The organism is Micromonospora sp. CA-248260 (assembly GCF_050942205.1).
GTDB lineage: Bacteria > Actinomycetota > Actinomycetes > Mycobacteriales > Micromonosporaceae > Micromonospora > Micromonospora antibiotica.
Map to the genome: position 1 here is coordinate 5959832 of NZ_CP192021.1, position 57274 is coordinate 6017105.

Sequence of the window (57274 nt, forward strand, 5' to 3'; positions counted from 1 at the left end):
TGCGGAGGTGGGCCAATGACCACGTGCGGGATCCCACATCACGGGCCGCATCCCCACCGTCACCGCCCCTGCCCGCCTCCCCGGCTCCCGGCGGGCCGGCAGGGCCAGCGGAGGGCCGGTGGGCAGACCAGGGGGCCGGCCGGCGAGCGGTAGATCGGCAGCTCGATCCCCCTATAGCCGTCCCCGCTGATGTCTCATGGACGCCCTGTCGAGCTGATGACGTAGACGAATCGCCACTCCGGCCGACAGACCATGCAGAGCATTGATGAACACCATCCACGAAAAGAAGGGTCCGCTCCGACCGCCGACGACCGACGGGTCGGGATCGGGATCAGTGGCTGACGGCGGGATCGGTGCCGGTCACCGGGACCGGGATAGGGAAAGGGATAGGGATCGAGAACGGATGTAATCCGGGGTCGGCGGGTCGGCGGGTCGGCGGGTCGGCGGGTCGGCGGGTCGGCGGGTCGGCGGGTCGAGGGGTCGGCGGGGCCGGCGGGGTCGGCGACCGTGAATCGTTTACGGCATCAGCTCTAAAGGAAGCGAACCACTACCACCCTGCCCGCCAGGAGGATGCCGTCCCGTTGGACGCCGGCCGGGCCAAGCCCCGAGGGCGGCACCATCACCGCTCGACAGCGGACACGGTGGGATTCGGCTCCGGCGGCATCGTCGGGACGGATGTGGGACCCTCGACCGGTGGGCACAATGTCCGGAAAGCGGCATTGGCGGTTGGCGGCAGGATCGTCAGCGGGTTCGTGGACGGGTGCGCTGGTCTGGGCGGTTCCGCTGCTGGTCACCCTGGCCGCCGGCTGCTACGGGATCAGCCAGGCCCAGCCCTGGCGCGACGAGTTGGCCACCTGGAGCGCGGCCACCCGAGGTGTCGGGGACGTGTTCCGGCTCACCCGAACCGTCGATGCGGCGACCGGGGCGTACTACCTGCTGGTGCACGGCTGGACCGGGGTGTTCGGCGACTCGGTGGCGGCGCTGCGGTTGCCCTCGGTGCTGGCGATGGCGGGGGCGGCGGGCTTCACGGCCGTACTCGGTCGGCGGTTGTTCGGGGCACGTGCCGGCCTGGTCGCCGGCCTGCTCTTCGCGGTCCTGCCGGGTACCTCCCGGTATGCCCAGGAGGCCCGGCCCTACGCGCTGGTGACCTTCTTCGCGGTGCTGGCCACCGTGCTGCTGGCCCGCGCGTTGGACGGCCCGGGGTGGCAGCGCTGGTCCTGCTACGCCGCAGCCGTCGCCGGGCTCGGTCTGGCCCATCTGCTCGCCCTGGGCCTGCTCGCCGCGCACGCCGTGGTGGTGCTGGCCGCCCGGGTCCACGGCCGTCCGACCGCCGACCCCACCGGTCCGCCCGCCAACAGCAACAGCCGACCGGGCAACAACCAACCAGGCAACAGCAGACCGAAAGATAGCGGGCGGGGCGACAGCAGACCGGGCAAAGGCGGACCAGGCGAAGGCGGACCAGGCGAAGGCGGACCAGGCGAAGGCGGACCAGGCGAAGGCGGACCAGGCGAAGGCGGACCAGGCAACAGCAGACTGGGTGATAGCGGACCGGGCAAAGGCGGACCGGGTAACAGCGGGCGGTGGGACCGGCGGTTGGGGTGGTGGGCGGTGGCCGTGCTGGTCGCCGGGGTGGTGCTGTCACCGCTACTGGTCACCGCGCAGGGGCAGCGGTCCCACCAGCTCGACTGGGTCGCCCCGGCCCGGCTGGCCGACCTGGCGGCGTTGCCGGGCGGGCTGGCGCAGAGCGGCGTGGTGGGCGGGCTGCTGGTCGGACTCGCCGCGCTCGGGGCCGCCCGCTCGGGGCGGCGCGGTCTGCTCCCCGACGCCTGCGTGGTGCTGCCGGTCCTGCTGCTCTTCGTCGCCGCGCTGGCCGTACCCCTGTGGGTGCCGCGTTACCTGTTCTTCACGGTGCCCTTCGCCTGCCTGCTCGCCGGTGCCGCCCTGGCCGCGCCGCCGCCCACGGCCCGGACGGGAGCGGTGGCGGTGGTGGCGCTGGCCGCGCTGCTCGGGCTACCGGACCAGGCGGCGGTACGGCACAGCCACGGCTGGCCGCGCAGCGCGACCGTCGACTACCGGGGGGCGGCGGCGGTGATCGCCGCCGGGCAGCGGCCCGGTGACGCGGTGGTCTACTCGCCCCGCGACGGTTGGCTCTTCCTCGACCTCGGCATCGACTACCACCTGGCCCGGACAGCCGGGGACCGGACAGCCGGGTCCGCCGCCGGGGTGCGACCCCGGGACGTGCTGGTCACCAGCGGGCGGCAGGACCGAGCCGATCTGTGGGTCGACGAGTGCCCCCGACCCACCGGGTGCCTGGCTGGCGTGGACCGGGTCTGGCTGGTGGTGGCCGGGCGACACGACGATCCGCTCGCGGCGGTGCCGGGCGGCAAGGGCGACGCGCTGCGGGCCGGGTTCACCGTCGAGCAGGTCCGACCCCGGCCGGGGGTGACGGTGGCGCTGCTCGTCCGTCGGCGTTGACCACACCCGCCCGGCCCGGCGGACGCCGGGCGGGTGCCCGGCGCAGCTCCCCCGTCAGGCCGGTTTGCGTTCCAGCAGGACCACCCGGACCCGGTCGAACCGCTCGACGTGCCGGATGAGGAAACGCTGCCGTAGCAGGGCCTCACGGGCCGGTGGCAGTCCGGCCAGCGGGTCGTTGAGGTGGCCCGTCTCCACCAGCCAGATCCGCCTGGTGTCGCCGAGGCAGGGCAACGGCTCCCGGCACTCGCGGGCGGTCAGCCAGCCGGTCTGCCGGGCCGGTACGGCCACGAAGACGTCCCGGGGGTGCAGTTGGTCGCGCAGCCCGTAGTCGGTGGCCTTGCGGGCCACGTCGCTGGAGCCACCGAACCCGTCGTTGTAGGCGACCCCGTCGCCCGGCTTGACCTGCTTGCCCAGGTAGCGGACCGCGTCAAGGTAGCGGGGCTGCCCGTCGGCCTCGTTGGAGCGGACCCGCTCCTGCGCCGGCAGGGTCTGCCAGGCCAGCACCGGCAGCAGCACCAACGCGCCGGCCAGCCAGGCCGCCGGCACCCGCCCCCGGGTCGCCAGCCGGGCGGTGCGGCAGACCGCGAACGCGGCGAGCAGCGCCCACGCCGGCACGGTGAACAGGAAGTACCGGGCCAGGAACAGGTGCACCACGCTGAACGTCAGGTAACCGGCGACCGGGGGCAGCACGGCCCAGATCAGCAGCATCAGCACGGTGTTCCGCCACTGCCGGCCGGCCACCGCCACCGCGAGGGCGGCGAACGCCGCGACCAGCGCCAACGCGGCCGTCGTGCCGGTCAGGTTCGCCAGGAAGCGCAGCACGGCGTCGCCGTCGTTCTCCACCCAGGAGATCTGCCCGGACTGCCGGCTGCCGAGGATCAGCACCGGGAGGACGAACAGCCCGGCGATGCCGGTGGACGCCGCCCACCGCCACCGGGGCTCCTCGCCGCGCACCGACCGCCACAGGTGGAACAGGTGCGCGACCACCACCAGCAGCGCGACGAAGTGCAGCCAGCCGACCAGCACCAGCAGCACGCCGTACGCCCACCAGCGGCCCCGGGTCGGCCGGTCCACCGCGCGCAGGAAGAGCCAGGTGGCCGCCACCGCCGCCAGGGTGACCAGGGCGTACGAGCGGGCTTCCTGGGCGTACCGGGAGACGGTGGGCAGCAGGGCGAAGACCAGGCCGGCCAGCACCCCGACCGGGGTGTCGAAGAGTCGCCGCCCGATCAGGGTGACCAGCCCGGCGGTGAGCCCGATCGCGAGCACCGACGGCAGCCGCAGGGCGGTCGTCGAGTCCCCGGTCAGCGTGGTCAGCACCGACATGATCACGTAGTAGCCGGCGTGCACCAGGTCGATGTTGCCGACCAGCATCCGGAACTGCTCGACCGACAGTGACGTGACGTGCCAGGTGACCAGTTCGTCGTTCCACAGGTCCCGGGCGTCCAGCCGCCACCAGCCGAGGCCGAGCGCGACGACGGTCGGCAGCAGCGCCCACCAGCCGCCGCCCCGGCCCGCCGCCCGCCGGGGTACGGCGTGACCGGTGACCTCCGCCGGGTCGGCCTGCCCGGTCCACTGGATAGCCGGCGCGGTCACTTCACGGTCCGGATGTCGAAGCCGAAGGTGTCCTTGGCGGCGGACCGGCGGAACGCGCGCAGCGCGGCGTCGTCCCGGTCGATGTTCCACTTCCCGGAGCCGTTGATGTTGAAGTACGCCACCCCGAGGAGGTCCTTGCGCTTGGTCACGTTGGTGAGCAGGTCGGTGATCTGGGCCGGTCGTCGGCTGCTCGGTTCGGCCCCGGTCTCCACGATCAGCAGCGGACGCCTGGTGAAGGTGCGGATCTGGGTGATGGTGGGGACGAAGAGGTCCTGGAACGTCTTGAGGCCACGGTTGGTGTAGTACCCGTCCATGCCGACCCAGTCGACGTAGGCGTCCCCGGGGTAGAGCGCCCTGATGCTGACCTTGCGCAGGTAGTTGACGACGTTCGGGGTCCACGTCCAGATCACGTTGGTGGCGCCCTGCTGGGTGAAGATGTCGTGCAGGTGCCGCCAGGCGGCGACGTACTCGCTGGCCTTGGTCTGCTTCGTCCCCCAGGAGTACCAGTGCCCGTTCATCTCGTGGGCGAAGGTGAGGGCGATCGGCAGGTTCAGGGTGCGCACGGCGGCGGCGAACTCCTTGACGTACGCGTCGTGCTTGCCGGCGGCGATGTCCCGCAGCGGCACGTCGTACGGCTCCCAGCGGATCACCGCCAGCGCGCCGTAGTTGTGCAGCTCGCGGACCTCGCTGGCGGCGAACCTGTCGTCGAAGCTCTCGAAGATCGCCACCAGGTTGGGGGTCTTGCCGGTTTCCTCGGCGAAGGCGCGGACCCGGCCCATCTCGGCACCGCCGGTCACGGTGACGCCGAGGTACTTGCCCTTGGGTGACTTCAGCGCGGTGACGTCGTACGCCGGAATCTGTTCCTCGGCAGCGGCGGCCCCGCCCGGCCCGCCGGCGGACCCGGCGACCTTGATGTCGACCCGGCGCAGCACGGCGAACTCGGTGAACGCCAGCGCGACCACCAGCAGGAAGGTGACGAGGTATTTCGTCCTCACCGGACGACCTCGACGTCGCGTTCCGGGTCGACCAGCAGCGCCTGCCCGACGACGGCCAGGTAGAAGACCGCGCTGAGCAGGGCCGGTACGAAGATCCACGGTTCGGGTTCGACGAGCATCCGCCAGCCGGCGACACCGGCCCAGACCAGGCCGGTGCCGGCGGTCCAGACCTTCATGGCGGTCCACAGCCGTCGGGTCTTGCTCTTCTTGGCGGTGCCGCCGGTGGGCTGCCAGCCCATCCGCCGGCCCCGGACGATGTCGATGATGGCGAAGGCGTGCGCCCAGCCGTAGAGCATCTTGACCGTCCAGCTCTCCAGGCCGTAGCGGCTGCGGTGCCAGAACGGAAAGATGATCATGTTGTAGACCACGCTGGGCAGGATCAGCAGGTAGTTGGCGAGCGCGATCTGGTGCGCGAACGCGGTGAGCATCAACACCGGGATGACCGGCGCGACGAAGGTGAACAGCCCCGTGTGCAGGTAGTAGCAGAAGCCGGAGATGTAGCTGAGCCGGGCCCGCAGCCGCAACTTCGTCGACCAGAACTTCCTCGACCCGAGCAGGCTCATCGAGCCGGCGCACCAGCGGTACTGCTGGGTGAAGAACGAGTCCACGTCCGACGGGCAGAGCCCGGCGGCCAGCACGACCGGGATGTACCGCAGGTTCCACCCCTTCATCCGCAGGTCGAAGCCGGTGTGCACGTCCTCGGAATGCTCGATCAGGGTGGACCCGCCGATGGAGAACAGCGCGTCGCGGCGGTAGACGGCACAGCTGCCCACGCAGATCGCCGAGTCGTGGGCCTGTCGGGACACCTGCACCGACCGGTAGAACAGCTCCTGCACCGCCCCGGCTCCCCGCTCCACCCAGGTCTGCCCCAGGTGCACCCGGAAGAACTGCGGCGACTGCACGATGCCCGCGTTCGGCTCGGCGTCGAACCAGGGCAGCATCTGGTCGAGCATGTCCTTACGCGGGACGAAGTCGGCGTCCAGCACCAGGATGAAGTCGCTCATGGTGCGTTCGAAGGCGTACCGCATGTTGCCGGCCTTCTTGAACCAGCCCCGGTTGGGTCGCCGCTGGTAGACGAAGCCGAAGGCGAGCGCCATCCGTTCCATCGCCTCGTTGGGCGAGTCGTCGAGCACGTAGACGGTGACCTCGCCCCGGTAGTGGCGGCCCATCGCCCGCACGTGCTCCCAGGTGTTGCGCAGCACGTGCGCAGGCTCGCCGCAGACCGGCAGGAACACGTCGACGCTCGGGTAGCGGGCCGGCCGCCAGGTGCGCACCAGTTCCTGGTGGCGGGCCAGGTCGAAGCCCGGGGTGAAGAGGTTCACCGCCAGCGAGATGAGGTAGTAGACGACGGTGAAGAACAGCAGCGGGGCGAGCAGCCACAGCCACGGGGTGAGCCGGACGAAGAGCAGTTGGCTGGTGATCAGGCAGCCGAAGCTGACCAGCGACGGCACCATCAGGGCGGCCAGTCGCCGCTTGCGGTAGGAGAACAGCTCGGCGTCCGTCGGCGGCAACGGCACCGGGGCGTACGCGGGCCGGTGCGCCTCGTCGGAGGGCTTGCGGGGGGTCCACTTCGACGTCTGACGCGGCACCCGGAACTCGGCGGTCGGCGACAGCACCGCAGCCGGATCGACCGCAGGCGGTGAGGTCATCGCTTCGTCTCCCCCGCCCACCGGGCGCACGCGCTCCCCGACAGGGCGAGCGGATGTCGCCGGACGCGTCCAGGAAGCCGGGCACGGTGAGCTGGCCGTGTCTGCTTGGTGGTGAAGCTAGAAAACTATTCAGTCGGCTGCAAGGTGTCAATGCCCGCCAATCGACCGAAAGCCTCACCGGACCGCAGATCGTACGTCGCTCTACTCACATTCATCCCGGCGTCACCACCGGGCAACCGGGCCGTCGGGCGGCCGGTTCAGGCCTTGGCCAGCGGGAGCACCAGCACCGCCTCGGTGCCGCCGGTCGGGCCGGGACGCAGCTCGATGCTGCCCCGCAGCTCCCCGGTCACCAGCGCCCGGACGATCTGCAGACCGAGCCGCCCACCCTTGGCGGCGTCGAACTCGGCCGGCAGGCCGCGCCCGTTGTCCGCCACCGAGACGTGCAGCTGCTTACGCTGCCGGTGCGCCGTGACGACCACCTCCGGGCGGGCCTCCGACTCCGGGACGTCGACCCCCTCCTCGGCCGGCGGGAAGCCGTGCTCGACGGCGTTGAGCAGCAACTCGTTGAGCACCATCACCAGCGAGGTGGCGATCTCGGCGGGCAGCACCCCGAAGCTGCCGGTCCGGCGCATCCCGACGCTCACCTCGGTCGCGGCCACCTCGGTCGCCGCGCTCGCCACCCGGTCGACGATCCCGTCGAACTCGACCGCCTCGTCGCTGGACATGGAGAGCGTCTCGTGCACCAGGGCGATGGAGGCGACCCGGCGTACCGACTCCTCCAGGGCGACCCGGGCCTCCGGCATCGACACCCGCCGGGCCTGCAGGCGCAGCAGCGCGGCGACGGTCTGCAGGTTGTTCTTCACCCGGTGGTGGATCTCCCGGATGGTGGCGTCCTTGGTGATCAGGGCCCGGTCGCGGCGGCGTACCTCGGTGATGTCGCGGACCAGGACCAGCGCGCCGATCGGCACCCCGGCGGGCATCAGCGGCAGGGCCCGGGTGAGCATCGTCGCCCCCCGGGCGTCGATCTCCCGCCGGGGCGGGCCCTCGCCGCGCAGCGCGGCGAGGATGCCGTTGGCCGCCTCGGTGCCGTCCAGTGGGTCGCTGGCCAGCCGGCGGTGCAGCTTGGCCAGGTCCTCGCCCACCAGGTGGGAGGCGTAACCCAACCGGCGGTACGCCGACTGCGCGTTCGGGCTGGCGTAGGTGACCTTGCCGCCCGCGTCGAGGCGGACCAGCCCGTCGCCGACCCGGGGCGCGGAGGTGGTCTCGCCCGGGTGCCGGGGCGGCGGGAAGGTGCCGTCGGCGATCATCTGGGCCAGGTCGTCGGCGGTGGTGAGGTAGTTCAGCTCCAACTGGCTGGGGGTACGGGCGGTGGACAGGTTGGTGTCCCGGCCGACCACCGCGATCACCTCGCCGGCCTCCCCGTCGGCGGTGCGCAGCCGGACCGGGATCGCCTCGTGCCGGGCGGGCACGTCGCCGTACCAGACCGGGTCGCCCTCCCGCCAGATCCGGCCCTGCCGGTACGCCACCTCCAGGTGGGCCACCTCCGGCCCGCCCACGATCCGCCCCACCTGGTCGTCCAGGTAGGCGGTCGGGGCGGTCGTCGGGCGGACCTGGGCGACGCAGAGGAACGTGCCGTCGTCGTCCACCGGCACCCACAGCAACAGGTCGGCGAAGGACAGGTCGGACAGCAACTGCCAGTCCCCGGCGATGCGGTGCAGGTGGTCGATGTCGGCCGGGCGGAGCTGGGTGTGCTCCTCGGCGAGGTCGCGCAGCGTGGACACGAGACACAGCGTGCCACGCCCACCCCGACCCCGTCCCGCTGGCCGGCCCGGCTCACATCGTCGCGGTGACCTTCTTCAGCCCGCGTGGGGCGTCCGGGTCCTCACCCCGGGCCAACGCCAGGGCGAGCGCGAGGCGCTGCAACGGCAGGATGTCCAGCAGCGGGGCGTACCGCTCGTCGACCTCGGGCACGGCCATCCGGGTGACCCCCTCGACCTCGGCCGAGCCGACCACCACCACGTCGGCGCGGCGTTCGCCGAGGCGGGGCAGCACCTCACCCATGGACCGGCCGCCGGGGCCGGAGCCGACCACGGCCAGCACCGGCACGTCCGGGTCGGTCATCGCGAGCGGGCCGTGCAGCAGGTCCGCGCCGGAGAAGGCCAGCGCCGGCAGGTAGGAGGTCTCCATCAGCTTGAGCGCCGCCTCCCGGGCGGTCGGGTACGCGTACCCCCGGCCGGTGGTGACGAGCTGGCCGGCGAACCGGTAGCGCGGGGCGAGCTGGGCCGGGGTGGGGTCGGCGAGGGTGTGCTCGGCCAGCTCGGGGAGGCGTTCCAGGGCGGCCCGCTGGTCGGCCGGCAGCACCCCGTCCCCGGCCCGGATGCCCTCCACCAGCAGCAGCAGGGCGAGCAGTTCGGCGGTGTAGGTCTTCGTCGCGGCGACCGCCCGCTCGTGCCCGGCGGCGATGTCGACGCCCAGCTCGGCGGTCTGCGCCAACGGCGAGTCGGGGTCGTTGGTGACCGCCAGGGTGAGCGCGCCGGCCTCGCGGGCGGTGCGCAGCACCTCGGTCAGGTCGGGTGAGCCGCCGCTCTGGCTGACCCCGACGACCAGCGCGTCGGAGAGGTCGGGGCGGGCCCCGTAGACGGTGACCGCGCTGGGCGAGGCGAGCCCGGCGGGCAGTCCGAGCCGGATCTCGGTGAGGTACGCCCCGTAGAGGGCGGCGTGGTCGGAGGTGCCCCGGGCGGTGAAGACGACGTGCCGGGGGCGGCGTCGCGCGACGGCCGCCGCGACCCGGGCGATCGCCCCGGCGTGCTCGGCGGAGAGCAGCCGCGCGTAACCGGCCGGCTGCTCGGCGATGTCGGCGGCCATCCCGGCCCCTGGATGTGTCACGGAGACTCCCCCTCCTTGCGCATTTGCCGCGCGTTTCATGTTCAGTCTTGCACGAACGAGCCATTCTCACCATTGCTGCGAGCACTAACGCGCAGGAGATCCACACTTGTTGCCGGCATCCCCTACGCTTGCCCAGCCCTGGCAACCCCCCTGCGAGCGAGAGGCCGACGTGTCGGAGGAGCCACCCGCGCTGACCGCGGCGGAGGAACTCGCCCTCGCCCGGATCGCGCTCGACGAGGGCGACCTGGCCCACGCCGCCGACCACCTCGCCGCCGCGCTGGTGCTGGCACCGACCCTGCCCGACACCCACGAGACGCTCACCCGGATCGCCACCGCGGCCGGCGGTGACCTCGACCTCTTCCCGCTCGGCCACCGCGCACACGTCGGGGCCGTGGTCGCCCGCGCCCACCTGCTCGCCGCCGCCGGCCGGCCCGCCGAAGGGCTGGACCTGCTGGTCGCCGCCACCGGTCACGCCCCCGGCGTCGACTGGGCCGGGGTGCCCTGGGTGACCGACCCCGAGCTGGCGCAACGGCTCGACCCGGACCGCTGCGCCCGGATCCTCATGCAGGTCTGCGCCGCCGTGCCCGACCCGGTGCCCCGGACCGGCCGGGCACCCCTGCAGCCGTACCTCGCCCTGGCCCGGCACGCGGTCGCCGCGCACCCCGGCACGCCCTGCTGCTCGGGGCGGCGTCCGCGCTGGCCCGGCGGCTCGGCGAGGTCACCCTCGCGGTCACCTGGGCCAGCCGCGGGGTACGCGAGGCGCCGTCCAAGCTCGGCGAGGTCTGGCTCGGGTACGCCTACCGCAGCGCCGGCCGCACCCGGGAGGCCCTGGCCGCCCTGGAACGGGCCGTCGCGCACGACCCCGACGACCTCGCCGTCTATGCCGACATCGCCGGCACCCTGGCCGACCACGGCCAGCTCGACCAGGCCCTCGGCTGGATCGACCGGGCGCTGGCCCGCGACCCGAGCTTCGACTGCGCGGTGCACACCGCGCACCGGCTGCGGTTCCTGCGCGACGGCGACGTCGGGCACCTGGTCGCCCTCGCCGACTTCACCCGCGACCACCCCGACGACACCCACGAGCACACCGACCTCGCCGAGTCCTGCCGGGGACGCCCCTGGCTGGGGCAGGTCACCCCGGCGACGGGCGCGATGGTCGACGCGTTGCGCCGGGCGCTCGCCGCCGACGGCTTCCCCGACGCGGCGGTCCGCCTCGACTCGGTCGAACCGCCGAGCGCGATGCGTACCGTCACCGCCGCCGTGCCCGGCCTGCACGTCGAGGTCACCGGCGTCGCCGAGCCGGACCCACGCGAGCCACGCCGGGCCACCGAGTGCCGGCTCTGGCGCTACGACGGCACCACCGCCGCGCCCACCCTGCCGGCCCCGTCCACCGTCGCCGCCGACCGGGTACGCCAACTCGCCCACCCGGCCTGGCCGCATCCACCGGCCGCCTACGACGCGGCGGTCGGGCTGGCCACCCTGGAGTTGGCCGACCTGCTGGGCCTGCTGGTGCACCCGCCCGAGGCACCGCCGACCGCGCTGGGTCGGGTGCTCACCGGCCAGGACCCGTCACTGTGGGTGCGCTGCATCCAGGTCTGGGCCTGCCTGGGTCTGCTGCACCACCGCACCGACGAACCCTGGGCCACCTCGACCCGCCGTCGGGTGCTGGTGGAACTGATCTGGGGCGTCGAGGACTGGATCACCGAGGCGGCACTGTTCGCCCTGGTCACCGCCGCCTGGGTGGACCCGGCGGTGCGCCCCGACGTGGCCGGGCTGGTGGCCGAGCGCCTCGCCGACGTGGCGACCGTCGCCCAGGGCCGGCCGGTGCCGATCGCCATCTCCCTGGCCCACCTGGCGCTGGCCACCCCGACCGTGGACCCGGACACCACCGCGCTGGCCCACCGGCTGCTCGCCACCCCGGCCCGCCCCCGCCGGACCGGCCGCCTGGCCCGCGCCTGGCATCGCCTCACCGCCCTGGTCCGCCGCCACCCCTGACGCTGCGCCGCCACCCCTGACGCCACGCGGCCGGCCCGTACCCCGGGAGGGGACGGACCGGCCGCGACGAACGGGACGGGATCGGGTCAGGAGACCGGGGCCTTGCCGAGGGCGACCTCGGCCTGCTCCTCGCCGGTGGCCTCCGGCGGCGGGACGGCGTTCGCCGTGCGCAGCGGGATCTCCCGGATGAACCAGGCGAGCACCGGCACCGCGATCGCGATGATCATGGCCCAGAAGAAGACGTGCGAGATGGCGTCGGAGAGGCCGCCGAGCACCACCTCACGTGCCTGCGCCGGCAACTCCTTGAGCTTGGTCAGGTCCATCCCCCGGCCCTCGCCGGTGCCACCTTCGAACGCGCTGCCGGCCGGCGAGTCGGCGAGCCGGTTGGCGAAGATCGCGCCGAACAGCGAGATGCCGAACGAACCGCCGATGGAGCGGAAGAAGGTGGCCGCGCCGCTGGCCGCACCGAGGTCCTTCTGCTCCACGCTGTTCTGCGCGATGAGCATGGAGGTCTGCATCAGGAAGCCCATGCCGGCACCGAGGACCAGCATGTAGAGCGACGACTCGACCTTGCCGGTGTCGACCTCCAGCAGGGACAGCAATGCCATGCCGACGGCCATCACCACACCACCGACGATCGGGAACACCCGGTAGCGCCCGGTCCGGGTGATGGCCCGGCCGACCACCAGCGACACCACCAGCATGCCGAACATCAACGGGAGCAGCAGCAGACCGCTGTTGGTGGCGGAGGCACCCTGCACGGTCTGCTGGTAGAGCGGCAGGAAGTTCATCGCACCGAACATCGCGAAGCCGAGCAGGAAGCCGATCATCGAGATCAGCGCGAAGTTGCGGTTGGCGAAGAGGCCGAGCGGCAGGATCGGCTCGGCGACCCGACGCTCGACGAGAGCGAAGGCCACCAGGCTCACCAGCGCCAGCGCGGCGAGACCGAAGATCTGCGGGGACGCCCAGTCGTATTCGTTCCCGCCCCAGGTGGTGACCAGGACGATCGCGGTGATGCCAACGGACAGCAGTCCCGCGCCCAGCCAGTCGATCCGGTGCTCGGTGCGGTACTTCGGCAGGTGCATCGTGGTGGCCAGGATCAGCAGCGCGAGCCCACCGAGCGGCAGGTTGACGTAGAACGCCCAGCGCCAGGAGAGGTTGTCGGTGATGAAGCCGCCGACCAGCGGGCCGGCGACCATGGCGATCGCCATGATGCCGGCGATCATGCCCTGGTAGCGGCCCCGCTCCCGGGGCGGCACCAGGTCACCGATGATCGCCATCACGCCGACCATCAGGCCACCGGCACCGAGCCCCTGCACGGCCCGGAAGGCGATCAGCTCGACCATCCCGTTGCCGGTGCCGCCGAGCAGCGCCGAACCGGACATCCCGCAGAGCGCCGACCCGATCAGGAAGATGACCACCGAGGTCAGGAAGATCGCCTTGCGGCCGTACAGGTCGCCGAGCTTGCCCCAGATCGGGGTGGAGACGGTGGTGCCGAGCACGTACGCGGTGACCACCCAGGTGAAGTGGTTGACGCCACCGAACTCGCTGACGATCCGCGGTAGCGCCGTGCTGACGATCATGTTGTCGAGCATCGCGAGCATCATCGCGATCATCAGACCGAACAGCACCACCCGGATGTTGGGTTTCGCCGTCGCCTGGGTTTCCTGAGTCATGGGTAAGCTCCCCCGAGATATGTCGCACTTACTTGCCGCCCGGCTAGTCACCTTACTAGCCGCACGGTAAGTTGGACAGCCGGACCCCGTCAAGCGAGTTGGGTGGTAATGGTGAGTCAGAGCACAGGTGGCACGCGGGGGCGCATTCAGGCTGTCGCGCTGGAGCTCTTCACCGAGCAGGGGTACGAGAAGACCTCGCTCCGCGAGATCGCCGAGCGCCTCGGGGTGACCAAGGCCGCCCTCTACTACCACTTCAAGAGCAAGGAGGAGATCGTCAACAGCTACGTCGAGGACCGGTTGCACCGGATGGACGAGCTGATCGACTGGGCCCGCGACCAGCCGGCCACCCAGGCCACCCGGCACGCCCTGGTCAGCCAGTACGCCGACACGATGTTCGCCCCCGGGCAGTCCGTGGTGATGCGCTTCTTCGAACAGAACCAGACCGTGCTCAAGAGCCTCGTCGCCGGCCAACAGATGCGCGAGCGGATGTTCCGCCTGGCCGACGCGATCTGCCAGGGCGACGACTCACCCCGGGCCCAACTGCGGGCCACGCTCGTCCTGTTCGCCGTGCACAGCAGTTGGTTCGCCGTGCGGACACCGGACATCAGCGACGACGAACGCAAGAAGATCGCCCTTGAGGTGGCCGACGAGTTGCTGAACGGCATCGAGGAGAGCTGACCGACCGGGCGGGACCCGGGGCGCACGGGCAGGCCAGGGCCACGAACGGATGCACGCCCCCGCCCCGGGCCGGTGCCTCGCCGGGGGGACGGGACAGCCGACGCCGGGCGGGTCCCGGGCGGATGAAGGTCAGTCGGTGGGCGGGCGGGCCCAGGTGAGGAAGCGGTCGGTCACGTCGACCGGGCGACCGCTGTCGAGCTGCGCGAGGTGGTCCTCCGCCTCCACTTTCCAGCCCGCGAGCAGCGTCAGCAGTCGGGGCCGGTCGTCGGCGTACTTCGCGAGCAGGGCGAGCTTCGCCTCCCCGCAGGGCCACGGGTGCGCGTCCACCCGGCACAGCCAGGTCGAGGGCAGGGGCGTGTGCCGACCCGGGATCACACCGGTCACGAGGTCGACACCCTTCGCGGGACCGGCCCGCGGGCTACCGGCGTGCGAGCTGCCGGCGTGCGGACCGGGGCCTTCAGGCGCCCGGCACCGGAAGGCTGGAGGAACAGGGTCCGCCGGGAGACCGCGTCGCCTGCGGCGTCGAGCACGTACGCGTCGACCCACACCCACCCGTCGTACGTGTGCCAGTCGGTCAGTACCCGGATGACCCGGACCGTGATCGGCCGGACGAACTGCACGCTTGCGGCGCGGGACAGGCGCAGCACGTCGCCGGAGCGAACCAGCGGCGGGGTCACCGCGCGGGCCTCCGCTCCCGCCAGCGGTGCCCGGGAGTGACGTTCGCCAGGCGGCCGGGACCCGCCACGGCGGGACGACCTGGCCGATCGGACCGGGCAGGTACGGGCGCGCGGGCGGCGGCTCGGCGGCCGGCTTCGGTTCCGGTGCCGGTGGCGGGTCGGCAGGCTTCGGCTTATCGGGCACGGTGCTCCCCTGACGTCGTGGCGTTGGAGAGGGGCCGCCTCTCACCCCTCGAAAGAGACGGCCCCCCAGCAAACGCGACCGGCGGGTGTCCTCTTCGACCGGCGGCGTCGCTCTACACACGACTCTTGCAGGCAGTTGCGGGACGGGTACACAGCGTTAGATCATGGCAACGGGACCGTCGGGACGTCCCGAGTGCGCTACAGAGGGGTAACGGGGATGAATCACGCGGTGAAGGTCGCGATGCTCGACGCAGGCGAGACCGCCGAAAGCCTGGCAGCCCAGGTGGGCGTCGACCCGAAGACAGCGGCGCGGTGGGTGAGTCACGGACGCATCCCGCGCGCCCGGCACCGGGTGCGGGTCGCTTCGATCCTCGGGCGGGACGTGCTCGACCTCTGGCCGGACGCGTTGAAGCGCCGCGAACCGGCATGGTTCCGGCGGTGGGCGGACATCGAGCGCGAGGCGGTCGAGCTGCGGTGGTTCGAGCTGGCGTGGGTGCCGGGTCTACTTCAGACCGAGGCGTACGCGCGGGCGACGCTGTCGATGGAGGCGCTGTTACCCGAGCAGGTCGACGAGTTGGTGACGGCGCGCATGGCACGCCAGGCGATCTTGCAGCGGGGCCGGCCACCGCACCTCATCGCGGTCGTAGACGAGACTGCCCTCCGGAGACGCGTCGGCCGCGACCGCGCAATCATGCGCGAGCAGTGCGAGCACATCGCCGCGTGCGCCGATCTGCCCTCCGTGCAGGTGCACGTGGTTCCACTCGATACTCCGATGTATCTCGGGATGGGCGGGCCGTTCATCATGGCCGAGCTTCCGGACGGGGCCCGGGTCGCACACGAGGACGGTCAGGTCCGGGCTCACATCACGGAAGATGCGGCGGAAATTGCTACCCTGGAGAGCAGGTGGGCGCGCATAGTGGGCGAGGCTCTACCTCGGATGCTATCGCTCAAACTCATCAGGGAAGTGGCAGCGACATGGACATGACCGGCGCGCAGTGGCACAAGAGCACCAAGAGCGGCAGCAACGGCGGGGCGTGTGTCGAGGTGGCCGACAACCTGCCCGGCGTCGTCCTCGTACGGGACACCAAGGACCGCGACGGCGCAACGCTGATGTTCGCTCCCGGCGCGTGGCGTGGGTTCGTGACCTTCGCGAAGGCATCCCGCTAGACAAGGCGTTGGGGCCCCGGCCGGACGGCGGTCGGGGGCCACCTGCTGTCCGGGGCCACCGTGACCCAGCGACCCCGGCGTGGGTCCACTCGACCCGGCGCCCCCGAGGTGTCCACCCGCCTGGAAGCCGAAGCCCACCGACGCGGGATCACCCCGAGCGCCCTGATCTGCGAACTGGTCGACGCGGGACTCACCCCGGCCACCGACGACACCACCGTCACCGTCCGAGCCGCCGACCTACGCCGCGCGATCGACCACGTCATCCACGACGCCGCAGCCTGACCTGAGGTTACTGCCGGTTGTTACCCGCTTGGAGTGGCCGGTAGCACCGCCGGTGCTACCAGCGGGAGTACGCTGCCACCATGACCGCGAAACGCTCCATCAGCGTGCCCGACGACGTCGCCGAGTGGCTCGACGGCCAGCCCAACGTCAGCGCCGCCATCACCGCAGCCGTCCGGGCCCAGATGGCCGGCACCCAACTCGACGAAGTGCTGCGCCGCGCCGGCATCGAGGTCACCGAAGCCGGCAAGGCCCGCTGGCGCGACCGCCTGGCCGCGCCGATCCCCGACGACGCCCTCGCCGAGGGGCAGCGGATGCTCGACGAGGGCGCGTGAGCGACAACCAGGTCGCCGTGGTCCTGGACGCCACCGCCCTCGCCGCGTACGTCGACGGGCAGCTCGCCGTCGGCGAGCTGATCGCCGAGGTCGCCGACGAAGACCGCACCGTCGGCGTGCCGGCGGCCTGCCTCGCCGCCGCCTATGCCGCCACCAGCAGCGACGTCGGCACGGCCCTGCTCACCCTCCTGACCACCACACCCGCCATCACCGTGCTGCCCCTCGGAGCCGAACCCGGCGTCGACGACGCCCGCCAAGCCGGCGTCCTCGCCCGCGCCGCAGACGGCGACATCGCCCTCGGGCACGCCGCCCGCACTGCCATCGCCCACCAGGCCCATCTGGCCACCACCGACCCCAATCCGGCCGCCGCCGTGCTGCCCGCCGGCTGGAGCATTCTCGACCTCAGCCAGGCGTGACCGGTGCCTCTGCGGCACCCCAGCCGGCGGTGAGGATCCGCCGGCGCGTCGCGCGGCGTGTGGTGATCGCGCGCTTACTGTCTGCGGGTGCTGCTGACTTACCTGGACGAGTCGTACACCGATCGCTGGTACTGGATGGGCGCGCTACTTGTCCCCGACGTCGTGGCCATCCCGTTGAGCACAGCCTTGGACGAGGTGATGCTCGACGCGGCGAAGGCCTACGGCGTCGCGGCGGAGTCTGAGCTTCATGGCTACGACCTGTTCCAGGGCCGAGCGCCGTGGACAGGTCTGCCGCCCCGGGCCCGAATCGCGGTGTACAACTCCGCGCTCAAGGCCATCGGCTCGCACGAGGTCACGATCATCCTGCGAGGGGTCGACCGCCATGGCCTCACCCGTCGGTACGCCACACCAAAGCCGGCACACGAGGTGGTGCTGTCACACCTGCTCGAACGCATCGACGGGTACGCGGCGATGCGCGAGCAGCTGGTCCTGGTCATCGCCGACGAGGTCGACAACCCGGCAACCCATCGTTCCGACCTGAGCCGCTACCGGACTGCTGGAACCGGCGGCTACCGATCTCGCCGGCTCACCCACATCGTCGACACACTGCACTTCGCCCCATCGCATGCCTCACGGCTCGTGCAGGCCGTCGACCTGGTGACATTCCTGTTCCGCCGAATAGCCAGCGGTACCGTAGCGGACCCGCGCGAGATGGCCGCGAACGAACGGCTGTGGTCGTGGGTCGAGCCGCGCCGCTACCACTCCTGGTGCTGGTCCCCGACCGCCCCTCAGATGCACGAAGGGCCCGCGTGAGCGGGCCCTAAGGCGGCTGCGGGAACCCCCGAAAGGGCCTCCTGCGCTCCCCAGATTAGCAGCAAGTTGTGCGCGACACACAAACTTCGCGAATCGGCTTGGGGTCGGGTGCCGGGTGCCACCGGGGTATGACCCCGATGTCGCCGACGAAGACCGCACCGTCGGTGTGCCGGCTGTCTGCTCGCCGCCGTCTACGCGGCCACGAGCAGCGACGTCGGCACTGCCCTGCTCACCCTGCTGACCACCACGCCCGCTGTCGCCGTGCTGCCTCTTCGCGGCCGAGCCCGGCGTCGACGACGCCCGCCAGCCCGGCGTCCTCGCTGACGCCGCAGGCGGCCACATCGCCCTCGGTCACGCTACCCGCGCGGCCATCGTTCACCAGACGCACCTAGCCGCCACTGACCTGCCACGGGCGTGGCACAGATGGGCAGCGCGGATGGCGCGGTCGCAGCGTTCCCAACCCTGTGCAGGCCCGCCGCGATGCCATCCCGGTGTTACCCCTCGGGCTGCTCACCGTCGCCGCGCTGTTCAAGCAGAGCCCTCAGGTTGCTCATCGCCGGCCGGTGGCCGGTGCCGGCTGCGCGTCGATACCACTGCTCCGCCTCGTCTTGGCTGCCGCGCTGTTCGAGCAGAATCCCCAGGTTGTACATCGCGTCGGTGTGGCCGGTGTCGGCTGCGCGTCGATACCACTGCTCCGCCTCCTCCTGGCTATCGCCGCGCTGTTTGAGCAGAATCCCCAGGTTGTACATCGCCCTGGTGTGGCCGGTGTCGGCTGCACGTCGGAACCACTGCTCCGCCTCCTCCTGGCTATCACCGCGCTTGGCAAGTAGAACGCCCAGGTTGCTCATCGCCCCGGTGTGGCCGGTGTCGGCTGCACGCCGATACCACTGCTCCGCCTCCTCCTGGCTATCGCCGCGCTGTTCAAGCAGAATCCCCAGGTTGTACATCGCCCTGGTGTGGCCGGTGTCGGCTGCACGTCGGAACCACTGCTCCGCCTCCTCCTGGCTATCACCGCGCTTGGCAAGTAGAACGCCCAGGTTGCTCATCGCCCTGGTGTGGCCGGTGTCGGCTGCACGCCGATACCACTGCTCCGCCTCATCTTGGCTGCCGCGCTGTTCAAGCAGAACGCCCAGGTTGCTCATCGCCTCGGTGTGGCCGGTGTCGGCTGCACGCCGATACCACTGCTCCGCCTCATCTTGGCTGCCGCGCTGTTCAAGCAGAACGCCCAGGTTGCTCATCGCCTCGGTGTGGCCGGTGTCGGCTGCACGCCGATACCACTGCTCCGCCTCATCTTGGCTGCCGCGCTGTTCAAGCAGAACGCCCAGGTTGCTCATCGCCCTGGTGTCGCCGGTGTCGGCTGCACGCCGGAACCACTGCTCCGCCTCCTCCTGGCTGCCGCGCTGTTCAAGCAGAACGCCCAGGTTGTACATCGCCTCGGTGTGGCCGGTGTCGGCTGCACGCCGGAACCACTGCTCCGCCTCCTCCTGGCTGCCGCGCTGTTCAAGCAGAACGCCCAGGTTGCTCATCGCGTCGGTGTGGCCGGTGTCGGCTGCATGCCGGAACCACTGCTCCGCCTCCTCCTGGCTATCACCGCCCCGGGCAAGCAGAACGCCCAGGTTGAACATCGCGTCGGTGTGGCCGGTGTCGGCTGCGGTGCGCCACGCCTGTTCGGCGATGTCTAACCGTTGGGTGAAATAGGCATGAGTGCCGATGGTGGCGGCTTGGGGGGTGGTGGCGGCTTGGGGGGTGGTGGCGATGGGGAGCAGGGTGTTCCAGACATGGTCGGGGACTGGGGTGGCTGCGAGGGGGCCTTGGCCGGTGGTGGTGCGGTCGAGGAGGTAGTCGGAGGCGGTGTAGGTGTCGTTGTCGTGGGGCAGGAGGCAGGAGCTGGCGCCGAGGACCCGTTCGCATGCCCATTGGAGTCCTTGAGTGATGGTGGGTAGATCGGCGCGGTGTCTCCAGGCGGGGGACAGGTAGGGGCGGTAGAGCTTGGCGAGAATGTCGCGGGAGACGGGAGTGGTGTAGCCGGCGCGGCGACAGTCCACCGCGGCGCTGATGAGGGCGTGTCCGACTTCGAACGAGGGGCCGTCGCCGACCGACCAGCGGCGCATCATGGCCGGGCCGGCGGCGAGGTATTCGGCGAACCCGACCCCGGCGGTTAGCGCAGCCGTGATCCGGTCGTCGCCAGTGGCCTCGGCGGCGGTGCGCTCGGAGTCGGTGAGGTGCTGACCGACCGGGATGCGACGTCGGCCGCGGATCTGGGCCACCAGTTTCGCCGCAGCCTCGTCCAGCCCGGCTGTGATGAGTTCTTGGCCTTGGCCGCCTCGGGTGGCGGCGTGGTCGAGGCGGGATAGTTCCTCGTCGCGGATGGTGGCCACCACCACCACGTCGGCCCGCCCGGAGGGGCACAGACGTTGAAGTAGCGCCTGGTCGATGCCTCCGGGGGTGAGGAAGCGCTCCAGGTCGTCGAGCCACACGACCGCATCGCTGATCGGATAGCCGGCCTCGACCAGATCTCTCAGCGCCCCTGCGTACGCCGGGGTGAGTAGCTGGTGGTGCGGGCGGAGGCGGTGGATGGCCTCGAACGCGCTGCGGCTCTTGCCGGCGGCTGCCTTGCCGTGCAGCAGCACGATCCCGCCTTCGGCGATGGCCCATTCCAGATCATCGTCACCAGTGCGGGGAACGTAGCGAGGAAGGTCCTGGTCATGGCGGTCGGTGGTATCGATGGCAGGTTTGACGCCCAGGTCCAGCGGGTCGACCTGCTCCACCAACGGCGGCCGTCCGTCGTCGCGAAGATGCAGCAGGCACCCGAGGGGCACGGACTCAGTCGGGCTGGCGGTGCCGGGTTTTTTGCCTGGTCGCGCCGTGCGCCAGCCGACCACCAGCCCTACCGCTCCGAGGAGCCCGAAACCGATGCTGGTGATTTTCTCAGCCCGGTCCAGACCTTGCTTCACCAGGAAGTACACCACCGGGACAACGACTGCGACCGAGGAGAACAGCAACACGATCTGGCGGAGTCGTCGCCGCACCGACATGAAGGCCACACGTCATTCTGAAGGTGACCGGCAAGAAGCGCAGACCCGCCATCTCACCCACGCTAGCCCGCCCATCAGCTGAGAGCATTCTCGACCTCAGCCAGGCGTAGACGGCGTGCTCGTCTTCTTCAGGCGTCACGGGTGGCCAACGAAGATGACGGCCGCCGATGTCGGGTGCTCCGAGCACGACGGGCAGCGCATGGCCCGATGTGACGAGGGGTGCGACGCCGTCCACGGCCAGGCGGCGGGCAGACCGGTGCGACCCGGTCAGGCCGGGCCGGCGGGCAGGGCCATGCGCAGGGCGAGCAGGTCGACGCCGGGCAGCGGAGACCAGTCCCGCTCCGGGGTACGCACGAAGCCGAGCCCCGCGTACAGCCGGTGGGCGGCGTCGGCGAGCCCGCTGCGGACGCAGATGACCATCGCCGAGCAGCCCTGGTCCACGGCCCGGGACAGGCAGGCCCGGACCAGCGCCGCGCCCGCGCCCCGGCCCTGGGCGGCCGGGTCCACCGCCAACATCCGGAACTCCGCCTCACCCGGCCGGGACAGCTCCGCGTACGGGCTGCCGGGCAGCACGTAGGTGACCGAGCCGAGCACGGCACCGGTCGGCTCGTCGACGGCGACCAGGATCTCGCCGTGCTCCGCCCGGCCGGCCACGTCGGCCAGCACCCCGCCGTAACCGTTCTCGCCCTTGAGCTGGCCGTCGGCCTCGTAGGCGGCGACGGTCAGCCGGGCCACCGCCGGAAACTCGGCCGGCCCGGCCCGCCGGACCAGCAGCCCGGTCGACCGGTCGCCGGGAATCAACCGATCACCGCGATCAGGTCACCGTCCTGCACCACGTCGCCCTCGTTGACCGCGAGCTGCTCGACCACCCCGTCGGACTCGGCGACGACCGGGATCTCCATCTTCATCGACTCCAGGATCACCAACGTGTCCCCCTCGGAGACGGTGTCACCGGTCGACGCCACGACCTTCCACACGTTGGCCACCATCTCGGCGCGGATCTCCTCGGCCATCACGGCCCTCCCTCTCCACCGGGTGTGTCTGCGTCGGTATCCAATCACGTGCCGCCCCCGCGCGGGCGACGAGCGCCGACACCGGCCAGGCCACGCCCACCGACGTACCGCTGCCGCCCCGGCGCACGACGGCGGGTGCCGGCCGCACTAGCATCATCAGGTCGGACCCCGACGCCGGGAGGACCGGCGGCGTGCCCCGACGTCCAGGGTCGCCGCAGCAGGGGTCGGACCCATCACGAGGAGGTCAGCATGGCGAAGAAGGCCCGTAAGAAGAAGGCCCGTAAGAAGAGCGGCGCGAACCACGGCAAGCGCCCCAACTCCTGAGTCGTCCCGGCGGTCCACCGCCGCGACGCCAGGGCCGGCCGGAGCCGGACACACCGGTGGCCCGGGTCGACGTCGACCCGGGCCACCGGTGTGCGTGCCGTCAGCCGGCCGGTGCGGGCCGGATTTCATTCGACGCCGGGTGGGGTGCGGGCACCGGCGCGTCGGGCGGCTGCGGGGTCACCCGGCCGCCGCAGGGTCACTCGGCGAGTTCGCGGGACTCGCTGGCCTCGAAGACCACCAGCTCGGTGAGGCGTACCCGCAGCCGCTCGCGCAGCTGGTCGGGGGCGGTCTCGTTGCCGCAGCAGCGGGCCACCAGCGCCCGTACCTCCTGCTCGATGCCGTACTCACGCAGGCAGGGCCCGCACTCGTCCAGGTGGTAGCGGATCAGCGAACGGCGTTCCTCGGCACACTCCAGGTCCAGGTAGAGGTAGACCTCGGCGAGCACTTCCCGGCAGTCCGTCTCGTGCGGCTTTCCGCAGCTCATGTCACACCTCCCGACTGGCAGTGGCGGTGGTGGTCGAGCCCTTCGCGGGCTGCGCGGCGCTGAAGCCACGCTCCGCGGCGTACCGCTCGAGCAGCTTGCGCAGATTGCGACGCCCGCGGTGCAACCGGGACATCACGGTGCCGATCGGCGTGCCCATGATGTCGGCGACCTCCTTGTACGAGAAGCCCTCGACATCGGTCAGATAGACCGCCAACCGGAACTCCTCCGGCAACTGCTGCAGGGCCTCCTTGACGTCGCTGTCGGGCAGCCGGTCCAACGCCTCGGTCTCGGCCGACCGCAACCCGCTGGAGGTGTGCGACTCGGCCTCGGCGAGCTGCCAGTCGGTGATCTCCTCGGTGGGCGCCTGGATGGGCTGGCGCTGCCGCTTGCGGTAGGAGTTGATGTAGGTGTTGGTCAGGATCCGGTAGAGCCAGGCCTTCAGGTTGGTGCCCTGCTCGAACTGGTGGAAGGCGGCGTACGCCTTCAGGTACGTCTCCTGGACCAGATCCTCGGCATCGGCCGGGTTGCGTGTCATCCGCAGCCCGGCGGCGTAGAGCTGATCGACGAAGGGCATCGCGTCCCGCTCGAAGCGGGCCTTACGCTCGTCCGTCTTCTCGGTGGTCAACCGCACATCCCCTCGCGTCGGATGCTGTCCCGCCGAGGATACGCGGCCGAACCGGCCCACAGCTTCGGTTCCGCCGGGTGTGCTGGTGCTCACCACCTCGTGACCGGTCCCCACCGCCGGCCAGTCCGGGCCGTCCAGCAGCTGTCTGAGCTGCCGTGCGCCCTGCTCGTCCCGCTCCCGGTTCCGTGTCTCGGTCGGCACCGGTCACCCCCCTCGCCAGATTCTTCGTCCGGGAGGCGTAACACCCGACCGCAGGCCGGGCATTCCGCCGGCCCCCGCTCCTGGTCCCGACCCACCGGTCGGCTACCGGCGGGCTGGGACCAGGAAGGGCCTGGGAGGGACGGTCCCGACCACCCGAACCGGAAGGTCGACACCATCGGATGCAACGACGGCTCCGGCGGGGCGGAAACGGGTGGTCACCGCGTCGGTCCGCGCCGGGGCGACCGGTCGACGCGGCGCGGGACGACCCGGTCCGGGCGGATCAGCGGGCCCAGCCGTGTGCGCGCAGCCAGATGAGCACCACCCCGGCCGTGCCGGTCGGATCCCGGCGCAGGTCGTGACGTTCGCCACCGCGTACCACCACCTCGACCGGGCCGGCGGCGGTGGGCGTCCCGAACGGGTCCCGGTCGCCGTTGACCACCAGCGTCGGCAGCCCGGTGACCAGTTCGTCGGCCCGGGAGCGCTCCGGCCGCCCCGGCGGGTGCAGCGGAAAGGCCAACGCGACCACCCCGGCCGCACCCACCGCGCGGGCCGTCCGACAGGCCACCCGGGCACCGCTGGACCGCCCACCGACCAGCAGGGGCAGCTCGGGATGCCGGTGGCGCAGCGCGGCCAGCACCGCCGTCCACGCCTCGTCCAGGTGCCCGGCCGGGGCCGGGGCCCGGCGACCGGCCACCCGGTAGGGCTGGGTCACCCGGGCCACCACCACCCCGGCGTCGCGGGCGGCGTCGCGCAGGGCGAGCAGGTCCGGCGCGTCCACCGCACCACCGGCGCCGTGGCCGAGCACGAGCAGCGACGTCGGCGCGGCGGCCGGCAGGTCGGTGTCGACCCGGGCCGGGCCCCGGGGGGTGTCGAGTTGCGTGGGGTGCGGCACCCGGCCATTCTGCGCCGCCCCGACGGGTCAGCTCAGCGGAACCAGGGTGAGCAGCCGGTCCCGCACCGGTGGGCCGGCGTCGTCGGCCGCGGCGGGATCGGATCCGACCTCGCCACGCCAGGCGACCAGCATGGCCCGGCGCTCACGTGGGGTGGTGCCACCCCACACCCCGTGGGTGTCGCCCACCTCCAACGCCCAGGCCAGGCAGGATCCCTGGACGTCACAGCTGCGGCAGAGCGCCACCGCCGAGTCGGCTGGTTCGTTGGGTGCCGGAAAGAACGTCTCCGGATCCACACTCTGACAGGTTCCTCTGGTCCGCCAGGCATCGTCGGAACGGCGGTCCCGCAACGCGCGCAGCAGTCGCGGATCCCGTCGTGCGGCGGCCACCTCGTGCGGTCGGGGCATACGCGCCCGGGTCATCACACCCACCTCCCCCGTGGGACCGGCAAGATCGACGGGCGTCGTTCACACTGCGCGAAGACGCTCCCAGTGCCAGCGCTGTGTTCTATCGCACTGTTGGCTACGGGGACAAGGGGTCTGCCGGAAAGATGGCTAAAGGTCCGAGCGACGTTTCGCCCGGAACTCTGGCAATTCGTACGCGACAATGTCGCCAATCGCGTTCAGAACAGCGCAGTCTCCCCGTGGGAGCGTTCCCGGTCCACCGGCACCCGGGCGGTCAACTCCGGGCCGTTGTTGCGCACGTTGCCCACCGCCGTCCCGACCGGACGGATCTCCAACCCGGCGAGCCACCCCGCCGGCGGCGGGACCAGCAGCGCCGCCGGATCGTCGGCCGGGGCGAGCCAGTCCGTCCACCGGTCCGACGGCAACAACAGCGGCATCCGGTCGTGCACCTCGGCCAACTCGCCCACCGCCGCCGTGGTCAGCACGCTGAACGTGAGCGACTCCTCCCAGCGGGACCAGATGCCGGCCAACGCCAGCACCGAGCCGTCCCGCGGGGTCATGAAGTAGGGCTGCTTCGCGCCACCGGACCCGCGTACCCACTCGTACCAGCCGTCGGCCGGGACCAGGCAGCGCCGACGGGCGAACGGCACGGCGTACGCCCGGCTGGTGGCGACCGTCTCGGCCCGGGCGTTGATCATGCGGGCCGCGCCGGAGGCCGACTTCGCCCAGTGCGGCACCAGGCCCCAGCGGCCGACCGACAACACCCGCCCCTGCTCGGTGTCGACCCGGACCACCGGCACCGAATCGGTCGGCGCGACGTTGTGGTCCGGCCCGAGCCGACCCTCGGTGTCGTCGTACGACTCGAAGACGGCGCTCAGGTCCCCGGCACTGCGGGTCGTCGCATACCTGCCGCACATGCCGCATACGCTAACGCCCCGCCCCGTCGTGGGTTGTCCCGCCAACCGGGAGTCAGCCGGACGGTCGGCTCGAAATCGTCGCCGGGTTGGCAGAATGTGACCGTGGGAAACCTGACCGCCACCCGTCCGCAACAACCCTGGGCCGCGCCGACCGCCAGTGACCCGGTCACCGCGACGCTGCGCCTACCCGGCTCCAAGTCGATGACCGCCCGCGCCCTGGTGCTCAGCGCGCTGGCCGGCGGCCCGTCAACGCTGCACGGGCCGCTACGGGCCCGCGACACCGAACTCATGGCGGGCGGGCTGCGCGCGATGGGCGCGCACGTCTCCGTCTCCGACGACGACCGCTGGCTGGTCCGGCCGCACCGGCTCGTCGGCCCGGCCCACGTCGACGTCGGCCTCGCCGGCACGGTGATGCGGTTCGTCCCACCGGTCGCCGGCCTCACCGAAGGGCAAGTCACCTTCGACGGCGACCCGCAGGCCCGGGTCCGGCCGCTCGGCCCGCTGATCGGCGCGCTGCGCTCCCTCGGCGTCCGGATCGACGCGCCCGAGACCGGCAGCCTCCCCCTGGTGGTGCAGGGCACCGGTGGGGTCGCCGGTGGCGAGGTGGTGATCGACGCCTCCGCCTCCAGCCAGCTCGTCTCCGGCCTGCTGCTCGCCGGGGCCCGCTTCGACCGGGGCGTGGTGGTCCGGCACCAGGGCCCACCGGTGCCGTCCGCGCCGCACCTGCGGATGACGGTGCAGATGCTGCGGGCCGCCGGAGCAGCCGTCGACGACAGCGTCCCCGACGTCTGGGTGGTCGAGCCGGGGCCGCTCGCCGGCCGGAGCTGGGAGATCGAGCCCGACCTCTCCGGCGCGGTCCCCTTCTTCGCCGCCGCCCTGGTCACCGGCGGTGAGGTCACGTTGCAGGGGTGGCCGCACAACAGCGTCCAGCCGGTCGAGCAGCTCCGCTCGCTGCTGCACCGGATGGGCGGCGAGGTCACCCTGACCACCGCCGGGCTGACCGTCCGCGGCACCGGCACCGTGCACGGGCTGACCGCCGACCTGTCCGACGTCAGCGAGCTGACCCCGGCCCTGACCGCACTGGCCATGCTGGCCGACTCGCCGTCGACCTTCACCGGCATCGGGCACATCCGGGGGCACGAGACCGACCGGCTCGCCGCCCTGGCCCGGGAGTTCACCGGGCTCGGCGCCGACCTGACCGAAACCGCCGACGGGCTGGAGATCCGACCCCGGCCGCTGCACGGGGGAGCCTTCCGCACCTACGCCGACCACCGGATGGCGCACGCCGCCGCGGTGGCCGGGCTCGCCGTCGCAGGCATCGAGGTCGACGACGTGGCATGCACCTCCAAGACCATGCCGGAATTCCCGGCACTATGGTCGGCGATGGTGACCGGCAAGAGCTGACGACGGAGGGGGCAGGTCCTGACGACCAAACGACGGGAGTACGACGAGGACGACGTACGGGTCCGGCCCGGCCGGTCCTCACGTCCCCGTACCCGCACCCGCCCCCGACACGACGACGCGGTCGACGGGTTCGTCATCGCCGTCGACCGGGGCCGGTACACCTGCGTACTCCCCGACGCCCCCGACGGTGCCGCGATAACCGCCATGCGGGCCCGCGAACTGGGCCGCAAGTCGGTGGTGGTCGGTGACCGGGTGAGCCTGGTCGGCGACGTCTCCGGCACCGACGGGGCGCTGGCCCGGATCGTCCGGATCACCGAACGGCGCTCGGTGCTGCGGCGCACCGCCGACGACGACGAGAACACCGCCGAGGGGCGGCTGGAACGGGTGGTGGTCGCCAACGCCGACCAGCTGGTGATCGTCAGCGCGCTGGCCGACCCGCCACCCCGGACCGGCTTCATCGACCGGTGCCTCGTCGCCGCATACGACGCCGGCATCGAGCCGCTGCTCTGCCTGACCAAAGCCGACCTGGCCGGCCCCGAACAGGTGGTCGGCTACTACACCGAGCTGGAACTGCCGTACGTGCTGGTCCGGCCCGACTCCGACCTCGACGCACTGCGCGCCCTGCTCGCCGGCCGGGTGTCGGTGCTGGTGGGGCACTCCGGGGTGGGCAAGTCGACGCTGGTCAACCGGCTGGTGCCGGAGGCGCTGCGGGCGGTCGGCGTGGTCAGCGCGATCGGCCGGGGCCGGCACACCTCCACCAGCGCGGTGGCGCTGCGGCTGCCCCGGACCCCCGGCGGCGACGGGGACCCGGGCTGGATCGTGGACACCCCCGGCATCCGCAGCTTCGGGCTGGCCCACGTCTCGGCCGAGAGCCTGCTGCACGGCTTCCCCGACCTGGTCGAGGGAACGGTGGACTGCCCGCCCAACTGCCCGCACACCCCGGACGAGGCGGACTGCGCCCTGGACGCCTGGGTCACCGCCGGCAAGGCCGACCAGCGCCGACTGGCCTCGTACCGTCGCCTGCTGGCCTCCCGGGCCGGCGAGGGCGACCCCCGCGAGGTGGAGCGCAACCCCGGCGATCCCCTGGCCGGCTCCTGACCTAGCGGGCCAGGCGGTCCAGCAGCTCGCCGAGCAGCGCCCGTTCGCCAGGGGTGAGGTCGCCCGGGTCGTCGCCGACCAGTGCGCGCAACGTCAGTGCGGCGCTCGCCCGGGTGGCGGGGGCATCGGCGGAGGGGGTGTGCAGGACCCCGGCCAGCGCGGCCTCGCGGACGCGTTCGGACAGCCCGAAGTCCGGCTCCGGCTGGCTGATCAAGGTGAGCGTGATGCCGACGTTGGCGGCGAGCACCTGTTCGGCGGCGTCGGCCGCCGGCACCTTGAGCATGCCCTGGGCGGCGGCGCCGGTGAGCCGCTCGCGCAGCGCGGCGTGCGCGGGAGCGGTGACGGCGCAGGGCCTTCCCGGTTCGGCCCGGCCGTAGAGCAGCCCGTAGAACGACGGGTGCTCCAGCCCGAACCGTACGTGGCGGTCCCAGCCCTCCCGCAGGTCGCCCAGCGGGTCGCCGGAACTCTCGACCGCCGTGTACTGGGTGAAGCCGTGGTTGACCACGGCGTCGATCAGGCCCTGCTTGCTGCCGAAGTGGTGGTAGAGCGTCGGGGCCTGCACCCCGGCGCGTTCGCACACCGCCCTCGTGGACACCGTGCCGCTGCTCTCCAGCAACTCCGCCGCGGCGAGGAGGAGTCGATCCCGCGCGTTCTGCATGGTTGCTACAGTAGCGCATGTAGCACTACATTGGCCCCTGTAGCGAAAGGAGAAGTCTCCATGAGAACGTGGTTCATCACCGGTGGAACGCCAGGAGGGTTCGGCCTGTTCTATGCCGAGGCCGCACTGAAGCAGGGCGACCATGTGGCGGTGACCTCCCGTCGCCCCTCCGAACTGCGAGAATGGGCCGAACCGTACGGTGCCCGGGTGCTCGTACTCCCGCTCGACGTCACCGATGCCGAGCAGGTGCGGGCGGCGGTCCGCACGGCGGAGGAGCGGTTCGGCGGGATCGACGTGCTGGTCAACAACGCGGGCCGCGGCTGGTTCGGCTCGGTCGAGGGCGCCCCCGACAAGACGATCCGCCGCACGTTCGACCTCAACCTGTTCGCCGTGGTCGAGGTGATCCGCGCGGTCCTGCCCGGCATGCGGGCACGCGGCGACGGCTGGATCGTGAACATGTCGTCGGTGGCGGGCCTCGTCAGCGCACCAGGATTCGGCTACTACTCCGCGGCGAAGTTCGCCCTCGAAGGACTGTCGGAGACGCTGCGCCACGAAGTCGAACAGTTCGGGGTACGCGTGCTCCTCGTAGAACCTGGAGCATTCCGCACCAACGCCTTCGCCGGCTTCCAGGACGAACCCGTCAACGAGACCGTCGACGCCTACGTGCCGCTGGTCGAGGGCGTCAAGGCGGCATTCGTGGACCACAATTGCAGGCAGGAGGGCGACCCCGAGCGCGGCGTCCAGGCCGTGATCGGCGCGCTGGCCGCGCCCGTCCCGCCGCACCGGATCGTGCTCGGCAACTCCGGCTACGACGCCGTCGTCGCGATGCACGAGAACGCCCTCACGGAACTGCGCTCGAACGAGAAGCTCTCGCGCTCGGCGGACTTCTGAGCCTGCCGACTGAGAGCGCGTCGGAGCCTGCCGACAGGAACCGCGTCGGAGGAGCCTGCCGGCAGGAGACGCGCGGCGCCTGCTGACAGGGCCGCGTCGGCAACCGCCGGAAGTCGGCCGTGCCGCGAACGCGCGGAGCCGCTCCGGGGCGGACCGGGTCACCACACACCACCGAACCGACGGGGCCCTCGCCGACCGTCATCCCGCACCTGAACTGATCACCATGCCGCACGGCCCGTGGCGGGACGGCACCCGCAGCATCACCGTGGCGCCGAGCCGCCACAGGAACACGCCCGGACGCACCCGCGCCCCGGCAACCCGAGAAGACCGGAGAGCAGAGATGGACACCGTCACCCTTCCCCAGGCCGTCGAGAACTTCGTCGCCGCCACCAACGCCCACGACCCGAACGCGCTGGCCGCGGTCTTCGCCGACGGGGCCACCGTGCACGACGACGGGACGGCCTACACCGGCGAGTCCGCGATCCGCGAGTGGATCCAGGTGCACCTGATCAACCCGAAGATCGTGATCACGCCGACCTCGTTCGTCGACGACCGGCTGGTGGCCTCCGGGGACGGGGAGTTCCCCGGCGGGCCCCTGTCCTTCGCGTTCGTGTTCGGCATCAAGGACGACCAGGTCACCGACCTCGCAATCACCCCCGTCTGACCCCTCCCCGACCACAGCCACCCCACCCCTCCCAGCCCTCTCACCGCCCCCTCCCCCGCCCCCGGCCTCGCCGCCGGCCTCGCCGCCTCACCGCCCACCCACCCCGCCCCACCCACCCCGCCCCGGCCCCGCCGCCCGGCACTCCTCTCCCGCCCCGCCTCACCGTCTCGCCTCGCTGCCCAGCCCCCTCCCCCGCCCCGGTGATCAAGAGGTTTGCGTCAGGTGATCAAGAGGTTTACGTCATCCCGGAGCCCTCCCATGACGCAAACCTCTTGATCACGCGCGCGGGAAGTGGGTGGGAGCGGGAGGGGAGGTGGGAGCGGGCGGGGGCGGGGGCGGGGGTTAGGGTTTTGGGGTGACGGGGTATGTGGGGGATGTTGATCTTGCTCATCGGCTTGCGGATGCTGCCGATGCCATCTCGATGAGCCGGTTCCGGGCGCTGGATCTGCGGGTGACGGCGAAGCCGGACCTGACTCCCGTCTCCGACGCGGACACCTCGGTGGAGCGGGAGATCCGGGCGCTGCTGGCCGACCAGCGGCCCGGCGACGGGCTGCTCGGCGAGGAGTACGGCGCACAGCCGGCCACCGGCCCGCACGACCGACGGTGGGTGATCGACCCGATCGACGGCACCAAGAACTTCGTCCGGGGTGTGCCGGTGTGGGCCACCCTGATCGCCCTGCTGGAGGGGGACCGGCCGGTGGTCGGGCTGGTCTCCGCCCCGGCGCTGGGCCGACGCTGGTGGGGCGCCCCCGGCCTGGGCGCGTACGCCGGACCGGACGCCGCCTCCGGCGAGCCGATCCGGGTCTCCGGGGTCCGCGACCTCGCCGACGCCAGCGTCTGCTACTCGTCGCTGACGGGGTGGGAGGCCGCCGACCGGCTGGACGCGGTGCTCCAGTTGATGCGCGACACCTGGCGCAGCCGCGCCTACGGCGACTTCTACGGCTACATGTTGCTTGCCGAGGGGGCACTGGACGTGATGGTGGAGCCGGAATTGTCGCTCTGGGACATTGCCGCGCTGGTGCCGATCGTGACCGCCGCCGGGGGCACCATCACCACCCTGGACGGCACTCCCGCCCCTGGTGGGAGCGTGTCCGGTGAGATCAGCGCGATCGCCACCAACGGTCCGCTGCACGCCGACGTCCTCTCCCGGCTGGGTCGGCCGACCGAGCGCTGAGGCCACCAGCCCTCTATTCTCGCCTGGTGGTGTCCTCCGGCTGGTGCTTCCTCGCGGCGATGATCGTCGCGTACGGCTTCGCCAACATGCTCCAGTCGGTGGCCGCCGCCCGGACGACCGTGCACCACACCTTCGACCCGGGGCTGCTGCTGCGGCTGGCCGGGCACCGGACGTACCTGATCGGGTTGCTCTGCCAGGTGACCGGCTTCGTGCTGGCCTTCCTGGCCCGCCGGGACCTGCCGTTGTTCCTGGTCCAGGCGAGCGTGGCGGCGGGGCTGGGGGTGACCGCCCTGCTGGGGGTGGTGGTGCTCAAGTGGCGGCTGCCCGCCGCCGAGGTGGCGCTGCTGGTGCTGCTCTTCGCCGGGATCACCGCGCTGGTGCTCTCCGCCCAGCCGGCCCCCTCCAAAGGGCTCGGCACCGCCGGCCTGGTCGCCCTGGCGGTGGCGCTCGGCGGGATCGGGCTGCTCGGCTTCTTCGCGGTACGCCTGCACGGGGCGCCCGGTTCGGTGGCGCTCGGTTCCCTGGCCGGGCTGGCGTTCTCCGCCGCCGCGGTGGCCGCCCGGCCGCTGGCCTCCGCCCCGTCGGCCGAGGCGTTCGTCCGTGACCCGCTGCTCTACCTGCTGATCGCCCACTCGCTGGTGGGTCAACTGCTGCTCGGGCTGGCGATGCAGCGGGGCTCCACGACGGCCGCCGTAGCCGCGATGGACGCCGCCGGTGCGGTGCCCGCCGCGATCGTCGGTCTGCTGCTGCTCAACGACAAGATCTGGCCGGGCCGGGAGTGGCTGGCCGCCGTCGGCTTCCTGATCACCCTCGCCTCGGTGATCGGGCTCACCCGGTACGCCGCACCGCAGCACCACCACACGGTGACCCGCCCCCGGGAACGCGCCATGGTCGGCGCGGTCCCCCGCGTCTGAGCGGACGGCCCGGAAACCACGACCGCCCGGAAACCACGACCGCCCCGAAGCCACGACCGCCCCGAAGTCACGACCGTCCGGATCTCCCGGCCCGGTCAGACGCCGACCGGGCCGGCGGTCGCGCCCTTGACCGGGGCGTCAGTGTCGGCCTCGGCCACCGTCGCGGCACCCTCTTCGACCGACGGGTCGACGCCGCCCCCGACCGGCACCACGTCGGGCACCTCGACCGGCGTACGCCGGCCCACCACCCGCTCGTAGAGCCGCTCCAGCGCGCCGGCCGTCCGTTCCCAGGTGTAGCTGCACCGCACCCGGTCCACCGCGGCGTGCCCGTACGCGAACCGGCCCGGGTTGTCGGCGAGCAGGCGGCGCAGCGTCATGCCCAGCGTGCGGACGTCGCCGGGGGGCACCAGCCGGCCGGTGACCTCGTCGACCACCGCGTCGGCGATCCCGCCCACGGCGTAGCCGACCACCGGCACCCCGCAGGCCATCGCCTCCAGCGACACCCGCCCCGCACAGGAGTAGTGCGGGGTGCAGGCCACCACGTCGGCGGAGCGGTACCAGGTCGCCAACTGGTCGTGCGGCACCGCGCCGACCAGCGTGACCTGGTCGGCGACCCCGGTGCGCTCGGCCAGTTCCCGCAGCCGACGGGCCTCCGCGTGGGTGGCCAACTGGTCGGCCGGCGGCCCTCCGGCGATCACCAGCTCCGCGTCGCCGACCAGCCGCATCGCCCGGATCAGGTCGTCCTGCCCGTGCCCGGGGGAGAGTCCGCCGACGGAGAGGATCCGGGCCCGCTGCTCGCGGGGGGCGGCCTCGCCGTCGGGGTGGAACCGCTCGACGTCCACGCCGGTCGGCACCATCGCCACCGAGGTCCGTTGCAGCCCCATCCGGGTCAGCTCGTCGACCTCGGCGTTGCACTGGGCCACGGCGACGTCCACCGCCCGGGTGAGGGCCCGCTCCAGGGGGATCCGCTCATCCGGGCCGTCGTACTGGTGGCCGAGGTGACGGCGTTGTTCGACGCCGAGCGAATGGAAGGTCTGCACCACCGGGATGTCCGTTTCGCGGACGGCGTGCGCGGCGGCCAGGCCACCGATCCAGTAGTGCCCGTGCACCACCTCGGGCGCCCACTCCCCGGCCCAGTGCTCGGCCAGCCAGCGGCCCAACTCGGGGACGTACGGGACCAGGTCGGCGGTGGCGGTGGGCTGCGCCGGGCCGACGGGCACCCGTTGCACCCGGTAGCCGTCGACCTCGACGCTCGCCGGCAGGGCGGGATCGTCGCGGCGCTCGTACACCCGGACGTCGTGGCCGCGTGCGGCCAGTTCGCCGGCGACCCGGGCGACGTGCTCGTGGGTACCGACGGGTGGTTCTGCCGCGGACCGGGACGGCCCGGCGTGCGCGCAGACGAGGCCGACGCGCATGGTGCACCTCCATGCGATCTGCGAGGGTGGTCTCCGGTCAGAGCGTCCCATTAACCGGGGTCCCACGAGCCGAAACCTCGCAGATCGGAAGCGGTCAGCGGCTGGTGGCGGCGGCGGTGGGCGGCGCCGCCACCCGTCGGGCCGCCCGCCGGGTGGCGCCGCACGATCAGTCGGCGTCCCCCGGCATGACCCGGCCGCCCCGGGGGTACCGACCAGAGATGCCGCTGACCCGCATCCCCGTCGAGGCCACCACGCTGGTCCCCGACGCTCCGGGCGGGATCGACGCCAGCCCGGCGTACCCCGTCCCCCGACACGGCGTCGCCGTGGGCACGCCGGGCGTCGCCGCCCGGCCCGACCGGGCGGGACGACGATGAGCCGCTCCGACCTGCCGCCGACCCGTCGCCCGGGGGCCGGTCCCCCCGGGACGGCCCCTCCACCAGCGGTGGGGTGCCGGGTGGCCGTCGACGACTCGTCGGCGGTGGTGTGGCTCAGCGGGGTGCTCGAACCGGCCGACCACGACCGGGTCCGCGACGCCCTGCTCGCCCGGCTCGGTGACCGGCCCGGCCCGATCGTGGTCGACGTGTCGGGGCTGCGGTCCGCCGGGCCCACCGTCGACCGCCTGCTGGCTGAGGTACGACGGACGGTGCGCGACTGGCCGGCGGCCGACCTGCTGGTGGTCGACCCCGCCGGGACGGTCAGCGGGGAGCTGGCGGTCCACGCCACCCGCGACGGGGCGACGGCCGCGTTGGCCCGTACGCCGATGGCGGCGGTGCTGACCGAGGAACTGGCCCCGGCGGTCGGTGCGGCCCGGCGGGCCCGGGAACTGGTGACCGACGGCTGCGCCCGGTGGGGCGTGCCGGAGCTGGCCGAACCGGCCTGCATCGCGGTCACCGAGCTGGTCAACAACGTGGTGGCGCACGCGGCGACCCCGATGACGCTGCGGTTGGCCCCGGAGGGCGGCACCCTGCACGTGGCCGTCCGGGACCACTCCCGGCAGCAGCCGAGGTATGCGGGGTTGGCCCCGCTCACCTCGGCCGGCGGCCGGGGCCTGCTGCTCATCGACACGGTGGCCCGCCGCTGGGGCAGCACCCTGCTCCCGGATGGCAAGGTGATCTGGTGCGTGTTGCACACCGAGGACGAGTCATCCTGGCATCACGACTGATTTCTGCATTTTCGTCCCGATCCGGGGAGCGGGACCCGGTTACCCGGCCCCCGCCAGTGGGTAGTGCTCAGCCATGCGCGACGACGAGTTCCCGACCCCCGTGTCCGACCCCGAGGCGCTCGGCCTGCCCGACACCGCCGACGACGACTCGACCGCCAACGACGACGTGCTGACCGGCCGGGAGGCCGACGGCCCGGACCCGGCCCAGCTGCCCGGCGACCGGACCCCGGTCGCGGTCGACCACTTCGGCACCACCGCCGACGAGCAGCTCGACGGCGAGTCGTTGGACTACAAGCTCGCCCGCGAGCAGTACGAACGGCGGGCCGACGATCCGCTCGCCGGCCCGGTCGACCCGGACATCGCCGCCGAGGCGGAGAACGAGGAGGCCGCCGCGCAGGCCCAACTCGACGCCGACGTGCTGAACCCGGGCCCCACCTCGGACCCGAACTCCCCGGTCTCGCTCTATGACCACGGTCAGCTCGGCACGGTCGCCGACGCCCAGGTGGGCCGCCTGGTCGAACCGGACGAGGGTGCCCGCACCGACCAGGAGACCGACAGCATCGCGTACGACGCGGGTGCGGCCGGCGGCGGCGCGAGCGCCGAAGAGCTGGCCATCCACGAGACCCGGCCGCCCGAGGCGCACTGACCCCGGCCGTCCCGGCCCCGCACTGCCCAGTCGCCCAGCCCAGCACTGCCCCGGCCGTTCAGGCCCCGCACTGCCCAGTCGCCCAGGACCGCACTGCTCAGTCGTCCAGGCCCCGCTCGATCGCGTAGCGGGTCAGCTCCACCCGGTTGTGCAGTTGGAGCTTGCCCAGCGTGTTCTGCACGTGGTTCTGCACGGTGCGGTGCGACAACCCGAGCCGCCCGGCGATCTGCTTGTAGGACAGCCCCTTCGCCACCAGCCGCAGCACCTCGGTCTCCCGTTCGGTGAGCCGGGGTGCCGCGTCGTGTCCGCCGTCGGCCGAACCGCCGGCCGACGGCGGGTCGGCGGCGAGCCGCCGGTACTCACCCAGCACCAGGCCGGCCAGGCCGGGGGTGAAGACCGGCTCACCGGCTGCCGTGCGGCGCACCGCGTCCAGGAACTCCGCCGGGCCCGCCGACTTCAGCAGGTAACCGGTGGCCCCGGCCTTCACCGCGTCCAGGACGCCCTGCTGCTCGCCGCTGGCCGACAGCATCAGCACCCGCACCCGGGGCAGCGCGGCGCGCAGCCCCTGGATCACCTCCACCCCGGAGATGTCCGGCAACTGGAGGTCGAGCACCACCAGGTCGGGTCGGGCGGCGGCGGCCACCCGGACCGCCTGGCGGCCCTCGCCGCTGGTCGCCACCACCAGGTGGCCGGCCTCGGTGAGGTCCCGGGCCACCCCCTCCCGCCACATCGGGTGGTCGTCGACCACCATCACCCGGGTCCCGGTCATCGGTTCCTCCTCGGCACCATCAGTTCGAGTTCGGTGCCCTCCCCCGGCGTCGAGACGATCCGCGTCTCGCCCCCGAGATCGGCTATCCGACCACGGATGGCCTGGGCCACCCCCAGCCGCCCCTGCCTGGCCGCCTCGGCCAGCCGCCCCTGCGGGATGCCCGGACCGGCGTCGCGGACCGACACGGTCACCGTCTCCCCCTCGTCCTCGACCAGCACCCAGGCCCGCCCGTCGGCGTGCCGCCGCACGTTGTCCAGCGCCGCCGCCGTCGCGGCGGCCACCTCCAGGGCCACCGGGGCGGGCAGCGGCACCGGGGTGGCCGGGGCGGAGACCTGCACCGCCGCCGAGGCGTACCCGGCCAGCAGGGAGCGCAGGTCCACCTCGCCCACCGGGTCGGCGGGGGAGGTCGGCGGCGCACCGGAGATCAACGCGCGCAGCGCCACCTCCTGCTGACCGGCGAGCCGGGCCAGCTCACCGGCCTCCCCGTCGAGGTGTGCCCCGCGCCGCTGGACCAACGCCAGCACCTGGAGCACCGAGTCGTGGATGTCGCGGGCCAGCCGCTCCCGTTCCCGGGTCGCCGCCTCCAGCTCCACCGCCCGCTGCAACCGCTGCTCGGCGGTCACCGCCAACCGGGCCACGTGCCCCACCACCACCCCGGCGAGCAGCAGCAGGATCACCCCGGTCAGCGAGGACGGGCCGACCCGGCCCCGGGTGGCCAGGTCCGTGCCGCCGACCAGCAGGGCGGCCACCGTGCCGCGCCGCCGTCCGCCGGACACCGCCCAGGCCAGCACCGGCCCGGCCAGCCAGGCCACGGCCAGGGCCGGCACCCCCGCCGCCAGCGCCGGACGGCCCACCACCCACGGCGTGACGGCCAGGATCGACAGGACCACACCGAGGTCGGCCAGGAGCAGCGGCCAGCCCCGGTTGGCCGGCCGGGCGTAGCCGACCGCGGTCACCCCGGACCAGGCCAGCATCACCAGGAGTACGCCACCGGCGGCGACCGGGTGGGCGTACCGGTCGGCGTCGCGCAGGACCAGCAGCCCGACGTACGCCAGCGAGGCGAAGCGGAAGACCGCGACGGAGCGCCAGAGCGGGACCTCGAAACCACCCGGCGGGGACGACGGCATGGGCGTCACCATGCCACAGCCACCCCGGTGACCCGCCGGGCCGGCCGGTGCGGCACGGACAACCCTGACGTACGGTAGAAACAGCGCGAAAGACTCCGAGATCGCTGCCGGGACAGGGCCCATGACGAACGCAGAACTTCCCACACCGCGTACGGTGGTGCCCATCGAATCTTCCCTTCTCATCGCCGAGGCGTTCGACCAGGCGCAGGTGACCGAGCTGAGACACTCGGTCAGCTCCTGCGCGCACGCCGCCGGGCTGTCCGGCCAACGCCTCGACGACTTCGTGCTGGCGGTCAACGAGCTGATCACCAATGCCGTCCGCCACGGCGGCGGTCAGGGCTGGCTGCGGCTCTGGCGACGCCCCGGCGAGCTGGTCTGCGAGGTCGCCGACCACGGCAACGGCATGAGCGAGCAGCAGCTCGACGACCGCAGCCGGCCGGCCCCGGACACCGCCGGCGGCTGGGGGCTGTGGCTGGCCCGGGAGCTCAGCGACGCGATGGAGGTCGAGAGCGGCGCGGCCGGCACCACGGTCCGGATCAGCGCCGCCGCCAACTGACACCACCGGGCGGCCCTCCGCCGGGGGCCGAGCTGGGCCGGCGCGCAGAGCCGCACCCGGGGCCGGCCGCCGGGCCGGTCAGCCGAACAGGGCGCTGACCGACTCGCCGTTGTGGATCCGCCGCATCGCCTCGGCCAGCGCCGGGGCCACCGAGAGCACCGTCAACTCCGGCACCCGCTTCTCCGGCGGGATCGGCACCGTGTTGGTGCAGACGATCTCGCGCACCCCCTCGGTGGCGCTGAGCCGCTCCAACGCGCCGCTGGAGAACAGGCCGTGGGTGCAGGCCAGCCGGATCGACCGGACGTTGCGCTCCCGCAGGTGGGCGATCAGCTCGATCACCGTGCTGCCCTTGGCGATCTCGTCGTCCAGCACGATCACGTCCCGGTCGGTCACCTCACCGATCACCGTGCTGATGGTGACCCGGTCGTCGCTGAACCGCTGCTTGGCCCCCGCCGCGACGGGGGTGCCGAGCATCCGGGCGAACGCCGCAGCCTCCTTCGCGTTACCCAGGTCCGGCGAGACCACCACCGTGTTGCCCAGGTCGTCCCCCCGGAAGTGGGCGGCCAGCTCCCGCAGGGCGTGCAGGTGGTCGACCGGGACGCTGAAGAAGCCGTGCACCTGCGGCGAGTGCAGGGTCATCGCCAGCACCCGCTGGGCGCCGGCCGAGGTGAGCAGGTCGGCCACCAGCCGGGCCCCGATCGAGATGCGCGGGGCGTCCTTCTTGTCCGACCGGGCGTACGCGTAGTGCGGCAGCACCACGGTGATCCGCCCGGCCGACGCCCCCCGGGCCGCGTCGATCATGAGCAGCAGCTCGACCAGGTTCTCCTGGACGGGCGGCACCAGGGGCTGGATCAGGAAGACGTCCCGCTCCCGGCAGTTCGCCTGCAACTGCACCTCAAGGCAGTCGTTGGCGAACCGGGACACCCGCACCGGGTGCAGCGGCACCCCCAGGTGGGCACAGATCTCGGCGGCGAGGTCGGGATGGGCGGTTCCACTGAACACGGCGATGTCGCGCACGTCTGGAGATCGTACGGAGCCACCGTGGTTCTCCGGAGCGCACCCGGCCGGTACGGTGCCGAAATGACCGGAGAGTACGTCGCCGCCATCGACCAGGGCACCACCTCGTCGCGCTGCATCGTCTTCGACCGGGCCGGTGGGATCGTCGCCGTCGCCCAACGCGAGCACCGGCAGATCTTCCCCCGGCCCGGCTGGGTGGAGCACGACGCCGAGGAGATCTGGGCCAACGTCGAACAGGTGGTCCGTGACGCGCTGGCCGCCGCCGGTACCGGCCCGGACGGGTTGGCCGCCGTCGGCATCACCAACCAACGGGAGACCACCGTGGTCTGGGACCGGGCGACCGGCCGGCCGGTCGCCAACGCCATCGTCTGGCAGGACACCCGCACCGGCCCGCTGCTGCGCGACCTGGCCGGGTCGTACGGCGAGGAGAAGCTGCGGGCCCGGACCGGCCTCACCCTGGCCACCTACTTCGCCGGCCCGAAGCTGCGCTGGCTGCTGGACAACGTCGACGGGCTGCGCGGGCGTGCCGAGCGGGGCGAGGTGCTCTTCGGCACCATGGACAGCTGGTTGATCTGGAAGCTGACCGGCCGGCACGTCACCGACGTGACCAACGCCAGCCGGACCATGCTGATGGACCTGGAGACCCTCGACTGGGACCCGGAGCTGCTCGACGCGCTGGGCGTACCGGCCGGGATGCTGCCGCAGATCCGCAGCTCGGCGGAGGTCTACGGGACGGCCCACGGGGTGCTCGCCGGGGTGTCGGTGGCCAGTGCGCTCGGCGACCAGCAGGCCGCCCTGTTCGGGCAGACCTGTTTCCAGCCCGGCGAGGCGAAGTGCACCTACGGCACCGGCAGTTTCCTGCTGCTCAACACCGGGGCCAGCCCGGTGCCGTCCACCCACGGCCTGCTGACCACGGTGGCCTACCGGATCGACGGCCAGCCGGCCGCGTACGCCCTGGAGGGGGCGATCGCGGTGACCGGTTCGCTGGTGCAGTGGTTGCGGGACAACCTCGGGTTGATCTCGTCGGCGGCCGAGATCGAGGAGTTGGCCGCCAGCGTGGACGACAACGGCGGCTGTTACGTGGTGCCCGCCTTCTCCGGGTTGTTCGCGCCGCACTGGCGTCCCGACGCCCGGGGGGTGATCGCCGGGCTGACCGGTTACATCACCAAGGGGCACCTGGCCCGGGCGGCGCTGGAGGCGTCGGCCTGGCAGACCCGCGAGGTGGTCGACGCGATGAACGCCGACTCCGACGTGGCGTTGCGTCGGTTGCGGGTGGACGGTGGGATGACCGCCAACGGGCTGCTGATGCAGTTCCTCGCCGACGTGCTGGCGGTGCCGGTGGTCCGCTCCCGGATCACCGAGACCACCTGCCTCGGCGCGGCGTACGCGGCCGGCCTGGCGGTCGGCTACTGGCCGGATCTGGCCACCCTGCGCGCCCAGTGGCGTTCCGACGCGCAGTGGGAGTCCCGGATGGACCCGGCGGACCGGCAGCGCGAACTGGGCCGGTGGCGCAAGGCGGTCGCCCGCACGCTCGACTGGGTCGACTGACCCCCATGGCGACCCGCCGGTCGATCGGTTCCCGACGCCCCGACCGATACGATCGGTCGGGGGGATGCCACATGCAGACAGTCGGTCCGTACGCGCTGCACCGCAAGCTCAGTTCGTGCGAGCTGGGCGAGGTGTGGGCCGCGCGGGACACCGCCGAGCGGCCGTTCACCGTGGCCGTGCTCGCGCCGGCCGCCGCCGAGGGCGGCTGGCGGGAGGCGTTCGCCGCCGCGGCCAACACGCTCGCCCGGTCCGACGGCCTGCCGATCACCGGGGCCAACCACACCGGACCGGTCCCCTGGGTGGCCTGCGCCGCCGAGCAGGGCGCGGGGGCCGCGCACGTCTTCCTCGCCCTCGGCCAGCGCCTCGTCCCGGCCGGGGAGCCCTCGACCGGGGTCGGGCCGCAGCGGCTCGGCCCGCCCGGTGCGACCGCCCCGGTGAGCCCGGCGGCCGGCGCGGCACCGGTGACCGGCCCGCCGGCCGGGCGTGCCGACGGTGGCGCGACCGGTTCCCCGGTGGACGGGTCACGCCCGGCGACGGCTGTGGCCACCTCCGCCGGGCCGGTCACCGACGGCACCGCGACCCCGGCCGGCGTACCCCGGTCGTCGGGGCCGACCTCGCCCGCCGCCCGGCCGGCCCCGCAACCGCCGGCCCCGCCCCGGACGACGCCGCAGCAGGGGTGCCGGCCGGGCAGCGGGCAGCCCCGGTGCCCTACCCGCAGCCACCGGTCGCGCCCCGACCCGCGCCGGCCGGGTACCCGGGGCCTACCCGTCGGGCGCGGCCCGTGGCCGGGGGCGTACCGGCTGGTGGTTGGCGCTGGTGGCGCTGGTCGCGGTGGGCGCGACGGCGATCGGCGCGGCCGGCGGGTTCGGCGTCGCGAGGTGGTCCGCCGACGACCCGACGACCGTCGCCGCCACGGCGGCACCGACCCCGAGCGTCGACCTGGGGCTACCGGGCACACCGCCGCGTCAGCCGGGCGTGGAACCCCCGGTCGGCGGCGGTTGGCCGACCGGGGCGCCGACCTTCGCCGCCACCGACCCGACCCGGGAGATCACCGGCCTGGCCGGGGTCGACTTCAGCTTCCGGGTGCCCACCGGGTGGAGCTGCACCGAGGCCGGCCGCACCAGCGGTTCGGCGCACTACCGGTGCGGCGTCCCGGCCGCCGACGGGTCGATCATCGGTGGCGACCTGGTCGTCCGGCAGTGCCCCCGGCTCTGCACCGACGAGCGCCGCACCGCGCTGCGCCGGCAGGAGGAGGCATGGGGGTTGCAGTGGGTACGCAGTGGCGAGTTCACCACCTGGGCCGAGACCGCCCGGGTGGACGGCGCGTCCCGCTACGGCCTGGTCTACCTCTCCTACTGGCGCAGCGTGCCGGAGGACGCGATCGACAGGCAGCTGGTGCTGCGGATGACCGCCCCCCTGGACCGTGCGGACGAGGTACGCAAGGTGGCCGCCTCGGTGCGCGAGGCCACCTTCACCATCTGACGCGGGGGCGAGACCACCCCCACTCGACCGGTACCCTTCGACCGGACGTCGACGACGAACCGGTCCGTCCTTCCACGACCGAGCGGGACCATGGTGCGCATGCTGACTGTCTCCCCTGACCGACCCGGTGCCTGTCCGACCATCACGGACGCGCTGGAGATCGCGCCGGACGACGCGGTCGTCTCGATCGAGCCCGGCGTCTACCCCGAGGCGCTCCGGTTGACCGGCCGACGGGTCCGCCTGGTGGCCGCTGGTGAGGCCGGTTCGGTCACCGTGGACGGTCGGGCCACCGGTCGACCGACGGTGGCCTGCGACGGTGGTGAGGTGCTGTTGCAGGGGCTGATCATCCAGGCCGCCGACCACCCGGCCGTGGACGCCGTCGGCGGTCGGCTCCGGATGGAGAAGTGCCAGGCCAGCGCGGGCTACGCCGCAGCCGTGTCGGTCCGCGACGGGGCCCGGATCGAGGCCGTGGAGGTGACCGTCACCGGTGGACAGCACGGGCTGGTCGTCTCCGACGCGGGCGGCACGGTCGAGCAGTGCGAGATCCGGGACGTCACCGACGACGGGATCATCGTGCGGCTCGGTGCCGACCCGACCATCCGCAACTGCACCGTCGGCAACGCCGGCTTCCGGGGTGTGTACGTCTACCAGGCGGCCCGACCCACCATCGAGCGTTGTGACGTCTCCGGCACCGGCGACGCCGGGATCGTGGTGGCGTTGCAGAGCAGCCCCACCATCGTGGACTGCTGGGTGCACGACACCCGGGGTGTCGGCATCGACGTCGGCCGGGGCTGCGGTGGGACGATCGAGGGCAGCCACACCGAGCGGACCGCCGCTCCGGGCGTCCGGCTCGCCGAGGGGTCGACCACCGTGTTCCGGGCGGCCGAGGCGGGCGGGCGACCGTTGGCCGGGGTGAGCGCGGGCGGCGGCCCGGTCGGGCAGGACGAGCACAAGGTCGAGGAGCTGCTCGCCGAGCTGGACTCGATGATCGGCCTGGCCGGGGTGAAGGCCGAGGTGCGCTCGCTGATCGACGAGATCCAGGTCAACGAGTGGCGGCGCAACGCCGGCCTGCCGGTGGGCGCGGTGAGCCACCACCTGATCTTCACGGGCGCCCCGGGCACCGGCAAGACGACAGTGGCCCGGGTCTACGGGCGGCTGCTCAAGGCGCTCGGGGTGCTGCCCAACGGCCAGTTCCGCGAGGTGTCCCGGCGGGACCTGGTCGGCCAGTACATCGGGCACACCGCCGAGAAGACCTCGTCGGTGTTCACCGAGGCGCTGGGCGGGGTGTTGTTCATCGACGAGGCGTACACCCTGTCCCGGGCCGGTGGTGCCGGCGGCGACTTCGGCCAGGAGGCCATCGACACCCTGGTCAAGCTGATGGAGGACCACCGCGAGCAGGTGGCGGTGATCGTCGCCGGTTACACCACCGAGATGGCCGCCTTCCTGGACGCCAACTCCGGGCTGGCCTCCCGGTTCGCCAAGACGTTGGAGTTCGAGAACTACAGCCCGGTCCAGTTGGTCGACATCGTCGGGCGGATCGCCCGCAACGACGAGTACCTGCTCGCCGACGGGCTGGCCGACGGCCTGCTGGAGTGGTTCGGCCAGATCGAACGGGACCAGAACTTCGGCAACGCCCGGGAGGCCCGCAAGCTGCTGGAGGGGATGCGCAAGGCGCAGTCCGGGCGGCTGCGTGCGCTGGGCCGGATGCCGAGCCGGGACGACCTGCGCACCCTCGTCCTGGACGACCTGCTCGCCGCCACCCGGTGACCGGGATGTCGCCCACCGGGGGCACCGGTGCCCGCAGCGACGCGCCGACCGCCCTGATCGTCCGGGTCCGCGACGCGCCACCCGAGCCGGCCGCCCCGTGGCGGCCCACCGAGGCCGACCAGCCGGCCCCGCCGGAGCCGCTGGACGCGCCCTGGCTGCGTCACCTGGCCCGGCTGTTGCCGATGGCCGTCGTCGCCGTCCTCGGCGGGATCGGGTTGAACCGGCCCGGCCTGTGGGAGGACGAGCTGGCCACCTGGGGCATGGTGACCGTCGGGTTCGACGACTTCGTCGCGGTGCTGCGTAACGTCGACGCCTCCATCGGCCCGTACTACCTGCTGCTGCGCGGGTGGGTGGCGCTGGCCGGCAGCTCCGACGTCGCGCTGCGGGTGCCGTCGCTGCTGGCCATGACGGCGGCGGCCGGCCTGGTCGCCGCGATCGGCCTGCGGATCGGCGGGCTACGGGTCGGGCTGGTCGCCGGCCTGCTGTTCGCGGTGCTGCCGACCACCTCCCGGTACGCCCAGGAGGCCCGACCGTACGCGTTCGCGGTGTGCGCCGCCGCGCTGGCCACCCTGCTGCTGATCCGGCTGCTGGAACGCCCCCGGTTCCTGCGCTACCTGGGCTACGCCACCGTGGTGGCGTTGCTCGGGCTGATGCACCTGGTCGGGTTGCTGCTGCTCGCCGCGCACGCGGTGGTGGCCTGGCGGGGCGCGCAGCGGCGGCGTTCCCTCGTCGGCTGGCTCGGCGCGGCGGTGGCCGGCGTGCTGCCGGTCCTGCCGGTGCTCTGGTTCGGCCGCCTACAGACCGGTACGCAGATCAACTGGATTCCGCCGGTCACCCTGGACCGCCTGGTCGACACCCCGGAGGCGCTGTTCGGCGGGCCGCTGCTCGCCGGTGCGGTGCTCGCCCTGGCCTTCCTCGGCATGTCGATGCGGGAGCGGGCGGCGGTGGCCACCACCTGGCTGGTGCTGCCCGCCCTGGGCCTGCTGGTCGCCGCCCAGCTCACCCCGCTCTGGCTGCCCCGCTACCTGCTGTTCACGGTGCCGGCCTGGGCGCTGGTCGCTTCGTTGGCCCTGCGCCGCAGCTCGCTGCTGCGCGGCACGGCCGCGATGCTGGCGGTCGGGTTACTCGGCATCCCGGCGCAGGTGGAGATCCGTGGGGTCACCGGCCACAGCCAGGGCACCAAGGAGATCGCCGCGGTGCTGCGGGCGCACGCACGCCCCGGCGACATCCTGGTGTACGGCCCGTTCGACGCCGGTGACCAGCGCACCAGCCGGGACGCGGTGAACCGGTACGTCGACGAGAGCTGGCGACCCCGGGACGTGCTGATGACCGTTCCGGCCCGCCGGCAGGGCACGCTGGGCGCGCGGGAGTGCGCCGACCGGGACGTCCCGGTGTGCCTGGGTCGCCCGGAGCGGGTGTGGATCGTGCGTAAGGGGGCGTTCGACAACCCGGTGCAGCGGATCGGGGCGGCGAAGGAGGCCGTGCTCAAGCCGTACGCCGTCGAGCGCACCTGGCGGGTCCGGGGCTTCAGCATCGGGCTGCTGGTGCGCAAGCCCGAGGTGACGAAGTGAGCACCCGGGCCGGCGGGGGCCGCACCGACGAGACGACGGAGTTCCACCGCCCGGTGCCACCGCCCCGCCCCGGCCCGCCGGCACCGCAGCACGGCCCGGCACCGCAGCGCCGCCCCACGACCCGGCGCGGCCCGGCAGTGCAGCCCGACGCCACACCGGTCGGCCCGACAGCCGCCCGACAGGGGTCGGCGGTGCCCCCGCAGCGGCCGGCGGTTCCGCAGCGGGGCCGGTGCCCCCGGCGTGGCCGGGACGGGCGGGCGAGCCGGGTCGGCCGGCGGCGGTGCCGACGCCCCGCGAACCGACGGCGGTGCCGGGTGGCCGGATGCCGGCGGCCCGGACACCGGCGGTGGTGCCGGCCGGCCGCGAACCGGCGGCGGTGCCGACGCCACGGGCGCCGACGGCGCGGCAGGTGGTGGCACCGGCGGCGCTGGGCCGCCCGACGACCGTCGACCCGGCGTTGCCGTTGCCGCCGGACGACGACGAGAAGGCCGCCTACCGGCACCGCCGGCTACCGGTGCTGATGATCGCCTCGTTCGTCAGCTTCACCGGGCTGCTCACCAGCCAGTTGCTCTTCGTCCGGATGGCACCCTGGCTGCTGCCGCTGCTGCCGCTGTTCGGCTTCACCGTCCTCTACTACCTGATCTCGGCGACGGTGAACATCGGCACGCCCGGGTTCGACCTGGACCGGCACCGGCGGCTGGTCCGCGACTTCCGGCCGGCCGTCCACCCGTCGGTCGACGTGTTCCTGCCGGTGTGCGGCGAGGCGACCGAGGTGCTGCGCAACACCTGGGAGCACGTCAGCCGGATGGTCGACCACTACCCGGGCCGGGTGCACGTCTACGTGCTCGACGACTCGGCCACCGACGAGCGGGAGGCGATGGCGCTCGCCTTCGGCTTCGTCTACCAGCGCCGCCCCAACCGGGGCTGGTACAAGAAGGCCGGCAACATGCGGTACGCGTACCAGCGCACGCTGGGCGAGCACATCCTGGTGCTCGACGCCGACTTCACCCCCCGACACGACATGCTCGACGAGATGGTGCCCTACCTGGCCGCCGAGCCGGATCTCGGGATCGTGCAGTCGCCGCAGTACTTCCGGGTGCACGCCGGGCAGGGCTGGTTGGAACGCGGGGCCGGGGCGGTGCAGGAGCTGTTCTACCGGATGGTGCAGGTGTCCCGGCAGCACCACGAGGCGGCGATCTGCGTCGGCAGCTGCGCGCTCTACCGTCGGGAGGCGCTCGACGCGATCGGCGGTTCCACGCTGATCGAGCACTCCGAGGACGTCCACACCGGGTTCGACATGCGGCGGCGCGGCTGGCGGCTGCGCTACCTCCCGGTGCCGCTGGCCACCGGCCTGTGCCCGGCCGACGTCAGCTCGTTCTTCACCCAGCAGTACCGCTGGTGCGCCGGCTCGATGAGCCTGCTCGGGTCGACGAAGTTCTGGAACACCCGGATGCGGCTGCGCACCCGGCTGTCGTACCTCTCCGGGTTCTGCTACTACCTGCACACGGCGCTGTTCACCTTCGTCGGGCCGCTGGTGCCGATCGTGCTGCTGGCCTGGTTCCCGCAGTCGGTGGCCCCGGCCAACTACCTGTGGATCGTGCCCAGCCTGATCTACAACCTGGTGGTGTTCCCGCTCTGGCACCGGTGCGCCTACCGGGTGGAGGCGTGGACCGTCAAGATGGTCTACGGCTGGTCGCACGCCTTCGCGATCTGGGACCTGCTGCGCGGGCAGAGCATGGGCTGGCAGCCCACCGGCGGCACGGGACGGAAGAACAGGACGGGTCGACTGTGGTGGGGAATGGCCGTCTGCACGGCGGGCAGTGGCGCACTGTGGACCGGCCTGGCAGCCCATCGGATGATCACCGACCAGCTGTGGACCTTCGCGCCGGCCTTCCTCGGGGGAGCGTTCTATCTGGCCGTCGCGTTGCAGGCGCTGCTGGTGAAGCCGGCGCGGGACATCCGGCCGGGGCGTTCCCGGTGACCTCCCGCCAACTGTTCACCATCGTGACGATGTTCGTGATCGGGGTCTTCGGCTACGCCGCGCTCGCGCCCGCCCCGGCCAGCCGCCCGGCCCGGTTCGCCACCGGACCCAGCGCGTCGCCCTCCCCCACCGGCCCGCCCCCGGCGTACGACGTCCGCCCGCTGGTGCAACCGCAGGGCCGCTACCTGGGGGTGGCGCTGAGCGGGGCGCCGCAGGACATGAGCCGGGTCGACCGGTTCGCCGACCTGGTCGGCAGCAAGCCCAACATCATCACCATCTACGAGAGCTTCGACGACGAGTTCGCCGCCGCCGAGGTCCGCCGCGTCCACCAGTACGGCGCACTACCGATCGTCCGCTGGGAACCGTTCAAGGCGAAACTCAAGGACATCGCCGCCGGGCGGCACGACCCGTACCTGGTGGAGTTCGCCGTCGCGGTACGCCGGCTCAACCTGCCGGTGGCGCTCACCATCGCACACGAGATGAACGGCCACTGGTACTCCTGGGGCGCGCACGACAACACGGCCAAGGACTTCGTCGCCGCCTGGCGGCACATCCACGCCGTCTTCGCCCGCGCCGACGCCACGAACGTCATCTGGACCTGGACCCCGAACGTGATCAACCCGGTCCCCTCGGTGAAACTCGCCCCGCTCTACCCCGGCGACGCGTACGTGGACTGGGTCGGCATCGACGGCTACTTCACCCGACGCGGCGAGCAGACCTTCGACGACCTCTTCGCACCCACCATCAGGCAGGTCCGCAAGTTCACCGCCCGACCACTGCTGATCGTGGAGACCGGGGCCGAACCGGGCACGATGCGCCGCCGCGCGGTCGACGAACTCTTCACCGCGATGCGGAAACGACCCGACCTGCTCGGGTTCGTCTACTTCAACCAGAAGGGCTCCGGCGACTGGGTCATCGACTCGGACCGACCGGCGGTGGCCGCGTACCGGGCCGGGGTGGCCGCCGACCCCCGGATCGGTTTCCGGGTGAACTGACAGGCCGCCCAGTTCCCGGCCCTGGAAGACTTCGCCCTCGACCCCGCAGTCGACTGTGGACCGGCCCGACCCGGGCCCGCCACGAGCCGGCCTGCGGACGATTCGACCTGCAACGGACCGGCCGCCTCGGCAGCCCGGCGGCGGGTGCCCGGCCGCCGACCCCACGGGCCCCGGGTGGCGGCGGCGGGTTCCTATGATGAGGGCGACCCACCGTGGGTGGGTCACACGGGTCGAGGCGTCTGGGGGGCAGCCGGAGATGACCGGAGCACCACGACCGGGACACACCACCCTCCGGCCGGAACACTCCGACGCCCGCCTGCACCTGGCCCCCCGTCGCCGTCCCGGCCGGATCGGTGAGCTGCACGTCCTGCAACTGCTCCTGGTGGAGGCGGTGCTGATCGGCGTCCTCGCCAGTGGACTGTTCGGCATGCCGGTGCTGGTCGTCGCCGCGCTCTGCGGCGTACTCCTGCTGACCGTGGTGTTCCTGCGCTCGCGGGGCCGCTGGTGGCTGGAGAAGCGGTCGCTGGCCCGGCAGCACCGGCGGCGGGCCGCCGCAGCGGTGCCGGTGGCCGCCGACGCGGGGTTGGACGCCCTGCAACGACTCGCCCCCGGCCTGTCGGTGGGCACCGTGGCGCTGACCGACGGGACCCGGATCGGGGTGGCCCGCGACGACGCCGGCTGGTTCGCGGTGGCCGCCGTCGGCGGGTCCGGGCCGACCGGTGACGCGCCGGGCGGCCTGCCGCTGGACGTGCTGGCCACCGCACTGGCGGAATCCGGGCAGCCGGGCGCCGTGCTCCAGGTGGTGACCAGCACCGTCCCGGCCGGCGGGCCGGGTGACGACCCGACCGCCCCGGCCCGGGAGTCCTACCGGCAGTTGCTGGCCGGCCTCGACGGCGGTCCGGTCCCGAGGGCGCGGGCGACCTGGGTGGCGGTCCGGCTGGACGCCCGCGCGCTGGCCGAGGCGATCGGTGACTACGCGGTCGACCTGGGGATCGCCCCGTCGGTGGTGGCCGCGCTGGCCCGCCAGGTCGGCAGGTCACTGCGCCGGTGCGGGGTCGAGCACCGCTTGCTGGACGCCCACGGCCTGCTCGCCGCCGTCGGCCGGTCCTGTGGGTTCACCCCGGGCGTCCCGCTCGGCGCGACCCCGGTCCGCGAGGAGTGGTCGGCGTGGCACTGCGGCCCGCTCGCGCACCGCTCGTTCTGGATCCGCCGCTGGCCCCCCGTCGACCGGGCGGCGGCCATGCTCGGCTGGCTGGAGACCCTGCCCGCCTCGCTGGTGACGGTGTCGTTGACGGCCGCCTCCAACGGGCCGGGGGAGGATCTCGACCTGCGGGGGCTGGTCCGCGTCACCGGGCCGACGGAGCTGCTGCCGCAGCTGTGCGGGCCGGCCGTCGACGGGGTACGGCAAGCGGGCGGGGAACTCTTTCCCCTCGACGGCGAACACGGCCCGGCGGTGTACGCGTCGGCACCGACGGGGGGTGGCGCGGGATGACCGGACCGGATGACGAACGACGCACGACGGTGCCGGCCACCTTCGGCGCGTCCCCGGCCCGGCCGGCCGGGCCGTACCGGGAGCCGGCCGGTGAGCCGTACCCGGCGGAGCCGGCCGGTGAGCCGTACCCGCAGGGCCCGACCGAGGGGTCGTATCCGCGGGATTCGACCGGTGGACCTCGCTCCCCGGGTCAGGCCGGTGGGGCGTATCGCCCGGGGCCGGCGGCTGCCGGGGCGTACCCGGGCGGACCGGTCGCCGCTGCCGCCGCACCAACGCCGGTCACCGCACCGCCGGTCGCTGCGGACGCACCGGTGCTGGGTGCCTCAGGCGCCCGGAGCGGTGGCGACGCCGACGCGGCCGGCACCGCCACCGCCACCGCGCTGGCCACCGCCGACCCGCTGACCCGGGCCCTCGCCAGTCCGCTGGCCGCCCCGGAAAGCCATCCACCCGCTCCACCGGGGCCACCGCCGGCCCGCGGCCTCGGGGCCGAGGACGTCCCCGGCCGTGGTGGGCCGTCCGGGCGGCTGCCCCGGCTGCGGATCGGCACCCACGCGGTCTCCCCGGCGGCCCTCGCCCGGCTCAGCCCCACCCCGCTGCCGGCCGGTCTGGTGCTCGGGGCGGACCGCCGCCGGGCAGCGGTCACGATCCGGCTGTTCCGCCCGGAACCGACCCGGGTGACCCTGGTCGGCGGGGTGTGGGCGGGGCAGCTCGTCGCCTTCCGGGCGCTGGCCCTGGGGGCCCGGGTCGTCGTGCTCACCGCCGACCCGGCCGGCTGGGCCGGATTCGGCACGGCGGCGCTCGGCCGGGCCGCCGACCGGGTCGAGATACACGCCGACGGCCGCCCGCTGCCCACCGCCGGCACCGCCCAGCAGCCCGTCCTGATCGTCCGCGACCTACCGCCCGGCGCGACCGCCCCGACCACACCCGGGTCGACGTCCCCCGACCCGACCGCGTCCGGGACGGCGTCCCCCGGGGTGTGGCAGGCCGAGCTGACCGTGTTGCGGCGGCTCGATGCCGGCACCGCGCCCGCCCTGCACGACAGCGATCTCTGCGTGCTGCAACGGCTCTCCGCCGACGAGTCGGCGACGGCGCAGCAGGCGCTGCGGCTGCCCCCGGACGGCGGCCGGTTCCTCCAGGTGATGGCCGACGACATGCTCACCCTGGTCGGTGGCGGCACGGACCGGCACCTGTGGATCAGCCAGACGTCGGTCGAGCAGCACCTGCTGGGCGCACCCCGCCGCTGACGAGCAGCCCGGCCAGGCGCTTCTTCCGGCTGTTCTCCCGGACGATCCAGGCCACGTCGCCGTCGTCGACGCCGGCCAGCGCCCGGAACAGCGGCAGGCCGGCAACCGGATCGGCAGCCACCGCGACACTCCAGCAGTAGCCCAACGCCTGACGCAGGGCCCGGACGTCGTCGTCGCGGCGACGGCCGGACGGCAGCGCGGCCAGCCCCGCCGTCGCCCGGTCGCACAGGACGACGGCGCGGGCGGCGGCCTCCGGGTGGGTCAGCAGTCGCGGTTCGCAGACGGCCGCGACGGCCGCCCGCCGGACCAGCGGGTGCGGGTCCCCGGCCCACGCCGTGCCGAGGTCGAGCAGGCTCGGCAGGTCGGCGTCGCCGAGCCGCTGCAACGCCAGGGCCACCGCCTCGCGTACCCGCCAGCGGGGGTCGGTGGCGTGGTCGTGCAGGCGTGCCTCGATGCGTCTGGGGGCCCGCCCGCCGGCCGCCAGCAGACGACCCAGACCGAGCACCCCGCAGAACACCAGATACTCGTCGTCGGTGCCGATCAGATGGTCGAACGAGGCGGGCCCGCCCTCGTCGGCGACGGCCTGGGCGAGCTCAAGGTTGGCCCGTGGCCCGGGCAGCCCCGAATGCTCCCGCAGGAACGCCGGCCACCGCGCGGGACCCCGCTCCCGCAGCTCGGTCCGGTACTGGTCACGCCGGCTCACCAGCGCAGCGTAACCCGCCCGATCCCCATGCAGAGTCGGCCCGACACGCGCACCCTCGGATGGGTAACTCCCGGCCGTCACCCAAACGGGTCGTACTCTCACGTTGTGCTGCTCTGCTACGTCGACGAGTCGTGCACCGCCCGGGGTCTACCGGGTCGGAGCGTTGCTGGTGCCCGACACCGTGGCGATCCCGCTCAGCGAGGCTCTCGACCGCGTCATGGTCGACGCCGCGAAGACGTACGGGGTTCCCGCCGACGCGGAGCTGCACGGCTACGAGATCTTCCACTCAACGAGCAACTCTGGTCGCTCGTCGAGCCACGCCGCCACCACTCGTGGTGCTGGGATCCGCTGCGAAGGCAAACCCGAGACGGATGCACGAGAGGCCCGCATCAGCGGGCCTCAAGGCGGGCGCGGGAGCCCGGCGGGCGTCCTGCATCATCCAGGCTAGCAGGCAGTTCTGCTCTTCGGGAGCAGAACCGACCGTCGGACCGACGGCCCCGCTCACGCCGGGGGCACCAGGGGGAGTTGGACGAGTTGGGCGCCGTGGCGCCGGGTGAACAGCCAACCCCGGCCGGCGGGCAGCCGCTGCGGCCTGACGGTGCCGAACAGCGCGCCCTCCTCCCGCGGCCCGGACATCATGATGCCCGGGGAGGCCAGTTCCCTGATCCGCCCGATCATCGGGTCGAACATGGCCCGTCCGGCACCGCCGATCCGTCGGGTCAGCACCAGGTGCAGGCCGATGTCGCGGGCCTGCGGCAGGTACTCCAGCAGCGGCGCGAGCGGGTTGACCGCCGCCCCGGCCACCAGGTCGTAGTCGTCGACCAGCAGGTAGAGCTCCGGCCCCTTCCACCAGCTGCGGTCGCGCAGTTGCTCGGCGGTGACGTCCCGCCCCGGCAACCGCTCCCCCATCACCGTGGACACCTGCTTGACCAGGTCGGCGGTGACCTGCGGGGAGGTGCCGTAACCGATCAGGTGCTCGGAGTCCACCGCGCCGAGCAGGCTACGCCGGAAGTCGACCAGGATGATCCGGGCCTGCGCCGGGTCGTTGCCCTCGACGATGCTGCGGGCCAGCCCACGCAGGAAGGTGCTCTTGCCGCACTCGACGTCCCCGAAGAGCAGCAGGTGCGGCTCGGCGGTGAAGTCGAGGCGTACCGGCTGGAGGTCGGTCTCGGCGATGCCGATCGGGATCAGGCCGCCCTGCGCGGCGGGCAGCGCCTCGAAGGGCAGCTCGGCGGGGAGCAGCCGCACCGCCGGGGCACCTGCCGACGTCCAGTGCTGCTGCACCTGCCTGACCAGGTCGGCCAGCGCGTCCGGCAGGTCGTCGACCACGGGCCGGCCGTCGAGGCGGGGCAGGCCGGCGAGGAAGTGCAGGCCGTCGGGGGTGAGCCCGTGGCCGTGCTGCTCCGGCACGTTCACCGCGGCCCGCCGGTTGATCACCGAGTCGGCCGGCTCGCCGAGGCGCAGCTCCACCTTCGCACCGAACATGTCCCGCACCGCGGGCCGGACGTCCATCCACCTGTTGGTCGCGGCCAGGATGTGGATGCCGTAGCCGAGCCCCCGATTCGCCAGCTCGGTGACCAGGGGTTCCAGGTCCTCGAACTCGGCCCGCAGCGCCGCCCAGCCGTCCACCACCAGGAACACGTCACCGAACGGGTCCTCCTGGAAACGGCCCTCCCGGCGGGCCCGCCGGTAGGCCGCCGCGCCCTCCACCGCGTGCGTGGTGAACAACGCGTCCCGGGCCTGCATCAACCCGTGCAGCTCGGCGATGGTCCGCCGGACCTTGTCCACCTCACGCCGGCTGGCCACCCCGCCGACGTGCGGCAGGCCGGCCAGCGCGGCCAGGGTGCCGCCACCGAAGTCGAGGCAGTAGAACTGCGCCTCGCGCGGGGTGTTGCCCAGGGCCAGGCTGGTGATCAGGGTACGCAGCAGGTTGCTCTTGCCGGTCTGCGGTGCGCCCACCACCATCACGTTGCCGGCCGCCCCGGCCAGGTCCAACCAGAGCGGGTCGCGGCGCTGCTCCAGCGGTTTGTCGACGATGCCGGCGACACCGTGCAGTGCGCCGTGCCGGTCCTCGGCGGCGATCGTCAGGCCCCGCACCGGGGACACCTGCACCGGTGGCAGCAGCGCGTCGAGGGTGGGCGGCTCCTCCAGCGGCGGCAACCAGACCTGGTGGGCGGCCGGCCCGTGCCCCTGCATCCGCGCCACCAGCACGTCGAGCAGGCTCTCCCCGACATGCTCGTCGACCGGGGCCCGGGTGGGCTCGTCCGGCTCGTCGTCGGTGGCGAGCGGGACGTAGTCGGTGGTGTAGTCGCGTACCGGGTCGATCAGCCGGCCACCGACGGTGGGCACCCCGCCGTGCTGCCGGACCGCCCCCGAGACGTACGCGGCCTTGAACCGGATCAGCCCCTCGGTGCCGGCCTTGAGGTAGCCGTGCCCCGGCGAGCGGGGCAGCTCGTACGCGTCGGCCACCCCGAGCACCGCGCGGGACTCCATCGAGGAGAACGTCCGCAACCCCAGCCGGTACGACAGGTGCGTCTCCAGGCCCCGCAGCCGCCCCTCCTCCAGCCGCTGCGAGGCCAGCAGCAGGTGCATGCCCAGCGACCGGCCCACCCGGCCGATCTGCACGAACATGTCGATGAAGTCCGGTCGGGCGCTGAGCAGCTCGCTGAACTCGTCCACCACGATCAGCAGGCTGGGCAGCGGGGCGAGCGGCACCCCGGCCGCGCGGGCCCGCTCGTAGTCGCGCTGCGAGGCGTAGTTGCCGGCCCGGCGCAGCAGCTCCTGCCGGCGGGTGATCTCGCCCTGGATCGCCCCGAGCATCCGGTCGACCAGGAACAACTCGTCGGCCAGGTTGGTGATCACGGCACTGGTGTGCGGCAGCCGGTCCAGCGCGGCGAAGGTGGCACCGCCCTTGAAGTCGACAAGCACCAGGTTGAGGATCTCCGGGCTGTGCGTGACGGTCAGCGCCAGCACCAGCGTCCGCAGCAGCTCGCTCTTGCCGGAGCCGGTCGCGCCGACCAGCAGCCCGTGCGGGCCCATCCCCTCCTGGGCGGACTCCTTGAGGTCCAGCTCGACCGGCCGGCCGTTCTCGTTGACCCCGATCGGCACCCGCAACCGACTGCGGTTGGGCCGGCTGCCCCAGGCGGTGGCCAGGTCCAGCTCGTAGGGGTCACCGAGGCCGAGCAGGTCGGCCAACCCCAGGTCGGCGGCCACGGTCGGCTGGTCGACGTACGACGCGGCGGACAGCCGCAGCGGGGACAACTCCCGGGCCAGCACCTCGGCCCGGGCCGGATCGAGGGTGTCGGCCCGGCCGACCCGGGTGCTGCCGTCCATCGTGGTGCCCGAGATGGTGCCGTCCTCGGCGACGTCGAGCACCACGGAGGTCTCGTCGAGCAGGCGCGGGGGGTGACCGGTGAGGTCCAGCAGGGTCACCCCGGCGACCCCGCCCTCGGTCATCAGGTGGTCGGAGCCGGCGACCTGCCCGCCGTCGATCACCACCAGCACGTACGGCGCGACGGTCGCCGTCGCCGACGGGTCGAAGCGCGGCCGGTTGGCGAGCACGTCGACGAGCATCGCCTCCAGCGCCACCACGGTCGGGGCGAAGAGCCGGATCGGCCCGACCGCGTCGAGTTTCGTCGGGTGCTGGGCGTGCGGCAGCCACTTCGCCCACTCCCACCCGGCCCGGCGGTCGGGGTCGACGCAGAGCGCGACCAGCAGGTCGTCGGGGGCGTGGAAGGTGGTCAACTGGGCCACCACCGCGCGCACCAACCCGCGTACGGCGTCGTCGGCCCCGCGCAGGTGGACGTGGGAGAAGTCGCGCAGGGCGATCGCCACCGGCAGGTCGGGCACCACCGAGTAGGTGGCGACGAACCGGCGCAGCGCCACCGCGCACAGCGGCTCCAACTCGTCCACCGGGCGGGTCTGCGGCGGGATCAGCGGGGTGGCGACCTCCTGCGGGCCGAGCCCGATGCGGACCACGCTGAAGTCGGCGTCACCCCGCCGACGCTCCCACAGCCGGCCACTGGTCACCGTGGACCAGAGCGAGTCCGGGTCGGGGTGCCGGTAGTGGATGGCCTCCCGCTGCTGGCGGACCGTGTTGCGGACCTGGGCCCGCAGCTGGGTGAGGCGGCGCAGGTACTGCCGGCGTGCCTCGATCATCTCGCGTTTGCCCGGCCCGGACTGGTTGACCACCATCACCGCGATCATGCCGAGGATGGAGACCCCGTACATGCCACCGACCACATAGGTCATCACTCCACCGCGCTGCATGCCCATCATCAGGCCCATCGCCGCGGCACCGGCCGCCATCGGCAGGATCATCAGCATCCGGGTCCAGCCCCGGCCGCCGGCCGCCGGCACCTCCGGCGGCGGGTCGAGCAGCACCTCCCCGGTCGGCAGCGGGGGTGCCGGCCGGCGGGGTGGACGCTTGACGACCACCAACGACGACATCTCCCCCGTACCTCCCACCACATAGGTCACCGGCGGCCCACTCTATCGACCGGTCGCCCCTGGCAGGGACCGCCGTCCGCCCGTCGGCCGGACCCCCCGACGGGCGGCCCCGCCGTGCTACCTTGACCGCCGCGGAGGGCCCAGGAGGCGACCGCGCGGACGCGTGGCACACGGGGAGGTGACCAGCGTGACGGCCCCGGGCGGTCTCAGTCTGGCCAGGGTGACGATCGCCGCTCCCCAGCGGCGGATGGACGTGGCGTTGCCCAACGGCATGCTCGTCGGGGAGTTGTTGCCGCACCTGCTCCGGCATGCCGGGGAGGGGCTCGGCGACGTCGGTGAGCAGCAGGGCGGATGGGTGCTCCGACGGGCCACCGGCACCCTGTTGGAGGCCACCCGCAACCTCGCCGTGCAGGGCGTCCGCGACGGCGAGCTGCTGCACCTCACGCCGGGCCGCGACGAATGGCCCGAGCTGGCGTACGACGACGTGGTCGAGGTGATCGCCAGCGGCGCGCGCCGGACCGGTCGGTCGTGGAGCAACGACGCCACCCGGCGGGCCGGGTTGACGGTGACCGCCGCGCTGCTCGGATTCGGGCTGTTCGCCCTGCTCGCGGTCGGCTCGCCGTGGCGGGCCCCGGGCCTGCTGGCGCTGGGGGTCGCGGCGCTGCTGGCGGTCGCCGGGCCGGTGTTGTCGCGGGCCGTGCCCGACGCGACCGCCGGTGCCGTGGTCGCCGCCGCCGGCCTGCCCTACGCCCTGCTCGGCGGGGCGTTGCTCGCCGCCCCGGACGGGGTGCGGATCGTCGACCTGGGCGCACCGAGCCTGCTGCTCGGCTCCGCCGC

Annotated in this window: 51 protein-coding genes and 1 pseudogene (1 of these 52 only partly in view); 29 read left to right on the forward strand and 23 right to left on the reverse strand. The window is 73.1% G+C overall.

Annotated elements, in window-relative coordinates; translation table 11 throughout:
- Positions 1–702 precede the first annotated feature (702 nt).
- A complete protein-coding gene (locus ACQP2H_RS25700) occupies positions 703–2475 on the forward strand; it encodes a glycosyltransferase family 39 protein (protein ID WP_219470339.1) in 1773 nt (590 codons plus the stop codon).
- A gap of 54 nt (positions 2476–2529) precedes the next feature.
- Here ACQP2H_RS25700 and ACQP2H_RS25705 read toward each other — a convergent pair whose 3' ends face one another.
- From ACQP2H_RS25705 to ACQP2H_RS25725, 5 genes are all read right to left on the reverse strand, one after another.
- Positions 2530–4068, reverse strand: coding sequence for a glycosyltransferase family 39 protein (locus ACQP2H_RS25705; RefSeq protein ID WP_433229188.1), 1539 nt, complete (start codon positions 4066–4068; stop codon positions 2530–2532).
- Positions 4065–5063, reverse strand: a complete 999-nt coding sequence (locus ACQP2H_RS25710) for a glycoside hydrolase family 26 protein (RefSeq protein ID WP_219464519.1) — start codon at positions 5061–5063, stop codon at positions 4065–4067. The genes ACQP2H_RS25705 and ACQP2H_RS25710 overlap by 4 nt, the downstream gene beginning before the upstream one ends.
- Positions 5060–6712 (reverse strand): glycosyltransferase family 2 protein, encoded by a 1653-nt coding sequence (locus ACQP2H_RS25715; RefSeq protein ID WP_219464520.1) that lies wholly within the window; start codon positions 6710–6712, stop codon positions 5060–5062. The genes ACQP2H_RS25710 and ACQP2H_RS25715 overlap by 4 nt, the downstream gene beginning before the upstream one ends.
- 257 nt (positions 6713–6969) lie before the next feature.
- Positions 6970–8493: a sensor histidine kinase gene (locus tag ACQP2H_RS25720; protein WP_219464521.1), complete on the reverse strand. Its 1524-nt coding sequence runs from the start codon at positions 8491–8493 to the stop codon at positions 6970–6972.
- 52 nt (positions 8494–8545) lie between these two features.
- On the reverse strand, positions 8546–9577 hold the full coding sequence (locus ACQP2H_RS25725; protein ID WP_357535274.1) for an SIS domain-containing protein: 1032 nt from the start codon (positions 9575–9577) through the stop codon (positions 8546–8548).
- A 190-nt stretch (positions 9578–9767) separates the two neighbouring features.
- Here ACQP2H_RS25725 and ACQP2H_RS25730 point away from each other — a divergent pair.
- Positions 9768–11593 (forward strand): annotated as a pseudogene (locus ACQP2H_RS25730) (tetratricopeptide repeat protein).
- An 86-nt stretch (positions 11594–11679) separates the two neighbouring features.
- Here ACQP2H_RS25730 and ACQP2H_RS25735 read toward each other — a convergent pair.
- Positions 11680–13269 (reverse strand): MDR family MFS transporter, encoded by a 1590-nt coding sequence (locus ACQP2H_RS25735; RefSeq protein WP_433229191.1) that lies wholly within the window; start codon positions 13267–13269, stop codon positions 11680–11682.
- 108 nt (positions 13270–13377) lie between these two features.
- Here ACQP2H_RS25735 and ACQP2H_RS25740 point away from each other — a divergent pair, with 108 nt between their 5' ends.
- A complete protein-coding gene (locus ACQP2H_RS25740) occupies positions 13378–13947 on the forward strand; it encodes a TetR/AcrR family transcriptional regulator (protein ID WP_433229193.1) in 570 nt (189 codons plus the stop codon).
- 129 nt (positions 13948–14076) lie between these two features.
- Here the strand turns inward: ACQP2H_RS25740 and ACQP2H_RS25745 are convergent, their stop codons facing one another.
- Positions 14077–14331: a flavin reductase gene (locus ACQP2H_RS25745; RefSeq protein ID WP_433229195.1), complete on the reverse strand. Its 255-nt coding sequence runs from the start codon at positions 14329–14331 to the stop codon at positions 14077–14079.
- The gene (locus ACQP2H_RS25750; protein WP_308290905.1) at positions 14328–14624 is read right to left on the reverse strand and encodes a hypothetical protein; all 297 of its coding nucleotides are present in this window, start codon (positions 14622–14624) and stop codon (positions 14328–14330) included. The genes ACQP2H_RS25745 and ACQP2H_RS25750 overlap by 4 nt, the downstream gene beginning before the upstream one ends.
- 400 nt (positions 14625–15024) lie before the next feature.
- Between ACQP2H_RS25750 and ACQP2H_RS25755 the strand changes: the two genes are divergently transcribed.
- The 6 genes from ACQP2H_RS25755 (at position 15025) to ACQP2H_RS25780 (ending at position 17817) form a co-directional block, all read left to right on the forward strand.
- Positions 15025–15792, forward strand: coding sequence for a DUF5753 domain-containing protein (locus ACQP2H_RS25755; RefSeq protein ID WP_219464524.1), 768 nt, complete (start codon positions 15025–15027; stop codon positions 15790–15792).
- The gene (locus tag ACQP2H_RS25760) at positions 15789–15974 is read left to right on the forward strand and encodes a DUF397 domain-containing protein (RefSeq protein WP_219470345.1); all 186 of its coding nucleotides are present in this window, start codon (positions 15789–15791) and stop codon (positions 15972–15974) included. Before ACQP2H_RS25755 ends, ACQP2H_RS25760 begins: the two co-directional genes overlap by 4 nt.
- Before the next feature lie 108 nt (positions 15975–16082).
- Positions 16083–16256: a hypothetical protein gene (locus ACQP2H_RS25765; RefSeq protein WP_219464525.1), complete on the forward strand. Its 174-nt coding sequence runs from the start codon at positions 16083–16085 to the stop codon at positions 16254–16256.
- A gap of 80 nt (positions 16257–16336) precedes the next feature.
- Complete coding sequence (locus ACQP2H_RS25770) at positions 16337–16588, forward strand: hypothetical protein (RefSeq protein WP_219464526.1); 252 nt, start codon at positions 16337–16339, stop codon at positions 16586–16588.
- Entirely contained in the window at positions 16585–17004 is a 420-nt protein-coding gene (locus ACQP2H_RS25775) for a hypothetical protein (RefSeq protein WP_219464527.1), read from the forward strand. The genes ACQP2H_RS25770 and ACQP2H_RS25775 overlap by 4 nt, the downstream gene beginning before the upstream one ends.
- 87 nt (positions 17005–17091) lie before the next feature.
- Positions 17092–17817, forward strand: coding sequence for a DUF3800 domain-containing protein (locus ACQP2H_RS25780; RefSeq protein ID WP_219464528.1), 726 nt, complete (start codon positions 17092–17094; stop codon positions 17815–17817).
- A 494-nt stretch (positions 17818–18311) separates the two neighbouring features.
- Here ACQP2H_RS25780 and ACQP2H_RS25785 read toward each other — a convergent pair whose 3' ends face one another.
- From ACQP2H_RS25785 to ACQP2H_RS25795, 3 genes are all read right to left on the reverse strand, one after another.
- Entirely contained in the window at positions 18312–20852 is a 2541-nt protein-coding gene (locus ACQP2H_RS25785; RefSeq protein ID WP_433233675.1) for a tetratricopeptide repeat protein, read from the reverse strand.
- A gap of 267 nt (positions 20853–21119) precedes the next feature.
- On the reverse strand, positions 21120–21650 hold the full coding sequence (locus ACQP2H_RS25790) for a GNAT family N-acetyltransferase (RefSeq protein WP_308291117.1): 531 nt from the start codon (positions 21648–21650) through the stop codon (positions 21120–21122).
- Positions 21650–21865 (reverse strand): biotin/lipoyl-binding carrier protein, encoded by a 216-nt coding sequence (locus ACQP2H_RS25795; RefSeq protein WP_145921537.1) that lies wholly within the window; start codon positions 21863–21865, stop codon positions 21650–21652. Before ACQP2H_RS25795 ends, ACQP2H_RS25790 begins: the two co-directional genes overlap by 1 nt.
- Positions 21866–22114: 249 nt before the next feature.
- On the opposite strand from ACQP2H_RS25795, the gene ACQP2H_RS25800 reads away from it, so the two are divergent.
- The gene (locus ACQP2H_RS25800; RefSeq protein WP_369700219.1) at positions 22115–22189 is read left to right on the forward strand and encodes a 50S ribosomal protein bL37; all 75 of its coding nucleotides are present in this window, start codon (positions 22115–22117) and stop codon (positions 22187–22189) included.
- Positions 22190–22385: 196 nt separating this feature from the next.
- On the opposite strand, the gene rsrA is transcribed toward ACQP2H_RS25800, so the two are convergent.
- The 5 genes from rsrA to ACQP2H_RS25825 form a co-directional block, all read right to left on the reverse strand.
- The gene (gene rsrA, locus ACQP2H_RS25805) at positions 22386–22673 is read right to left on the reverse strand and encodes a mycothiol system anti-sigma-R factor (protein ID WP_067312082.1); all 288 of its coding nucleotides are present in this window, start codon (positions 22671–22673) and stop codon (positions 22386–22388) included.
- A 1-nt stretch (position 22674) separates the two neighbouring features.
- Positions 22675–23499, reverse strand: coding sequence for a sigma-70 family RNA polymerase sigma factor (locus ACQP2H_RS25810; protein ID WP_219464530.1), 825 nt, complete (start codon positions 23497–23499; stop codon positions 22675–22677).
- Between the two features lie 280 nt (positions 23500–23779).
- On the reverse strand, positions 23780–24391 hold the full coding sequence (locus ACQP2H_RS25815) for an alpha/beta hydrolase family protein (protein WP_433229199.1): 612 nt from the start codon (positions 24389–24391) through the stop codon (positions 23780–23782).
- Positions 24392–24418: 27 nt separating this feature from the next.
- Complete coding sequence (locus ACQP2H_RS25820) at positions 24419–24811, reverse strand: WhiB family transcriptional regulator (protein WP_208568120.1); 393 nt, start codon at positions 24809–24811, stop codon at positions 24419–24421.
- Between the two features lie 200 nt (positions 24812–25011).
- Positions 25012–25710: an SOS response-associated peptidase gene (locus tag ACQP2H_RS25825; RefSeq protein WP_219464533.1), complete on the reverse strand. Its 699-nt coding sequence runs from the start codon at positions 25708–25710 to the stop codon at positions 25012–25014.
- Positions 25711–25812: 102 nt separating this feature from the next.
- Here ACQP2H_RS25825 and aroA point away from each other — a divergent pair, with 102 nt between their 5' ends.
- The gene (gene aroA / locus ACQP2H_RS25830; RefSeq protein ID WP_219464534.1) at positions 25813–27114 is read left to right on the forward strand and encodes a 3-phosphoshikimate 1-carboxyvinyltransferase; all 1302 of its coding nucleotides are present in this window, start codon (positions 25813–25815) and stop codon (positions 27112–27114) included.
- A gap of 204 nt (positions 27115–27318) precedes the next feature.
- The gene (gene rsgA, locus ACQP2H_RS25835; protein WP_255597727.1) at positions 27319–28212 is read left to right on the forward strand and encodes a ribosome small subunit-dependent GTPase A; all 894 of its coding nucleotides are present in this window, start codon (positions 27319–27321) and stop codon (positions 28210–28212) included.
- A gap of 1 nt (position 28213) precedes the next feature.
- Here rsgA and ACQP2H_RS25840 read toward each other — a convergent pair whose 3' ends face one another.
- Positions 28214–28870 carry a TetR/AcrR family transcriptional regulator gene (locus tag ACQP2H_RS25840; protein ID WP_219464535.1) on the reverse strand — a complete coding sequence of 219 codons (657 nt, stop codon included), beginning with the start codon at positions 28868–28870 and terminating at the stop codon, positions 28214–28216.
- A gap of 60 nt (positions 28871–28930) precedes the next feature.
- On the opposite strand from ACQP2H_RS25840, the gene ACQP2H_RS25845 reads away from it, so the two are divergent.
- The 4 genes from ACQP2H_RS25845 to ACQP2H_RS25860 all read left to right on the forward strand — a co-directional run bounded on the left by ACQP2H_RS25845 (position 28931) and on the right by ACQP2H_RS25860 (position 32513).
- Positions 28931–29761 (forward strand): SDR family NAD(P)-dependent oxidoreductase, encoded by an 831-nt coding sequence (locus tag ACQP2H_RS25845; protein WP_433229203.1) that lies wholly within the window; start codon positions 28931–28933, stop codon positions 29759–29761.
- A gap of 340 nt (positions 29762–30101) precedes the next feature.
- Positions 30102–30425 (forward strand): nuclear transport factor 2 family protein, encoded by a 324-nt coding sequence (locus tag ACQP2H_RS25850; RefSeq protein ID WP_219464537.1) that lies wholly within the window; start codon positions 30102–30104, stop codon positions 30423–30425.
- A gap of 355 nt (positions 30426–30780) precedes the next feature.
- Positions 30781–31599, forward strand: a complete 819-nt coding sequence (gene hisN, locus ACQP2H_RS25855; RefSeq protein ID WP_433229206.1) for a histidinol-phosphatase — start codon at positions 30781–30783, stop codon at positions 31597–31599.
- 26 nt (positions 31600–31625) lie between these two features.
- Positions 31626–32513, forward strand: coding sequence for a hypothetical protein (locus ACQP2H_RS25860; RefSeq protein ID WP_219464539.1), 888 nt, complete (start codon positions 31626–31628; stop codon positions 32511–32513).
- A 95-nt stretch (positions 32514–32608) separates the two neighbouring features.
- Here ACQP2H_RS25860 and ACQP2H_RS25865 read toward each other — a convergent pair whose 3' ends face one another.
- Positions 32609–33928 (reverse strand): glycosyltransferase, encoded by a 1320-nt coding sequence (locus tag ACQP2H_RS25865; protein ID WP_219464541.1) that lies wholly within the window; start codon positions 33926–33928, stop codon positions 32609–32611.
- Positions 33929–34146: 218 nt separating this feature from the next.
- Between ACQP2H_RS25865 and ACQP2H_RS25870 the strand changes: the two genes are divergently transcribed.
- The 3 genes from ACQP2H_RS25870 (at position 34147) to ACQP2H_RS25880 (ending at position 35736) form a co-directional block, all read left to right on the forward strand.
- Positions 34147–34302 (forward strand): hypothetical protein, encoded by a 156-nt coding sequence (locus ACQP2H_RS25870; RefSeq protein WP_219464542.1) that lies wholly within the window; start codon positions 34147–34149, stop codon positions 34300–34302.
- Between the two features lie 80 nt (positions 34303–34382).
- A complete protein-coding gene (locus ACQP2H_RS25875) occupies positions 34383–35090 on the forward strand; it encodes an ATP-binding protein (protein ID WP_308290906.1) in 708 nt (235 codons plus the stop codon).
- A gap of 73 nt (positions 35091–35163) precedes the next feature.
- Positions 35164–35736 carry a DUF5709 domain-containing protein gene (locus tag ACQP2H_RS25880; RefSeq protein WP_208568109.1) on the forward strand — a complete coding sequence of 191 codons (573 nt, stop codon included), beginning with the start codon at positions 35164–35166 and terminating at the stop codon, positions 35734–35736.
- A gap of 97 nt (positions 35737–35833) precedes the next feature.
- On the opposite strand, the gene ACQP2H_RS25885 is transcribed toward ACQP2H_RS25880, so the two are convergent.
- Complete coding sequence (locus ACQP2H_RS25885; RefSeq protein WP_208568108.1) at positions 35834–36505, reverse strand: response regulator; 672 nt, start codon at positions 36503–36505, stop codon at positions 35834–35836.
- Positions 36502–37632 (reverse strand): MacS family sensor histidine kinase, encoded by a 1131-nt coding sequence (macS, locus tag ACQP2H_RS25890; protein ID WP_219464544.1) that lies wholly within the window; start codon positions 37630–37632, stop codon positions 36502–36504. Before macS ends, ACQP2H_RS25885 begins: the two co-directional genes overlap by 4 nt.
- Positions 37633–37753: 121 nt before the next feature.
- Between macS and ACQP2H_RS25895 the strand changes: the two genes are divergently transcribed.
- Positions 37754–38188, forward strand: a complete 435-nt coding sequence (locus ACQP2H_RS25895; protein ID WP_219464545.1) for an ATP-binding protein — start codon at positions 37754–37756, stop codon at positions 38186–38188.
- 78 nt (positions 38189–38266) lie between these two features.
- Here the strand turns inward: ACQP2H_RS25895 and ACQP2H_RS25900 are convergent, their stop codons facing one another.
- Positions 38267–39205 (reverse strand): ribose-phosphate diphosphokinase, encoded by a 939-nt coding sequence (locus tag ACQP2H_RS25900; protein WP_208568105.1) that lies wholly within the window; start codon positions 39203–39205, stop codon positions 38267–38269.
- A gap of 63 nt (positions 39206–39268) precedes the next feature.
- Here ACQP2H_RS25900 and glpK point away from each other — a divergent pair, with 63 nt between their 5' ends.
- From glpK to ACQP2H_RS25940, 8 genes are all read left to right on the forward strand, one after another.
- Positions 39269–40753 carry a glycerol kinase GlpK gene (gene glpK / locus ACQP2H_RS25905; protein ID WP_219464546.1) on the forward strand — a complete coding sequence of 495 codons (1485 nt, stop codon included), beginning with the start codon at positions 39269–39271 and terminating at the stop codon, positions 40751–40753.
- 807 nt (positions 40754–41560) lie between these two features.
- Positions 41561–42235 (forward strand): hypothetical protein, encoded by a 675-nt coding sequence (locus ACQP2H_RS25910; protein ID WP_219464547.1) that lies wholly within the window; start codon positions 41561–41563, stop codon positions 42233–42235.
- Between the two features lie 90 nt (positions 42236–42325).
- A complete protein-coding gene (locus tag ACQP2H_RS25915) occupies positions 42326–44002 on the forward strand; it encodes a right-handed parallel beta-helix repeat-containing protein (RefSeq protein WP_357535099.1) in 1677 nt (558 codons plus the stop codon).
- A 5-nt stretch (positions 44003–44007) separates the two neighbouring features.
- Entirely contained in the window at positions 44008–45573 is a 1566-nt protein-coding gene (locus ACQP2H_RS25920; protein WP_433229211.1) for a glycosyltransferase family 39 protein, read from the forward strand.
- A gap of 322 nt (positions 45574–45895) precedes the next feature.
- Positions 45896–47554 (forward strand): glycosyltransferase family 2 protein, encoded by a 1659-nt coding sequence (locus ACQP2H_RS25925; protein WP_433229213.1) that lies wholly within the window; start codon positions 45896–45898, stop codon positions 47552–47554.
- Positions 47551–48549, forward strand: coding sequence for a glycoside hydrolase family 26 protein (locus ACQP2H_RS25930; protein ID WP_357535103.1), 999 nt, complete (start codon positions 47551–47553; stop codon positions 48547–48549). Before ACQP2H_RS25925 ends, ACQP2H_RS25930 begins: the two co-directional genes overlap by 4 nt.
- Before the next feature lie 256 nt (positions 48550–48805).
- A complete protein-coding gene (locus ACQP2H_RS25935) occupies positions 48806–50041 on the forward strand; it encodes a type VII secretion protein EccE (protein ID WP_357535105.1) in 1236 nt (411 codons plus the stop codon).
- The gene (locus tag ACQP2H_RS25940; RefSeq protein ID WP_433229216.1) at positions 50038–51285 is read left to right on the forward strand and encodes a hypothetical protein; all 1248 of its coding nucleotides are present in this window, start codon (positions 50038–50040) and stop codon (positions 51283–51285) included. Before ACQP2H_RS25935 ends, ACQP2H_RS25940 begins: the two co-directional genes overlap by 4 nt.
- Here the strand turns inward: ACQP2H_RS25940 and ACQP2H_RS25945 are convergent.
- Together ACQP2H_RS25945 and eccCa are read right to left on the reverse strand one after the other, a co-directional pair.
- On the reverse strand, positions 51236–51988 hold the full coding sequence (locus ACQP2H_RS25945; RefSeq protein WP_433229218.1) for a HEAT repeat domain-containing protein: 753 nt from the start codon (positions 51986–51988) through the stop codon (positions 51236–51238). The two genes, ACQP2H_RS25940 and ACQP2H_RS25945, sit on opposite strands and share 50 nt — an antisense overlap.
- A 501-nt stretch (positions 51989–52489) precedes the next feature.
- The gene (eccCa, locus tag ACQP2H_RS25950) at positions 52490–56437 is read right to left on the reverse strand and encodes a type VII secretion protein EccCa (RefSeq protein WP_433233678.1); all 3948 of its coding nucleotides are present in this window, start codon (positions 56435–56437) and stop codon (positions 52490–52492) included.
- A gap of 220 nt (positions 56438–56657) precedes the next feature.
- Here eccCa and eccD point away from each other — a divergent pair, with 220 nt between their 5' ends.
- A protein-coding gene (eccD, locus tag ACQP2H_RS25955) for a type VII secretion integral membrane protein EccD (protein ID WP_363818897.1) crosses the window boundary here: on the forward strand, positions 56658–57274 show its beginning. Its footprint extends 760 nt past the window's final position; 617 of the gene's 1377 nt are visible here — the first part of the coding sequence; it begins with the start codon at positions 56658–56660; its stop codon lies beyond the right edge, outside the window.

Excerpts from the sequence above, each read along its gene's own strand:
- ACQP2H_RS25770 (WP_219464526.1), top strand. The coding sequence starts at position 16,337 with ATGACCGCGAAACGCTCCATCAGCGTGCCCGACGACGTCGCCGAGTGG.
- ACQP2H_RS25825 (WP_219464533.1), bottom strand. The coding sequence starts at position 25,710 with ATGTGCGGCAGGTATGCGACGACCCGCAGTGCCGGGGACCTGAGCGCC.
- ACQP2H_RS25725 (WP_357535274.1), bottom strand. The coding sequence starts at position 9,577 with ATGGCCGCCGACATCGCCGAGCAGCCGGCCGGTTACGCGCGGCTGCTC.
- ACQP2H_RS25935 (WP_357535105.1), top strand. The coding sequence starts at position 48,806 with ATGACCGGAGCACCACGACCGGGACACACCACCCTCCGGCCGGAACAC.
- macS (WP_219464544.1), bottom strand. The coding sequence starts at position 37,632 with ATGCCGTCGTCCCCGCCGGGTGGTTTCGAGGTCCCGCTCTGGCGCTCC.
- ACQP2H_RS25885 (WP_208568108.1), bottom strand. The coding sequence starts at position 36,505 with ATGACCGGGACCCGGGTGATGGTGGTCGACGACCACCCGATGTGGCGG.
- ACQP2H_RS25785 (WP_433233675.1), bottom strand. The coding sequence starts at position 20,852 with ATGTCGGTGCGGCGACGACTCCGCCAGATCGTGTTGCTGTTCTCCTCG.
- ACQP2H_RS25840 (WP_219464535.1), bottom strand. The coding sequence starts at position 28,870 with ATGCAGAACGCGCGGGATCGACTCCTCCTCGCCGCGGCGGAGTTGCTG.
- ACQP2H_RS25940 (WP_433229216.1), top strand. The coding sequence starts at position 50,038 with ATGACCGGACCGGATGACGAACGACGCACGACGGTGCCGGCCACCTTC.
- ACQP2H_RS25820 (WP_208568120.1), bottom strand. The coding sequence starts at position 24,811 with ATGACCCGGGCGCGTATGCCCCGACCGCACGAGGTGGCCGCCGCACGA.
- ACQP2H_RS25880 (WP_208568109.1), top strand. The coding sequence starts at position 35,164 with ATGCGCGACGACGAGTTCCCGACCCCCGTGTCCGACCCCGAGGCGCTC.
- ACQP2H_RS25850 (WP_219464537.1), top strand. The coding sequence starts at position 30,102 with ATGGACACCGTCACCCTTCCCCAGGCCGTCGAGAACTTCGTCGCCGCC.
- ACQP2H_RS25760 (WP_219470345.1), top strand. The coding sequence starts at position 15,789 with ATGACCGGCGCGCAGTGGCACAAGAGCACCAAGAGCGGCAGCAACGGC.
- ACQP2H_RS25915 (WP_357535099.1), top strand. The coding sequence starts at position 42,326 with ATGGTGCGCATGCTGACTGTCTCCCCTGACCGACCCGGTGCCTGTCCG.
- rsrA (WP_067312082.1), bottom strand. The coding sequence starts at position 22,673 with ATGAGCTGCGGAAAGCCGCACGAGACGGACTGCCGGGAAGTGCTCGCC.
- ACQP2H_RS25735 (WP_433229191.1), bottom strand. The coding sequence starts at position 13,269 with ATGACTCAGGAAACCCAGGCGACGGCGAAACCCAACATCCGGGTGGTG.
- ACQP2H_RS25870 (WP_219464542.1), top strand. The coding sequence starts at position 34,147 with ATGCCGCTGACCCGCATCCCCGTCGAGGCCACCACGCTGGTCCCCGAC.
- ACQP2H_RS25740 (WP_433229193.1), top strand. The coding sequence starts at position 13,378 with ATGGTGAGTCAGAGCACAGGTGGCACGCGGGGGCGCATTCAGGCTGTC.
- ACQP2H_RS25920 (WP_433229211.1), top strand. The coding sequence starts at position 44,008 with ATGTCGCCCACCGGGGGCACCGGTGCCCGCAGCGACGCGCCGACCGCC.
- ACQP2H_RS25715 (WP_219464520.1), bottom strand. The coding sequence starts at position 6,712 with ATGACCTCACCGCCTGCGGTCGATCCGGCTGCGGTGCTGTCGCCGACC.
- ACQP2H_RS25895 (WP_219464545.1), top strand. The coding sequence starts at position 37,754 with ATGACGAACGCAGAACTTCCCACACCGCGTACGGTGGTGCCCATCGAA.
- ACQP2H_RS25700 (WP_219470339.1), top strand. The coding sequence starts at position 703 with ATGTCCGGAAAGCGGCATTGGCGGTTGGCGGCAGGATCGTCAGCGGGT.
- eccCa (WP_433233678.1), bottom strand. The coding sequence starts at position 56,437 with ATGTCGTCGTTGGTGGTCGTCAAGCGTCCACCCCGCCGGCCGGCACCC.
- glpK (WP_219464546.1), top strand. The coding sequence starts at position 39,269 with ATGACCGGAGAGTACGTCGCCGCCATCGACCAGGGCACCACCTCGTCG.
- ACQP2H_RS25865 (WP_219464541.1), bottom strand. The coding sequence starts at position 33,928 with ATGCGCGTCGGCCTCGTCTGCGCGCACGCCGGGCCGTCCCGGTCCGCG.
- ACQP2H_RS25925 (WP_433229213.1), top strand. The coding sequence starts at position 45,896 with ATGCCGGCGGCCCGGACACCGGCGGTGGTGCCGGCCGGCCGCGAACCG.
- ACQP2H_RS25795 (WP_145921537.1), bottom strand. The coding sequence starts at position 21,865 with ATGGCCGAGGAGATCCGCGCCGAGATGGTGGCCAACGTGTGGAAGGTC.
- rsgA (WP_255597727.1), top strand. The coding sequence starts at position 27,319 with ATGCGGGCCCGCGAACTGGGCCGCAAGTCGGTGGTGGTCGGTGACCGG.
- ACQP2H_RS25845 (WP_433229203.1), top strand. The coding sequence starts at position 28,931 with ATGAGAACGTGGTTCATCACCGGTGGAACGCCAGGAGGGTTCGGCCTG.
- ACQP2H_RS25755 (WP_219464524.1), top strand. The coding sequence starts at position 15,025 with ATGAATCACGCGGTGAAGGTCGCGATGCTCGACGCAGGCGAGACCGCC.